The 57671-nt window shown below is 43.5% G+C and carries 49 protein-coding genes, 1 tRNA gene, 8 pseudogenes and 2 riboswitches (1 of these 60 running past the window's edge); of the genes and pseudogenes, 40 read left to right on the forward strand and 18 right to left on the reverse strand.

What is annotated here, in order from left to right; all coding sequences use genetic code 11:
* Positions 1-200: IS200/IS605 family transposase (locus A3CS_RS0104900; RefSeq protein WP_019518220.1), on the forward strand; the 200-nt coding region annotated here is incomplete at its 5' end.
* A gap of 140 nt (positions 201-340) precedes the next feature.
* On the opposite strand, the gene A3CS_RS0104905 is transcribed toward A3CS_RS0104900, so the two are convergent.
* Positions 341-1873 carry a Na+/H+ antiporter NhaC family protein gene (locus A3CS_RS0104905; RefSeq protein WP_005548703.1) on the reverse strand — a complete coding sequence of 511 codons (1533 nt, stop codon included), beginning with the start codon at positions 1871-1873 and terminating at the stop codon, positions 341-343.
* Between the two features lie 93 nt (positions 1874-1966).
* Positions 1967-2141: riboswitch (Lysine riboswitch) on the reverse strand.
* Between the two features lie 172 nt (positions 2142-2313).
* Here A3CS_RS0104905 and A3CS_RS0104910 point away from each other — a divergent pair.
* The 5 genes and pseudogenes from A3CS_RS0104910 to A3CS_RS1000000111460 form a co-directional block, all read left to right on the forward strand.
* Positions 2314-2712, forward strand: coding sequence for an H-NS family histone-like protein (locus tag A3CS_RS0104910; protein WP_019518284.1), 399 nt, complete (start codon positions 2314-2316; stop codon positions 2710-2712).
* An 84-nt stretch (positions 2713-2796) separates the two neighbouring features.
* The gene (purU, locus tag A3CS_RS0104915) at positions 2797-3633 is read left to right on the forward strand and encodes a formyltetrahydrofolate deformylase (protein WP_026161179.1); all 837 of its coding nucleotides are present in this window, start codon (positions 2797-2799) and stop codon (positions 3631-3633) included.
* Positions 3634-3767: 134 nt separating this feature from the next.
* Positions 3768-4397 carry a 23S rRNA (uridine(2552)-2'-O)-methyltransferase RlmE gene (gene rlmE / locus A3CS_RS0104920; protein ID WP_005568080.1) on the forward strand — a complete coding sequence of 210 codons (630 nt, stop codon included), beginning with the start codon at positions 3768-3770 and terminating at the stop codon, positions 4395-4397.
* A gap of 115 nt (positions 4398-4512) precedes the next feature.
* Positions 4513-6457, forward strand: a pseudogene (ftsH, locus tag A3CS_RS01000000110890) (ATP-dependent zinc metalloprotease FtsH).
* A 96-nt stretch (positions 6458-6553) separates the two neighbouring features.
* Positions 6554-6799 (forward strand): annotated as a pseudogene (locus A3CS_RS1000000111460) (elongation factor P hydroxylase); the annotation flags it as partial.
* Here the strand turns inward: A3CS_RS1000000111460 and A3CS_RS0104930 are convergent.
* The 4 genes and pseudogenes from A3CS_RS0104930 to A3CS_RS0104945 form a co-directional block, all read right to left on the reverse strand.
* Positions 6792-7421 (reverse strand): annotated as a pseudogene (locus A3CS_RS0104930) (ABC transporter ATP-binding protein); the annotation flags it as partial. The pseudogenes A3CS_RS1000000111460 and A3CS_RS0104930 overlap by 8 nt on opposite strands.
* A gap of 21 nt (positions 7422-7442) precedes the next feature.
* Positions 7443-8651 (reverse strand): annotated as a pseudogene (locus A3CS_RS01000000110895) (ABC transporter permease); the annotation flags it as partial.
* A 2-nt stretch (positions 8652-8653) separates the two neighbouring features.
* Positions 8654-9424 (reverse strand): annotated as a pseudogene (locus A3CS_RS0104940) (ABC transporter ATP-binding protein); the annotation flags it as partial.
* Positions 9425-9445: 21 nt separating this feature from the next.
* Complete coding sequence (locus tag A3CS_RS0104945; protein WP_005548719.1) at positions 9446-10444, reverse strand: ABC transporter substrate-binding protein; 999 nt, start codon at positions 10442-10444, stop codon at positions 9446-9448.
* 373 nt (positions 10445-10817) lie between these two features.
* On the opposite strand from A3CS_RS0104945, the gene A3CS_RS0104950 reads away from it, so the two are divergent.
* The 3 genes and pseudogenes from A3CS_RS0104950 (at position 10818) to A3CS_RS01000000110900 (ending at position 15291) form a co-directional block, all read left to right on the forward strand.
* On the forward strand, positions 10818-12068 hold the full coding sequence (locus A3CS_RS0104950; protein ID WP_005548722.1) for an ABC transporter substrate-binding protein: 1251 nt from the start codon (positions 10818-10820) through the stop codon (positions 12066-12068).
* Positions 12065-14047, forward strand: a complete 1983-nt coding sequence (locus A3CS_RS0104955) for an ATP-binding protein (protein ID WP_026161180.1) — start codon at positions 12065-12067, stop codon at positions 14045-14047. Before A3CS_RS0104950 ends, A3CS_RS0104955 begins: the two co-directional genes overlap by 4 nt.
* Positions 14040-15291, forward strand: a pseudogene (locus A3CS_RS01000000110900) (sigma-54-dependent transcriptional regulator). Before A3CS_RS0104955 ends, A3CS_RS01000000110900 begins: the two are co-directional and overlap by 8 nt.
* 47 nt (positions 15292-15338) lie before the next feature.
* Here the strand turns inward: A3CS_RS01000000110900 and queF are convergent.
* Positions 15339-16178 (reverse strand): NADPH-dependent 7-cyano-7-deazaguanine reductase QueF, encoded by an 840-nt coding sequence (gene queF, locus A3CS_RS0104965; protein ID WP_005548728.1) that lies wholly within the window; start codon positions 16176-16178, stop codon positions 15339-15341.
* An 8-nt stretch (positions 16179-16186) separates the two neighbouring features.
* On the reverse strand, positions 16187-16969 hold the full coding sequence (locus A3CS_RS0104970; RefSeq protein WP_032998404.1) for a Zn-ribbon-containing protein: 783 nt from the start codon (positions 16967-16969) through the stop codon (positions 16187-16189).
* A 106-nt stretch (positions 16970-17075) separates the two neighbouring features.
* Between A3CS_RS0104970 and A3CS_RS0104975 the strand changes: the two genes are divergently transcribed.
* From A3CS_RS0104975 to cspD, 4 genes are all read left to right on the forward strand, one after another.
* The gene (locus A3CS_RS0104975) at positions 17076-17390 is read left to right on the forward strand and encodes a YqcC family protein (RefSeq protein WP_005548733.1); all 315 of its coding nucleotides are present in this window, start codon (positions 17076-17078) and stop codon (positions 17388-17390) included.
* Positions 17387-18100 carry a tRNA pseudouridine(65) synthase TruC gene (gene truC, locus A3CS_RS0104980; protein ID WP_005548735.1) on the forward strand — a complete coding sequence of 238 codons (714 nt, stop codon included), beginning with the start codon at positions 17387-17389 and terminating at the stop codon, positions 18098-18100. The genes A3CS_RS0104975 and truC overlap by 4 nt, the downstream gene beginning before the upstream one ends.
* Positions 18101-18153: 53 nt before the next feature.
* A complete protein-coding gene (locus A3CS_RS0104985) occupies positions 18154-18318 on the forward strand; it encodes a YoaH family protein (protein ID WP_019518288.1) in 165 nt (54 codons plus the stop codon).
* A 190-nt stretch (positions 18319-18508) separates the two neighbouring features.
* A complete protein-coding gene (gene cspD, locus A3CS_RS0104990; RefSeq protein WP_005551608.1) occupies positions 18509-18718 on the forward strand; it encodes a cold shock domain-containing protein CspD in 210 nt (69 codons plus the stop codon).
* A gap of 65 nt (positions 18719-18783) precedes the next feature.
* On the opposite strand, the gene matP is transcribed toward cspD, so the two are convergent.
* Positions 18784-19230, reverse strand: coding sequence for a macrodomain Ter protein MatP (gene matP, locus A3CS_RS0104995; protein ID WP_005548741.1), 447 nt, complete (start codon positions 19228-19230; stop codon positions 18784-18786).
* A gap of 146 nt (positions 19231-19376) precedes the next feature.
* On the opposite strand from matP, the gene A3CS_RS0105000 reads away from it, so the two are divergent.
* The 10 genes from A3CS_RS0105000 (at position 19377) to truA (ending at position 30968) form a co-directional block, all read left to right on the forward strand.
* The gene (locus tag A3CS_RS0105000; protein ID WP_005548743.1) at positions 19377-21161 is read left to right on the forward strand and encodes an AAA family ATPase; all 1785 of its coding nucleotides are present in this window, start codon (positions 19377-19379) and stop codon (positions 21159-21161) included.
* Between the two features lie 142 nt (positions 21162-21303).
* On the forward strand, positions 21304-21834 hold the full coding sequence (gene fabA, locus A3CS_RS0105005) for a bifunctional 3-hydroxydecanoyl-ACP dehydratase/trans-2-decenoyl-ACP isomerase (protein WP_005548745.1): 531 nt from the start codon (positions 21304-21306) through the stop codon (positions 21832-21834).
* A 183-nt stretch (positions 21835-22017) separates the two neighbouring features.
* Positions 22018-22094 (forward strand) — tRNA-Val (locus A3CS_RS0105010).
* A 164-nt stretch (positions 22095-22258) separates the two neighbouring features.
* Positions 22259-22615, forward strand: coding sequence for a DsrE/DsrF/TusD sulfur relay family protein (locus A3CS_RS0105015; protein ID WP_005574416.1), 357 nt, complete (start codon positions 22259-22261; stop codon positions 22613-22615).
* 70 nt (positions 22616-22685) lie between these two features.
* On the forward strand, positions 22686-26351 hold the full coding sequence (gene recB / locus A3CS_RS0105020; protein WP_012821027.1) for an exodeoxyribonuclease V subunit beta: 3666 nt from the start codon (positions 22686-22688) through the stop codon (positions 26349-26351).
* Positions 26351-28330 (forward strand): exodeoxyribonuclease V subunit alpha, encoded by a 1980-nt coding sequence (gene recD / locus A3CS_RS0105025; RefSeq protein ID WP_005546129.1) that lies wholly within the window; start codon positions 26351-26353, stop codon positions 28328-28330. Before recB ends, recD begins: the two co-directional genes overlap by 1 nt.
* Positions 28331-28342: 12 nt before the next feature.
* Positions 28343-28939, forward strand: coding sequence for a class I SAM-dependent methyltransferase (locus A3CS_RS0105030; RefSeq protein ID WP_005546127.1), 597 nt, complete (start codon positions 28343-28345; stop codon positions 28937-28939).
* A 243-nt stretch (positions 28940-29182) separates the two neighbouring features.
* Entirely contained in the window at positions 29183-29611 is a 429-nt protein-coding gene (gene rplM / locus A3CS_RS0105035) for a 50S ribosomal protein L13 (RefSeq protein ID WP_005546126.1), read from the forward strand.
* Positions 29612-29627: 16 nt separating this feature from the next.
* A complete protein-coding gene (rpsI, locus tag A3CS_RS0105040) occupies positions 29628-30020 on the forward strand; it encodes a 30S ribosomal protein S9 (RefSeq protein ID WP_005546123.1) in 393 nt (130 codons plus the stop codon).
* A 162-nt stretch (positions 30021-30182) separates the two neighbouring features.
* The gene (gene truA / locus A3CS_RS0105045; RefSeq protein ID WP_005574423.1) at positions 30183-30968 is read left to right on the forward strand and encodes a tRNA pseudouridine(38-40) synthase TruA; all 786 of its coding nucleotides are present in this window, start codon (positions 30183-30185) and stop codon (positions 30966-30968) included.
* Between the two features lie 12 nt (positions 30969-30980).
* Here truA and A3CS_RS0105050 read toward each other — a convergent pair whose 3' ends face one another.
* The 3 genes from A3CS_RS0105050 to A3CS_RS0105060 form a co-directional block, all read right to left on the reverse strand.
* Positions 30981-31265, reverse strand: a complete 285-nt coding sequence (locus A3CS_RS0105050; protein ID WP_019518289.1) for a type II toxin-antitoxin system RelE family toxin — start codon at positions 31263-31265, stop codon at positions 30981-30983.
* Entirely contained in the window at positions 31262-31516 is a 255-nt protein-coding gene (locus A3CS_RS0105055) for a type II toxin-antitoxin system Phd/YefM family antitoxin (protein WP_005574425.1), read from the reverse strand. Before A3CS_RS0105055 ends, A3CS_RS0105050 begins: the two co-directional genes overlap by 4 nt.
* A 216-nt stretch (positions 31517-31732) precedes the next feature.
* A complete protein-coding gene (locus A3CS_RS0105060; RefSeq protein ID WP_005546115.1) occupies positions 31733-33190 on the reverse strand; it encodes a DASS family sodium-coupled anion symporter in 1458 nt (485 codons plus the stop codon).
* A 229-nt stretch (positions 33191-33419) separates the two neighbouring features.
* Between A3CS_RS0105060 and A3CS_RS0105065 the strand changes: the two genes are divergently transcribed.
* On the forward strand, positions 33420-34199 hold the full coding sequence (locus A3CS_RS0105065) for an MmcQ/YjbR family DNA-binding protein (protein ID WP_005546112.1): 780 nt from the start codon (positions 33420-33422) through the stop codon (positions 34197-34199).
* Positions 34200-34256: 57 nt separating this feature from the next.
* On the opposite strand, the pseudogene A3CS_RS01000000110905 reads toward A3CS_RS0105065, so the two are convergent.
* Positions 34257-35837, reverse strand: a pseudogene (locus tag A3CS_RS01000000110905) (molybdopterin-dependent oxidoreductase); the annotation flags it as partial.
* 3 nt (positions 35838-35840) lie between these two features.
* A pseudogene (locus tag A3CS_RS1000000112090) lies at positions 35841-36503 on the reverse strand (NapC/NirT family cytochrome c); the annotation flags it as partial.
* A 305-nt stretch (positions 36504-36808) separates the two neighbouring features.
* Between A3CS_RS1000000112090 and thiI the strand changes: the two are divergent.
* Positions 36809-38266, forward strand: a complete 1458-nt coding sequence (thiI, locus tag A3CS_RS0105080; protein WP_019518292.1) for a tRNA uracil 4-sulfurtransferase ThiI — start codon at positions 36809-36811, stop codon at positions 38264-38266.
* 83 nt (positions 38267-38349) lie between these two features.
* Here thiI and pepE read toward each other — a convergent pair whose 3' ends face one another.
* Positions 38350-39054, reverse strand: a complete 705-nt coding sequence (gene pepE / locus A3CS_RS0105085; protein ID WP_005542137.1) for a dipeptidase PepE — start codon at positions 39052-39054, stop codon at positions 38350-38352.
* A 182-nt stretch (positions 39055-39236) separates the two neighbouring features.
* Between pepE and rhuM the strand changes: the two genes are divergently transcribed.
* Positions 39237-40229: a virulence protein RhuM/Fic/DOC family protein gene (gene rhuM, locus A3CS_RS0105090; protein ID WP_005546104.1), complete on the forward strand. Its 993-nt coding sequence runs from the start codon at positions 39237-39239 to the stop codon at positions 40227-40229.
* Positions 40230-40293: 64 nt separating this feature from the next.
* Here the strand turns inward: rhuM and A3CS_RS0105095 are convergent, their stop codons facing one another.
* Positions 40294-41262, reverse strand: coding sequence for a gluconeogenesis factor YvcK family protein (locus tag A3CS_RS0105095; protein WP_005568127.1), 969 nt, complete (start codon positions 41260-41262; stop codon positions 40294-40296).
* Positions 41263-41481: 219 nt separating this feature from the next.
* Positions 41482-41630: riboswitch (molybdenum cofactor riboswitch) on the forward strand.
* On the opposite strand from A3CS_RS0105095, the gene moaA reads away from it, so the two are divergent.
* From moaA to A3CS_RS0105125, 6 genes are all read left to right on the forward strand, one after another.
* Positions 41619-42632 carry a GTP 3',8-cyclase MoaA gene (gene moaA / locus A3CS_RS0105100; protein ID WP_005546100.1) on the forward strand — a complete coding sequence of 338 codons (1014 nt, stop codon included), beginning with the start codon at positions 41619-41621 and terminating at the stop codon, positions 42630-42632. (Overlaps the previous riboswitch by 12 nt.)
* A gap of 51 nt (positions 42633-42683) precedes the next feature.
* The gene (gene moaC, locus A3CS_RS0105105; RefSeq protein ID WP_005546098.1) at positions 42684-43166 is read left to right on the forward strand and encodes a cyclic pyranopterin monophosphate synthase MoaC; all 483 of its coding nucleotides are present in this window, start codon (positions 42684-42686) and stop codon (positions 43164-43166) included.
* A complete protein-coding gene (gene moaD / locus A3CS_RS0105110) occupies positions 43166-43414 on the forward strand; it encodes a molybdopterin synthase sulfur carrier subunit (protein ID WP_005546096.1) in 249 nt (82 codons plus the stop codon). The genes moaC and moaD overlap by 1 nt, the downstream gene beginning before the upstream one ends.
* Positions 43415-43870, forward strand: a complete 456-nt coding sequence (gene moaE, locus A3CS_RS0105115) for a molybdopterin synthase catalytic subunit MoaE (protein ID WP_005546093.1) — start codon at positions 43415-43417, stop codon at positions 43868-43870.
* Between the two features lie 199 nt (positions 43871-44069).
* The gene (gene sspA, locus A3CS_RS0105120; RefSeq protein WP_019518293.1) at positions 44070-44711 is read left to right on the forward strand and encodes a stringent starvation protein SspA; all 642 of its coding nucleotides are present in this window, start codon (positions 44070-44072) and stop codon (positions 44709-44711) included.
* An 11-nt stretch (positions 44712-44722) separates the two neighbouring features.
* Positions 44723-45184, forward strand: coding sequence for a ClpXP protease specificity-enhancing factor (locus A3CS_RS0105125; RefSeq protein ID WP_005546088.1), 462 nt, complete (start codon positions 44723-44725; stop codon positions 45182-45184).
* Between the two features lie 162 nt (positions 45185-45346).
* Here A3CS_RS0105125 and asnS read toward each other — a convergent pair whose 3' ends face one another.
* Positions 45347-46750: an asparagine--tRNA ligase gene (gene asnS / locus A3CS_RS0105130; RefSeq protein ID WP_005546085.1), complete on the reverse strand. Its 1404-nt coding sequence runs from the start codon at positions 46748-46750 to the stop codon at positions 45347-45349.
* 195 nt (positions 46751-46945) lie between these two features.
* Here asnS and A3CS_RS0105135 point away from each other — a divergent pair, with 195 nt between their 5' ends.
* Complete coding sequence (locus A3CS_RS0105135) at positions 46946-48175, forward strand: ROK family protein (RefSeq protein ID WP_005537595.1); 1230 nt, start codon at positions 46946-46948, stop codon at positions 48173-48175.
* Between the two features lie 76 nt (positions 48176-48251).
* Positions 48252-48980, forward strand: a complete 729-nt coding sequence (bioD, locus tag A3CS_RS0105140) for a dethiobiotin synthase (protein ID WP_005546082.1) — start codon at positions 48252-48254, stop codon at positions 48978-48980.
* An 88-nt stretch (positions 48981-49068) separates the two neighbouring features.
* Here the strand turns inward: bioD and lsrK are convergent, their stop codons facing one another.
* Both lsrK and lsrR read right to left on the reverse strand, forming a co-directional pair.
* Complete coding sequence (gene lsrK, locus A3CS_RS0105145) at positions 49069-50643, reverse strand: autoinducer-2 kinase (RefSeq protein ID WP_005546079.1); 1575 nt, start codon at positions 50641-50643, stop codon at positions 49069-49071.
* Between the two features lie 48 nt (positions 50644-50691).
* Complete coding sequence (gene lsrR / locus A3CS_RS0105150; protein WP_005537607.1) at positions 50692-51657, reverse strand: transcriptional regulator LsrR; 966 nt, start codon at positions 51655-51657, stop codon at positions 50692-50694.
* 243 nt (positions 51658-51900) lie between these two features.
* Between lsrR and lsrA the strand changes: the two genes are divergently transcribed.
* The 6 genes in view from lsrA to lsrG are tightly spaced (at most 32 nt apart) and all read left to right on the forward strand, a layout consistent with a single transcriptional unit that may run on beyond the window.
* The gene (lsrA, locus tag A3CS_RS0105160; RefSeq protein ID WP_005546077.1) at positions 51901-53418 is read left to right on the forward strand and encodes an autoinducer 2 ABC transporter ATP-binding protein LsrA; all 1518 of its coding nucleotides are present in this window, start codon (positions 51901-51903) and stop codon (positions 53416-53418) included.
* A gap of 23 nt (positions 53419-53441) precedes the next feature.
* Positions 53442-54458 (forward strand): autoinducer 2 ABC transporter permease LsrC, encoded by a 1017-nt coding sequence (gene lsrC, locus A3CS_RS0105165; RefSeq protein ID WP_026161181.1) that lies wholly within the window; start codon positions 53442-53444, stop codon positions 54456-54458.
* 13 nt (positions 54459-54471) lie between these two features.
* Complete coding sequence (gene lsrD, locus A3CS_RS0105170) at positions 54472-55476, forward strand: autoinducer 2 ABC transporter permease LsrD (RefSeq protein ID WP_005546071.1); 1005 nt, start codon at positions 54472-54474, stop codon at positions 55474-55476.
* Between the two features lie 24 nt (positions 55477-55500).
* A complete protein-coding gene (lsrB, locus tag A3CS_RS0105175; protein WP_005567654.1) occupies positions 55501-56598 on the forward strand; it encodes an autoinducer 2 ABC transporter substrate-binding protein LsrB in 1098 nt (365 codons plus the stop codon).
* Positions 56599-56621: 23 nt separating this feature from the next.
* Positions 56622-57500 carry a 3-hydroxy-5-phosphonooxypentane-2,4-dione thiolase gene (lsrF, locus tag A3CS_RS0105180; RefSeq protein WP_005544324.1) on the forward strand — a complete coding sequence of 293 codons (879 nt, stop codon included), beginning with the start codon at positions 56622-56624 and terminating at the stop codon, positions 57498-57500.
* Between the two features lie 32 nt (positions 57501-57532).
* Positions 57533-57671 carry the 5' portion of a (4S)-4-hydroxy-5-phosphonooxypentane-2,3-dione isomerase gene (gene lsrG, locus A3CS_RS0105185; RefSeq protein WP_005544322.1) on the forward strand. The gene runs 164 nt beyond the window's last position, so only the first 139 of its 303 coding nucleotides appear in the window; the start codon lies at positions 57533-57535; its stop codon lies beyond the right edge, outside the window.

The raw sequence follows: 57671 nt of genomic DNA on the forward strand, positions 1-57671 counted from the left end.
CATCGTTAATGATTTTTGAAAGGCACGCAAACCTAAAATACAACTATGGTAACCGACATTTTTGGTCGAAAGGCTATTATGTAAGCACGGTAGGGCTAAATACAAAGACAGTGGAGGNGTATATAAGGAATCAGGAAAAGGAAGACATGATTCAGGATAATTTATCNAAGAAAGNATATGTGGACCCCTTTAAGGGGTAGGTCATAGAGTTATTTCGCGGTTGTCAGTTTTCACATGCCCTTTGAAGGGCATGTGAAGTACTAGGCCCTTATAGGGTAGCCTAAAAACCGCACGTTTTACGTGCGGATTGGTTTTTGAATTTTGTGTGCTGGATCACGATTTAACGTTTCTTAAAGATAAGCACCAACAAGGCGAGGACAATACCCGTGGTGATGAATCCAAGTAAACCGGAATAAGTGAAACCAACTACAATATAGCCTGCAATGCTCGCGGTGGCGATGGTGATAGCATAAGGCAATTGGGAAGTGACATGATCCATGTGGTCGCATTTTGCACCGGTGGAAGACAGAATAGTAGTGTCCGACACTGGTGAACAGTGGTCACCACATACGGCGCCTGCCATGACCGCCGATAAGCATGGTAACATAAATTCCACGGAACCATGCATCGCGTGGGAAGCGATGGCCGCGGCGATGGGCAGCATGATTCCGAAGGTTCCCCAACTGGTGCCGGTGGAAAATGCCATAATGGCGGCTAAAACAAAGAGCAGTGCCGGTAAGAACGCAAGCGGTAAGGCGTAGGATACCAAGGAGGCTAAATAAGTGCCGGTTTTTATATCGCTGACCACGTTATTGATTGTCCAGGCAAAAAACAGAATTAAAATGGCGCCAAGCATGGATTTCACGCCCAGTATCCAGGCTTTGACATATTCATGCAGGCTTACCAGACGATCGGATAAAATACAAATGGACGCAATAATCACCGCACTTACACCACCGGTGACTAAAGATACACCTACGGTGGTATTTTCAAAGGCACCAAGTATACTGAACGGCTTTCCGCTAGCTGTTAAGGCTAGGTTACCAGTGTATAGCATGGCAGAAATTGTTATGATAATAAGGGTGATAATTGGTAATACTAAATTGCGTACATGACCGTTTATGCCTGAAAGCGCTTCTCCTTGCGTATTTTCTGTTTCCAGTGCCAGCCTTTCATGTCTTGCCATGGGACCGATGTCAAAGCTGAAATAGGCTACGAAGAACACCATTAAAATAGAGAAAATAGCGTAATAGTTCATAGCACTCATTGCCATAAATGCACCGATTGGTGAGTAGCCTGTGATGGAATAAGTGGCTAATAAGCCAGCGACTAAGGTAATGATATATGCGCCCCAACTAGATACCGGCATGAGTACGCACATCGGTGCAGCGGTAGAGTCAAGAATATAAGCTAATTTGGCGCGGGAGACTTTGAATTTATCGGTAATCGGGCGGGCAATAGCACCTACGGCTAAACTGTGGAAATAGTCATCGATGAAGGTGACGAAGACTAACGAAGCGGCAACCAATTTTGCCCCACGGCGATCTTTAATCTGTTTTTGTGACCATTCTGCAAAGGCGCGGTTACTGCCGGACATACTTAAAAGGGCGGTCAAAATTCCGAGTAATAATAAGAAAAGAATAATGTTGATATTGTTGGTATTTAAACCATCTTCCTTGACGAAGAGGGAGGATACGTTATTTTTTAAATAAACTAAGGTACTTGTTAGATTCACATCTGTCAGCATAATAGCACCGACAAAAATACCTACGCTCAAAGAGAGCAATACGCGGCGGGTAATGATGGCGAGTAACAACGCAAATAACGGTGGTAATACCGACCAGACTGATGACGAATAATCAATGAGTTCCATTTGTTCTTCCTAATATTAAGGGAGAACCACTGACTTTAAATATTTAATCGGGGTAGAAATGATTTAAAAAAGGATAGGCAAAATAGGACCTAACCTAACAGTAGCGCTCCATAGTTGTTTACAGACTATGACAGTGACGGTTCTTTCGAAGACGTCACCAACCAATTAAAATGACTTTTAACTGATTTCGGCAAACGTTCCTTTCCATTTTCTTCACCGTTATCCACTCGGAAAATATACTTATAACGTTTGCACCTCTACACAAGTAGGATGAGCTAAAGATTACAATAAAAAATGAGAAAAACCAATCATTAAATAAAATTTAGATAAAATGGTTGAACTAATTTAATTAAAAATGGTATTTACCTATGTGGGTAATTTGTTTATGATAGCCTAGCTTCGTGTATATTAATTTAATTGTGTCTAGAGGAGAAAATTTAATGTCCGATGTATTAAAAATATTAATGAATATTCGTAGCTTGCGTATGGTCGCGCGTGATTTAGCATTAGAACAGCTTGAAAGTATTTTGGAAAAATTGCAATTAGTCGTTACGGAAAAGAAAGAAGAGATTTTAAAGGCTCAGCAAGAAGAAAACGAGCGACAAGAACGTATTGCCAAATATAAAGAATTATTAAAGCAAGAAGGTATCACTGCAGACGAATTAGCAGAGATTTTAGGTTCTGATGCGGTTCGTAAGAAAAGAGATACTCGTCCTGCAAAATATCAATATGTTGATGAAAAGGGCGTAACGAAAACTTGGACAGGTCAAGGCAGAACACCGAAAGCAATCCAAGCACAATTAGATAAAGGTAAGTCTTTATCTTCTTTTAAAATTTAATTCAATTTCTATCTTAATAAAAGAAAACCCAATAAAAGAAAACCCATTTTTATGGGTTTTCTTTTTATCTTAATGTTACGCATTATGATTCAAAATAAAATCTTACTGACCGATTGCCCTGACGATAAAGGGCTCATTTCTAAAATTACCAATATTTGCTATAAACATCAGTTGAATATTGTGCACAATAATGAGTTTGTTGATTTTGAAACCAAACATTTTTTTATGAGAACGGAATTGCAGGGTATTTTTAATGAAGAAACCCTGTTAGCCGATTTGGAACTGAGTTTACCGCCGGGAACGAATTGTCGTTTAATTAGCACAAAATATAAGCGAATTGTCATTTTAGTTACTAAAGAAGCCCATTGCCTCGGTGATATTTTAATGAAAAACTATTATGGTGGTTTGAATGTAGAAATTGCAGGGGTGATTGGTAATCATGAAACATTACGCAGTTTGGCGGAGCGGTTTGATATTCCATTTTTCTGGATCAGCCATCAAAATTTAACCCGTGAAGAACATGATTATTTGTTAGCCGAAAAAATTGACGAATTGGCACCGGATTATATTGTGTTGGCAAAATATATGCGGGTCTTAAATCCGAAATTTGTAGCGCGTTATCCTAATCGGGTGATTAACATTCACCATTCGTTTTTGCCTGCATTTATCGGCGCAAAACCTTATCAGCAGGCTTATGAGCGCGGTGTAAAAATTATCGGTGCGACGGCGCATTTTATTAATAACGAATTAGATCAAGGTCCGATTATTATGCAGAATGTGATTAATATTGATCACACCTATAGTGTGGAAGCCATGATGAAAGCCGGACGAGACGTGGAAAAAACAGTATTAAGCCGTGCACTGGATCTTGCGTTACATGATCGTATTTTTGTGTATAAGAACAAAACGATTGTTTTATAGACCGCACTTTGGTTGTGATTCTTTCAAACCATCTTCAGTATGTATGAAGACGGGTTTTTTATTTATGATATTCGGGCTTGAAAAGCGAAATGCCAGCCTTAATATACAATAACATTGCAAAATGAAGATAAATTATGGGCAAGAAAAAACGTTCGGCGAGTTCAACCCGTTGGTTAAACGAGCATTTTAAAGATCCTTTCGTACAAAAGGCGCACAAGCAAAAATTGCGTTCCCGAGCCTATTTCAAACTGGATGAAATTCAACAAACCGACCGCTTATTCAAGCCAGGTATGACGGTGGTTGATTTAGGTGCAGCGCCGGGCGGATGGTCGCAGTATGTGGTAAGCCAAATTGGGCGCAATGGACGGATTATTGCCTGTGATCTTCTGGAAATGGATCCTATTGTAGGCGTGGATTTTCTACAAGGCGATTTCCGTGATGAAAATGTGTTAAACATTTTATTGGAGCGGGTCGGTGAAGGCAAAGTAGATGTGGTGATGTCAGATATGGCACCGAATTTCAGTGGGATGCCATCAGTGGATATTCCGCGTGCGATGTATTTGGTAGAACTTGCGCTTGATATGTGCAAGCAGATTCTCGCTAATAAAGGAAGTTTTGTAGTAAAAGTTTTTCAGGGGGAAGGTTTTGATGAATACTTAAAAGAGATCCGTTCTCTGTTTAGTGTAGTCAAAGTTCGTAAACCTGAAGCCTCCCGAGACCGATCTCGGGAAGTTTATATTGTTGCAAGCGGTTATAAACACTAATCAAATTAAGTTACCAATAAGCTCAATTGATTTGATAACTTTAATTTTTGAGATAAATATAGTAACCTTACAACACGTTGTTAACTTATAAATACGAGGTAATGCCTTGAACGATATGGTAAAAAATTTAATTCTTTGGGTGGTTGTGGCCATTGTCATGATGACTGCATATCAAAGTTTTAATACCACTTCCGGCGGAGGGATAACGGATTATACGACATTCATTTCGGATGTTGAAAATAATCAGGTACGTCAGGCTAAATTTGAAGATAATGAAATTTTAGTCACTAAAACCGACGGCACTAAATATACAACAGTTATTCCATTGGAAGACAAAGATCTTTTGAATGATTTGTTGAAGAAAAAAGTGAAAGTTGAAGGCACGCCGCCGGAAAGAAGAAGTTTGTTATCCCAAATCTTGATTTCTTGGTTCCCGATGCTGTTATTAATCGGCGTTTGGGTTTTCTTCATGCGACAAATGCAAGGCGGTGGCGGCAAAGCGATGAGCTTTGGTAAAAGCCGTGCACGCATGATGACACAAGAGCAAATCAAAACAACATTTGCCGATGTGGCGGGTTGTGATGAAGCAAAAGAAGAAGTGGGTGAGATCGTTGACTTCTTGCGTGAACCGAAAAAATTCCAAAATTTAGGTGGTAAAATTCCAAAAGGGATTTTAATGGTCGGACCTCCAGGTACCGGTAAAACCTTATTAGCAAAAGCTATTGCCGGCGAAGCGAAAGTGCCGTTTTTCACCATTTCAGGTTCAGACTTTGTAGAAATGTTCGTTGGTGTTGGTGCTTCCCGTGTTCGTGATATGTTTGAAAAAGCGAAGAAAAATGCACCATGCTTAATTTTTATTGATGAAATTGATGCTGTTGGTCGCCAACGTGGTGCAGGTCTTGGTGGCGGTCACGATGAACGTGAGCAGACCTTAAACCAAATGTTGGTGGAAATGGACGGTTTCGAAGGCAACGAAGGTGTTATTGTTATTGCCGCAACGAACCGCCCGGATGTTCTGGACCCGGCTTTAACCCGTCCCGGACGTTTTGATCGTCAGGTTGTTGTCGGTTTGCCGGATGTAAAAGGTCGTGAACAAATCCTCAAAGTGCATATGCGTAAGGTGCCGGTTGCGCCGGATGTGGATGCCATGACTTTGGCGCGCGGAACTCCGGGTTATTCCGGTGCGGATTTGGCGAACCTGGTTAATGAAGCTGCGTTGTTTGCTGCACGCACTAATAAGCGCACGGTAACCATGGTAGAGTTTGAAAAAGCAAAAGATAAAATCAACATGGGACCTGAACGTCGTACTATGATCATGACCGATAAGCAAAAAGAATCCACCGCTTATCACGAAGCCGGTCATGCTATTGTTGGTTATTTAGTGCCGGAACATGATCCGGTACATAAAGTTACGATTATTCCGCGCGGACGCGCTTTAGGTGTTACCTTCTTCTTACCTGAGGGAGACCAAATCAGTATCAGCCAAAAACAGTTGGAAAGTAAACTTTCCACGTTATACGCAGGTCGTTTGGCAGAAGATTTGATTTACGGTGAAGAAAATATTTCTACCGGGGCGTCCAATGATATTAAAGTGGCAACCAACATCGCCCGTAATATGGTGACTCAGTGGGGTTTCTCCGATAAACTTGGTCCAATTCTTTATGCCGAAGACGACGGGGAAGTATTCTTAGGGCGTTCCATGGCGAAAGCCAAACACATGTCCGATGAAACCGCACATGTGATCGATGAGGAAGTTCGCGCTATTGTGAACCGAAATTATGGTCGCGCGAGACAGATTTTAATCGATAATATGGATATTCTACACGCGATGAAAGATGCGCTGGTGAAATACGAAACTATTGAAGAAGAACAAATCAAGCAGTTAATGAATCGTCAACCAGTGACACCGCCTCCAGGTTGGGAAGAACCAAAGAAATACAGATAAAGCCGAACCTCAGCAGCCGAAAGCTGAAGAGCCAAAAATGGCAGATGATGCGCAGGGCGTGGAAACACAAAGTGCGGTGGAAAAAAATGATGATTCCAAATCTTTTAATAGCTAAAAAAGAGGCTTTTTGAGCTAGTTGCAAAGACTTTATGATTACAACCCGCTTTGTTAAGCGGGTTTATTTTTAGGCGTCAGTTTTTCGGGAGTCGATATGGAACATAAAATCGAAGATTTAATCCATATTTTTAATCAATGTTTTGAACAGGAATACAACACCAAATTAGTCAAGGGTGGCGATGAGCCTTTGTACGTGCCGGCAAATGAAGATTGTCCTTACAACGCTATCTATTTTGCCCGCGGATTCTACAGCAGTGGATTACATGAAATCGCCCATTGGCTGGTTGCAGGCAAAGAGCGTCGCAAACTGGAAGATTTTGGTTATTGGTATGAATCCGATCGGATAACGCCATGGCTTCCGATTGATCGTGTGTAACGTAAATAATGCTAAAACCGAATTTACGTTGCAATGCTTTGATTTCAAAGCGCATTTCTTCCCTTAAATGCGGATCCAGACTGGATAAAGGTTCATCCAGCAACATCACATCAGGATTCAGGGCCAAAGCGCGCGCCAGCGCAACTCGCTGTTTACCGCCGCCTGATAGGTCATCAGGGCTTTTTTTCGCCACATTCAACAAATTGGTGTGACGTAAGGCATCGTTAGTGCGTTTTTCAATTTCCTGTTTGGATAATTTTTTTAGGGTCAGCGGAAACGCTACATTGTCATACACCGTCATGTGTGGCCAGACGGCAAAGGCTTGGAACACCATGCCGAAATGGCGTTTTTCCGGCGGTAAATAAAAGTTGGTGGCTTTTGAAGACAGCACTTTGTCACCCACTTTAATTTCGCCGGAGTCCAAATCTTCAAAGCCGGCAATCATACGTAATGTTGTGGTTTTACCGCAACCGGAGGGCCCCAACATGGAAAAACATTCGCCTTTTTCAATAGAAAGATTGAGATCGGGAATGGCTATGACATCGCCGAATTTTTTCATTACGTTATTTAGTTGAATATAACTCATTTTATTCTCCTTAATATTCGGCTATTTCTGCGTTTTCTTTTCGGCATAGCGTTTAATGACGGTTTGACCAACCACGATGATGATTAACGCAATGCCTGCAAGTGCGGCAGAATAAACGGTTTCTCCGTCTTCATTCAGGGTATAAATGGCAACCCCGATAGTGCGGGTGGAAGGGCCATACAACATCACGGAAACCGTTAATTCGCGCAGCGCAGGTAAGAAAATTAAGAAGAAGGCGGCGATCATCCCCGGTCTGACCAACGGAATGACGATGTCTTTCAGCGATTGCCACATACTGGCTCCGCAAGCGCGTGCAGCTTCTACCAAGGAATCATGTACTTGTTCCAAGGCGGCGGAATTTGCTTTCAAAGAGAATGCCATGTAACGGGCGATGTAGGCGATAAGGATAATCCAGACCGTGTTGTAAAGGTTGATACCGAATTTTCCACTCCATGCCAAAATGACCCCTAAAGCGATGACGGAGCCCGGTACGGAGAATGGCAGCATCCCCAAGAACTCCAGAATAGCTTTGCCTCTGACCCGCATTTTAACGATTACATAAGAAATCATCACACCGGCAAACATGGTAATAACGGCGGCGGCTAAACCTAAGGATACGCTATTGCGGATAGCGTCTTTGGTTAATTGCCATTCAGACAGGATGAATTTGTAATTTTCCATGGTAAGATTTTCCCAGGTGATCGGTAAACCGTAAGTTTTTAAACCACCCACTAAGAAAATGGTTGCTGTCGGTAGCACAATTGTGAAAGCGATATAAAGCAGGCAGATAATTAATAACGGCATACGCAAGCCTCTGAGCTTCACTTCCACCGGGCGGAAACTTTTACCGGCGATGATTTGGAAACGTCCGCGGTTCAATACTTTATTTTGCAGCCAGATGATAAAGGCGGCGGTGAATACCAGCACGGTGGCTAACACCGTCCCTGTCCGAATGGCGTCAAAACTACCCGCACTTTGGTGAATGCGTTCGTAAATTAAGGTCGGAATATTGAAGATACCGTTTTCAATCCCTAATACCGCCACCGTACCGAAATGCGCCATAGAATAGAGCATAATCAGTAACGCGCCGGAAACGATGCTTGGCATCACCAACGGAATGGTGATTTTGCGGGTTATAGTAAATAAGCCGGCACCGGAAATTCGGGCGGATTCTTCCAAGGTCGGATCCATGCGTTCTAACGCTCCGCATACCTGAATGAAGACGAACGGGGACCCTGTTCATAGCGTACAGGGATGAAATTCGCCAAGCCCATAAACTTAAACACGGTTTCATTGGCGGATTTTTCATAAATTTCCCAAGGTGTACCAGGTGTACCGATCTGCTCAATGGAACCGTCCGTTGCCATAATTGCCAGTCGATCGGAAATTGCCAAGGCAATTTCCTGATCGTGGGTAACGTACATGATTGTAATACCGAGTTTTTTCTGTAACTCTTTAATCTCAAAACGCATTTCCTCACGCAGATTGGCATCCAGATTATTCAGCGGTTCATCCAATAACATGAGTGATGGCTTGGCAACCAATGCTCTTGCCAACGCTACACGTTGTTGTTGACCTCCGGATAATTGTGACGGAAGGCGTTGTTCCAATCCGGTGAGATTAACCAGCCCCACCACCTCCATGACTTGCGCTTTAAGTGTTTCTTTGTCCAGGTTTTTAAATTTCAACGGATAAGCGATATTGTCAAATACTGTCATATGCGGCCACACGGCGTAGTCCTGAAAAACGACGCCTAAACCGCGTTGATCCGGCTGAATATCAATATGTTCGGCAGGATCACTTACGACCGTCTCATCAATTAAAATCCGCCCTGAATCAGGCACGTCAAAGCCGACAAGCAAACGTAGCAATACCGTTTTCCCACAGCCGGAGGGACCAAGCAAGGTAAAGCATTCACCGTCTTTTACGGTTAACGATAAATTCTTTAGCACTTGATGGGAGCCAAACGCTTTAGAAATGTTTTCAAATGTAATTGTTGCCATAAAGCACATCCTTCAAGCAGATTAATTGCGACCTTGTAGAATTTGAGTGAATTTTTTCACGGTTTCTTCTTTGTTGGCGATGACGCTCTTATAATCAATCGGAATTGCGCGACTCATGGCTTCTTCGGCAGATGGCAGACCGAATTCAGGATTCGGGGCAATGCCTTTTCGTACCGGTAAAGTACCTTCGTGGGCAACAATTTTTTGTGCATCTTCTGAAAGTAAGAAATCAATGAATTTTTGGGCGCCGGAGAGATTTTTTGTCCCTTTAATAATGGCTGCAGGGCTTGGAATGACTAACATTTCTTTCGGATAAGCGAGTTTTAAGGACGCGCCTTTTCTGATTTTATCATTGGTAATGTAGTCAACGGCCAATGATGCCAGTAAGTCACCGGAAGCGGTATCATCCACGACCTGACCGGCGCCTTTACCGATTTTGGTTTTATTTTCTTTTAACTTTTCAAAGAATTCCCAACCGAAAGTCGATTTCAATAATGACACACTCATATATGAAGTACCGGATAGGGCAGGGTTGGCAATACCGAATGCGCCTTTAAATTGCGGAGTAAGAATATCCGCCCATTGTGCCGGCGGTTCTTTTTTCACAAAGCGGGTGTTGTAGGCGATACCTAATGTGCCTAAGCGTATCGGCGTAAAAGAACCGTCGAAATCGGGAATCGGATTAATGATATTTTCTACTTCGGGCGAAATATAAGTTTCTAGCATGCCGGTTTCTTTCATATTGAAGAAGTCAGGGACTTCACTGGTCCAAATAACATCTGCCATAATCTGACCGGATTCTTTTTCCGTGGCAATTTTTGCCATGAGTTTGCCCGCACCGGCAGATTGATAGTCCATCGCAATGTCCGGGTATTTTTCATTAAATTTGGCTTTTAACGCCCCGATGAGGGATTCTTTCATGGAGGTGTAAACGATGAGTTTGTCTTGGGCGACAGCCATACCGCTGATGGAAAGTCCTAAACTGAGTGCAATTAAGCCTGAGGTGAATTTCTTATTCATAATCAATTCCTTAATTTATCGATGTGAGTGTATGAGAGGTACTGCTTGATGAGTTATTCACTGAACAGAAAGTGAAATTCAAACGTACAATAGCACTAATACAAAATAAGAAAAGCGGAGTCAAAGAATAGAAATGAGGCATTTTTGACTCAAATATAGCCTTTTGCTTAAGCTTTTTTGACTCATTTATGGTTATTATCGGAAATATGACCTAAGAAAATTGCCATGCGTAACTCAAAATATCGAGAATAGCTAAATTTTAATTATTTGAAATGGATCACAAAAAATATGAATGGATTGGTATTTTATAGAATTTGAGTGGAATTCAAGGTTAGAATCATTTTATTCAACATATTTCGTATAGGTGATTTATATGTCAGGGATAAAACGAGGTTATTTTCATTCTCTGCTTGTCGTGCCGGTCATCGCTTTATTCTGTTTAGGAAGGGCGTATAGCAATGAATTGGTCATTGGTACGACATTTTCACCGGAGTCCCTTTCTTATTTAATTACCGAGTGGGAAAAGCAACCGAATGCCACGTCGATAAGAATGCTAAACAGAACAAGCAACTCATTAAACAAACTATTTGATGACGAAAAAAACGATAATATTGATCTTGTTTTAAGTTCCTCTCCTATGCTGTTTTATCACTTGCAGGAAAAACAACGATTGGCTGCTTTGCCGGATAAATTCAGCCAAGGAAAAAAATTCGTACCGGAGATTTTACAAAAAACAACCGTAGCATTTTCACTATCGGGATGTGGTATTTTTTCCAATGTAGCACTACTGGAAAATGCAGAAGTGGATGTTCCTACTGACTGGTCCGGGCTTATTTCTCCCAATTTGCAGGGATTGGTTATTATGAGTAGTCCGAGCCGTTCCGATACGACGCACATTATGATTGAGGCATTATTACAGAAACAGGGCTGGCAGCAAGGTTGGGCATTAATTCATCAAGTTATGGCGAATGTCGGAACCATTTCCTCCCGTAGTTTTGGTGTCGTTGATAAAGTTCAGGCAGGGTTAGGTGCCGCAGGGATTACCATTGATAATTACGCAAATTTGCTCACACATTACAATGTAGATCCGCATTCAGCTTTGATTTTTAAATATTTTCCGAATTTCCCCGTTTCTCCGACGTTTATCGCAATAACAACAAATAGTACCAATAGCCGGCAGGCATCGGCGTTTATCCATTTTCTTTTAAGTGATCCTGGGCAAAGTACGTTATATCACAGCAAAATGGGAAAATATCCGATTATTCCGTTAGCCAAATCCCATCCGCTATATGCAACTCAACAATTTTTATTTTCCCAACCGACGATTGATTATCAGCTGCTGTTAAAACGTCAGGAGGTGGTTAAACTGATGTTTGAGCATCAGATCATTCATCGGTTAGCTCAAATTCAAGAAAACTGGAAAATTCTTTATCAAAAGGAACAACAAGCAGGACATCCATTGCCGGAATTGCGGGAAATTTTGACCGCACTTCCTATAACGGAAAAGCAGGCTACTGACGAAAATTATTTGGAAACGTTTAAGGCAAATGAGGCGTTACTGCATTGGCAACACTTTTTCATGTTACAGCAAATGCGATTTGTCGATACAGTGGAAAAATTATGAAAAAATGGCTTAAACGCTTGGATATTAGCACAAGTTTACAACTATCACTTATTATCAGCGCGTTGTTTTGCCTGTTTATCGGTGCCGTCGGTTTATATACATGGCATCAGCAACGGATAGAAATTGATCTTGCTATTGATCAGAATTTTCCAAAGATTCAAGCCGCTTTCCGCATGGAGGAACAAATTAATTTATTGGAAAATACATTATTAAATGCAAATAATATTCGAAATACAGAAGAAAAAATTAAATGGTTTAATGCGTTACAGAAACAAATTAAAACGCTAAAAGACATGACCCAATCATTAAATGAAGATTTGAATGATGAAATTTCCACTATCGTAATTGAACAAGCCAATCTTCTACAAGAGTTATCATTAAATATTGATAATCAATTAATCTTAAATACGAAATTTAATAAAACGTTATCGGAAATAAATTGGTTGCATAATGATTTTCGAGATGAATTTACGGCGTTGTTGCAGGAAATTGTTTGGCAACAAACAACATTAGCCAATCATCTTACTGATAATTTAACTAGATCTAAACAAATCGAACAACTTAGAGAATTCCAGCATGAATTATTGTTACTTTATGATTTCCTTACTTATGAAGAACAAATTGTCACGGAACTAAAACAACATATCGTCAGCCGCTCTGATTATTCATTAGTTGCACTCACAAATTCCCTTAATTATTTAAAGAATTTAATTGATCAAAAAGTTAAGTCTTTAGATAAACATACTTCAAGTTATACGATTAAACAAATTATTGAGTCCTTGCTGGCTATCGGAGAAAATGAACAATCGTTACCTCATTTATTAGTTGAAAGAAAACAACTGGATATTTCCCAACGGCAATTAATGAATGAAAGTGAATTGGTCATTTCTAAATTAAGAAGGAAAATTAACAGTCAGATTGGTGATAATCAAAAACAATTAGAATTGTTTCATTATTTAATAAATAAAAGCACCAGAATAAATGGCTTGATTATTCTGTCTGCCGTCTTATTTGTTTTTCTTTTTGTTGCAGCAATTAATTTTTATTATATTCGACGGAGATTAATAGGGCGTTTTCAATCTCTTAATCAATCTGTTGAACGGCTTATTAACGGCGAATCTTCCGTTAAAATTTCAGTTTATGGTAATGATGAATTAGGGCGTATCGCAAAATTATTGCGATTATTTTTATTTGAAGTTAACACAAAAAATGAAGAATTAGAAAGAAGAAATCAAATTTTATTAAATGAAATTAGTGAACGTATTGCAATCCAGGAAAAACTTATCAATACACAACAAGAACTAATTCAAGCGGCAAAATTAGCGGTAGTAGGACAAACTTTGACATCTATTAGCCATGAAATCACACAACCGCTAAATGCAATGAATGCGTATATTTTCAGTACAAAAAGAGCGGTCAAAAATAATGATGTTTTTTCTGCGAATAACTATTTAGAGAAAATAGAAAATTTAGTGGAGCGTACGGCGCTGGTGGTGAAAAGACTGCGCCATTTTTCCCGCCAAACCACAAATACATTACAGAAAATTAATTTATTGATGTGTATAAATAATGCGTGGGATTTACTTGAGCCAAAACATAAATATCTGAATGCTCGGTTATCTCTTCCTACAGATTTACCTGATGTATTAGGTGATGAAATTTTATTAGAGCAAGTATTTGTGAATATTTTCCTGAACTCACTGGAAGCTATGCAGCATGAAAAACCGGAGATTGAGATAAAAATACAAAATATATCGGATCAGAGAGTAGAATTATGGGTTTCTGATAATGGTTCCGGTTGGCCGTTGTCAGATAAATTACTACAACCTTTCTCCAGTAGTAAATCCATTAATTTAGGCTTAGGATTATCAATAAGTCTATCCATTATGCAACAATGTCAAGGAAACTTATTAATTGCTTCTACATTGACAAAAAATGCGCTGGTTATTTTGGAATTTAAGGTGGTAGATAATGTTTAATTATCAGAATAATGTTTTATTAATTGATGATGATTTTGATATTTTGGAATCGTATGCCGATTTATTACAACAAGAAGGCTATTCTGTATTTGCAACTGCCGAACCTAAAGAGATTATTAATCAAATTCCGGAAAATTGGTATGGCGTTGTGATTTGCGACGTATTATTGCTGGGCATTTCAGGATTAGATGTATTAGATCGAATGATTGAAATGGATAGCCAAATTCCGGTGATTATGATTACCGGGCATGGTGATGTTCCCATGGCGGTAGAAGCTGTCAAGAAAGGGGCGACAAATTTCTTTGAAAAACCGGTTTCCCCTGAAAAATTACTTATTCAAGTCGATAACGCTTTAAAAAAACGGAAAAAGGTGATTGAAAAGCGCCAATGGCAAATGGAAAAAATTAATGACGTTTTTATTGGCAGCAGTGTTTGGATTAACGAGTTAAAAAAACAATTACAGAAGCTGGCCAATTCGAATCTACCGGTTTTTATTTGGGGAGAGATTGGCACCGGTCGTCATTTAGCGGCTACTTATCTGCATAAATTAAGCGATCGAAAAACACTACCGATGGTTTTTCATGAATGTACACAAAATGATAATATTAATATTATTGAGCTAATTAAAGAAACAAAATCAGGGACTTTAATTATTAAGAATGTGCATTATCTTCCTGTTGAAGAACAACAATATTTAATTCAGATTTTACATCATGACGAGAGTCAATTCCGTTTAATTTTGCTTAGTGATATAGAACTTAACGAATTAATTCGCTGTCGGCAGATAAGTACCGAGTTTTATTATTTTTTTTATTTATACTCAAATTGAAATGCTGCCGTTACGTAAACATATCACTGATGTGGCAGATATTTTTACTCATTATGTGAAAAATATTTGTGTCAGATTAAATAAACCCATCGTAATCCCGGATAAAAAAATGTTGCAAAATTTACGCAATAAAGAATGGCATGGAAATGTGAAAGAATTGATTAACGTCGCGGAACTTTATGCAATCGGCTTACTTTCTCATATTCCTTTGGTGGTTCCTCCTGTATTTAATGATTCGCAGATGAGTTCTTTAGATGAACAATTGAATCAATATGAAAAACAACTTATTGAAGATGCTCTTGTTTTTTATCAGGGGAAAATTAATGACGTAGTTAAACACCTCAATATTCCCAGAAAGAAACTTTACTTACGCATGAAAAAATATGGGTTGGATAAGAAAAGTTATAAATTATAAATCGAAAAGTGCGGTCAAAATCCATGGCGTTTTCTAACCGCACTTTTTTACTGCCGTGCCAGTCGTAAATTCGGTGGTAAAGGTTCAAAGTTGGAGCGGTATGGGTTGATGTCCAACCCGCCGCGGCGGGTGTAGCGCGCGTAAACGGTGAGTTTTTCCGGTTTGGCGTAGTGCATGAGATCGCAGAAAATGCGTTCGACGCATTGTTCGTGGAATTCGTTGTGTTGACGAAATGAGATGATGTAGCGTAGCAGTTGTTCGCGATTGATTTGCTTGCCCACATAATGAATTTGCAGGCTGCCCCAGTCCGGTTGTTGGGTAATAAGGCAGTTGGATTTGAGCAAATGGCTGACCAGCGTTTCTTCCACAACATCGCTGCTCGTGCAATCTTTCAGCCATTCCGCATTAAACGCATAATCCTCAATATCAATATCCAGCCCGTCAATACAGTCGCCATGTAACATCGCAATGGGTTGATCCGTATAATTCGCCAGTGAATTTAACCGCACTTTGACTTCACCCTTGGCGCAATCTTGTAAATCCTGTTGCAAAATGTGCTGAACATCAGCTAAATCGGCAAATTTTGTTTGGTTGAAGCTGTTTAAATACAGTTTAAAACTTTTCGATTCGATCAAATTTTCACTGCGAAAATCAATTTGCACATCGGCGATCGCCACCTGCGGCACGCCTTTCGGGTTCAGCCATGAAATTTCATACGCGGTCCAAATGTCGGCGCCGGTGGAAAACGGCTGGATTTGCGTAATGCCCAACGAGTCACGATTGAGGTGGCGTGGCACGGGTTGTAATAAAGTGCGGTCATATTTTTCCGCATATTTTGTTTGCTGACCGAGTTTTAAGGCGTTCAGGCTGGGGTCTTGGTAGTGCATAATTTTTCTTATTGCCAATGCCATGAGAGGTTTGAAACGAGGCGACAATGATCACATTTAAAATATAAGAAGTCAAAAAGCGGGTGGCTTAACGTCCATTTTCTTTTACATAACGGACAGCGTGATTGCAGCTCCGCTTCACAGCTTTTTCCACCGATGCGGTATAAATAATAGTAAGTAGGAATGCCGCTGTGTCGCTCAATTTCCTGCGTTAGATGGTAACCATGCTTAAACAGCGTGCTTTGGGTGTCTGAAATTTGCACCAAAGCCTGTTGTTCCAACACGGAACCGTTCATTTGCAATTGATCGCACGCCTGCCAATTTTCCTGCCATTTAACCAAATCCATTGCTAAGTGCGGTATGTTTTTCAGTTGTTTATACAGCGGAATCGGTTGCAGGGATTCACCGCTTTGCAGGGGAGAACAAGACTGCAAATAGGTGGTGTAGAGCAGTTGCCAAGCGGGTGTTTCCGTGGCGGTGATTTCAGAATTGAGATCTTCCGCCACAATATGAAAACTCTCAAAAGATACACCGCACTTTTCTGCCGTTTGAAGGGCATCGTTCACCGGTTGATTGTTAAATTCCGCTAAAAGAGAGGTTTGCTCGGGGCAGGTGACACGCACTGCCAAGCCTTGTTGGTTTTTCTGTTCGGCGACAAATTGTGGAATTTCACGCCCGATAATTTGCCCGTTATAACGCCATTGCTCGATAATTTGGTTAACGCAATAGCTTTGTTGTTCCAAGTGAAATTGATTGTTTTGGCGAGAGAAAAAAGCGTCGATTAAATACATAGCGGATAACATTAAATTTTAAAAAGCGAATTCTACACTAAATTCGTCGCGCTGGCGTAAAAACGGCAAATCTTCTACAATGAGCCGTTTTTTACGAGGTATTTTTATGTATCAACAAACCCGGTTACATTTACAAAATTTGCAGAAAACCATGGAGCGTTTGGCACTGTGGCAAACCATGCCGCTGCAGGAAGACGCTTTTTTGAGTGAACAACCTTTTGCGTTGGATACCATGAGTCCGACGGAATGGCTGCAATGGATTTTTATTCCGCGTATGTACGCATTGTTGGAAAGCCAAGCGCCGTTGCCGAGCCAAATTGCCATCAGTCCGTATTTAGAGGAAGCGTTAAAGGAAGATGGTTATTTGGCGGAGTTATTGCTCCCGATCATTGAAATCGAAAAGTTGCTGCAACAACAATGAATTTAGCGATTTTGTATCAGGATGATGTACTGGTTGCGGTGAATAAGCCGGCGGGCATGTTGGTGCATCGCAGTTGGCTTGATCGCCATGAAACACAATTTGTGATGCAAATCTTGCGCGATCAAATCGGGCAGTTGGTGTATCCCTTTCATCGTTTGGATCGCCCTACATCAGGCGTATTGTTGTTTGCGTTGAACAGCGAAACGGCAAATTTGGTATGTCACCAATTTGAGCAAAAACAAACGGAAAAACAGTATCTAGCAGTGGTTCGTGGCTATGTGACAGGGCAGGGTGAAATTGATTATCCGTTGAAAGTGCAGTTGGATAAAATCGCCGATAAGTTCGCACAGCAGGATAAAGCACCGCAAAGTGCGGTTACTTTTTACGACGGATTGAAAACCGTTGAAATGCCTTATGGCGTGGGGCGTTATGCCGCTTCTCGCTATTCGTTGGTTCGCTTAACGCCGAAAACTGGGCGCAAGCACCAGCTTCGTCGTCACATGAAACATATTTTTCATCCGATTTTAGGTGATACGCAATACGGCGATTTGCATCAAAATCGTGCTTTAACGGAACACATCGGTTGTTCCCGTTTAATGTTACACGCCGAAAAATTAACCTTTGTTCACCCGCTGACAGGACAACCGATAACCATTGAAGCGGGATTGGATGAACAATGGAAACATTTAATGCGGACATTTCAGTGGTAAAAAACAGTTAAAAAAACGACCGCACTTTTTGTATAAATAATAAAGGAAATGCAATGTTAGATAACGATTTATTACATTTAACCCATGAACAGCAGCAACTTGCCGTGGAAAAAATTCAGGAATTAATGGCGCAAGGCGTGGGCAGCGGCGAGGCTATCGCTTTAGTGGCAAAAAAGTCACGGGAACAAAATCGGGCAGATAAAGCAAAAGAGAAGTAATTGCTGAAGTGTTTTTGCAGCAAAATTTTAATAATTTTTGTGATCTCTGTTTGATTTTGAGACTTTTTTTATTGCGCAACCAACAAATTTACTTAATATAACTGCCAGCAAATCAAGGTGATAGGGCATTTTGTCTTATTGAAGTAAATGTAGTTCTATAAGGACTAAAAAACCATAAGAGGTTTGAATTATGGAAGTTGGTGTTGTTAAATGGTTTAATAATGCAAAAGGATTTGGCTTTATTTCCGTTGAAGGCAGTGATACCGATATCTTTGCACATTATTCAGTGATTGAAATGGAAGGGTATCGTTCATTAAAAGCAGGTCAAAAAGTCCGGTTTGAAGTGATTCACGGCGACAAAGGTTCTCACGCGACAAAAATCATTCCCGTTGTAGAATAATTAAAGATTCCTTATTAGTAGTCATTAGAAGTACAAAGACAAGCCCTTGATGGACTTGTCTTTTTTTATTTCAGTAGATCTTTCAAGCCCGCTTTCATGGCGGACATTTGATTTTCGTACAAGGCTTTTTTCTCGCGCTCGTCAATCATGTAGGAAATGGTTTCCGACAGCGTCATTTTCATTTTGCGGGAATATTTGGACAAACGCAGCCAAACGGCATATTCCAAATCAATGGATTTTTTCTTGGTATATTGTTTTTCACCGTTGAAAAAACGTTTTCTTCTGGCACGAATGGCTTGGTCTAGCTTGATCACCAATTTCGGCGCCAAATGGGTTTTTATCCATTCTTCAATTTTTTGCGGGTAATTTTGACAGCCGATGAGTTGCTTAACGATGTCTTCCTGCAAACTTTTTTCTTCATAACGGGTAACGTTTTCGCCTTCACGGGCTTTTTTCGTTAAATAAGCCCATTTCCAATGGGCTTCTTGATTTTCTAACTTTTGATATTTCATTTTGCCAAACCGTTTTAGTGACGTGGTAACTGTGTCACTATACGCTTTTTATCATGGATTTTCTAGCAAATTTTTACGCGAGATTAATAAAGACGCGAAGAAATATGCGATAATGCGCGCAAATTAAATATAACCCAGAGATTAACGTGATTTTATCTTCTTTATCTAATAACACATTGCCTTGGCAGGCGTTACGTCCGGAATTAGCCGTGACTGAAATTCCCTCACAACCTCAGGACTTTTTCTCTCTACAACCCCGTGCGGGCAAAGCCATCCGCAATTTCATCCGAAATTCCCACCGCACTTTATTGGTGCTGAAAGCCGATGACCAAGCGGAGTACGCCACTTTATTAGAAAGTTTTATTGCAAAACAACAACCGGAGCTTGCGGTGAACGGCGTGCAATACATTGTGGAACAGGGCGACTCTTTTTCTTTCCCGCGTGTTTATACGGAACCGGCGCAATCGGTAGAGGACAATTTTGCCGCACAGAAAACCGTCGCAACGGCGTTGTATTTCGATCAATTTCAGTTATTCGGTTCCGTTAAAATTCATGCGTCTTCAAATGATATTCAGCTTCATACCGGCTTGGTTCATCAGCTGAATCACGGCGTGTTGATTATCAGCGCCGGCGCGTTATTGGCGCAATTTAATTTATGGCAACGCCTGAAACAGATTTTAACGACAGGGATGTTTGATTGGTATTCCGCCCATCCGTTTAAGCCCCTGCCTTGTGAAGTTCCAAGCTATCCGTTGCAATTGAAAGTCATCGTGCTGGGCAATCGCACGGAATTAGGCATGTTGGAAGAATTGGAAGAAGGGCTTTATCATCTGGCGGATTACGCGGAAATTGAAAGTTATTGCAGTGTGGAAACGGCGGAACAGCAGCAACAATGGATGAATTATGTGCAAACCGTTGCACAGCAAAATCACTTACCGCCGTTAGATTTAAGCGGTTTTAATAAACTGTATCAATTGTTGGTGCGTGACAGTGAAAATCATCATTTGATTAATGTGTCGCCGTTGAAATTAAAAACGTTGCTCACAGAGACCGCACTTTTAAGCGAATCCGATTCACTAAGTGCGGTGGATTTTGAACGGTATTTTTTACATAAAACGGCACAATATGGCTTTTTGCGTGAACAAACCTATGACGCTATTTTGCAGGAACAAATTTATGTAGCGACCGAAGGTGAAATGGTTGGGCAAATTAACGGCTTATCGGTGATTGAATATCCGGGCACGCCTTTATCTTTCGGAGAACCCTCTCGAATCAGTTGTATTGTGCAATTCGGCGACGGCGAAATCGTCGATGTGGAACGCAAAAATGAACTGGCGGGCAACATTCACAGCAAAGGCATTATGATTGCCGAAGCCTGTTTGGCGAATATTCTCGAATTTCCGTCACAACTGCCGTTTTCCGCTTCTTTGGTGTTTGAGCAATCTTACGGTGAAATTGACGGTGACAGTGCCTCACTCGCCGGTTTTTGTGTATTATTGAGCGCATTGTCCGCTTTGCCTCTGCCGCAATCTATCGCCATTACGGGCGCTATTGACCAATTCGGCTTGGTGCATTCCGTGGGGGGCGTGAATGACAAAATCGAAGGGTTTTTCACCCTTTGCCAACGTCGTGGCTTAACGGGCAAACAAGGCGTGATGATTCCGAGTGCGGTGCTTAATCAGCTAAGCTTGTCCGAAGCGGTGGTAAGTGCGGTTAAAAATCAGGAATTTTTTATTTATCCGGTGGAAACCGTGGATCAAGCTTGTGAGATTTTATTACAACGGGATTTGGTGGAGCAGGAGAATAAAAAGTACGATTTCAGCACACTGCCATTGTCCCGTTTGATCAATCAGCGTATTGAGCAATATTCCGAGCAACAATCTCACAAGCACGGTCTTTGGGATTTATTCTTCGGCAGAAAAAATCGTTAAATCGCTATTTCCATGAAAAAATAACTGATCGGACAAGTTAGGCGTACAAGTGTTAGCTATTCTAAATGCCGGAATGCTCTGTTAGAATCCCACCCGCATTCAATTTTGAATCGCTTAAACAAATTTTATAGGATGATTAATAATGAACACTTGTACTCCAAATATCAAAGACAGTTACACTTACGAAGATTTATTGGCTTCAGGACGTGGTGAATTGTTTGGCAAAGAAGGCCCGCAATTGCCGGCACCGACCATGCTTATGATGGATCGTATCGTAAAAATGACTGAAGACGGCGGTACATTTGGCAAAGGCTACATTGAAGCCGAGTTGGATATTCATCCTGATCTACCGTTCTTTGCCTGCCACTTTATCGGCGACCCTGTCATGCCGGGGTGTTTGGGTTTAGATGCCATGTGGCAATTAGTCGGCTTCTTCTTAGGTTGGGTCGGCGGCAAGGGCAAAGGCAGAGCCTTAGGTGTTGGCGAAGTGAAATTTACCGGACAAATTCTCCCGACGGCAAAAAAAGTCGTTTATCGCATTAACATGAAACGCGTGATTAACCGCAAATTAGTCATGGGCATGGCAGACGGCGAAGTGGAAGTGGACGGTCGTGTTATTTACACCGCAACGGACTTGAAAGTCGGCTTGTTTCAAGATACGTCAAGTTTCTAATTCGCAGTCTTAAAAAACACTGAAATTTTTCACCGCACTTTTTTCTGAAAGAAAGTGCGGTTTGTTTTTTCGGCGTTTTTATCTTCATAATGAACTGGTTAATTTTTTTGCAATCATCGGCTCAATCAAATAAAAAACTTGTTTTAGCCCGAAAAGCTAGCTATTATTAGCGCACTTTTCACTGCGACCGTAGCTCAGTTGGTTAGAGCACCACCTTGACATGGTGGGGGTCACTGGTTCGAGTCCAGCCGGTCGCACCATTGTTTATTTCCCCAAATCCGTCGCAACGCCACCAGTTTTTTGCTAAAATCAGCTGAAAATTCCTTTCTTAACTTTTTATCGTCTTTATTTTTTCAGGTTGGAAATCACAATGGAAAATTAATATTTTCTACTGTTTTTGATTAAATTAAATAGGTTAATCATTATGCAAAAAATTCTTTTTATCTTAAATGACTCGCCATACGGCGGTGAAAAAACCTTTAATGGATTACGTTTTGCCATTAACTTGCAGGAAGATCACGGCAAAGAGGTGGACATTAAACTGTTCTGTTTTTCCGATTCGATTTTAAGCGGTCTTGCCGGTCAAAACCCGAACGAAGGTTCCAACGTGCAACAATTAATGGATATTTTGATTGCACAGGGCGCAGAAGTGAAACTTTGCACCAGCTGCGTGAAAGCGCGCGGGTTATTGAATGCCAAATTAATTGACGGCGTCACTCTCGGCACCTTGGCTGATGTATCAGACTGGACCTTATGGGCTGATAAAGTCATCAGCTTCTAATGAGGATATTGGGCGGAGTGGGTTTCCGCCCTTGTTTTATTCAATATTTTATTTTTATTCACCGGTAACCATGCAACCACTCAATCCGATTTCCATTCCGTTAAATGCCATCAGCCTTATTGAAGCCTCTGCAGGGACGGGCAAAACCTACACCATGGGTTCTCTTTATTTGCGTCTGTTATTGCAGGCGGGGGAAAATGCCTTTCCTCATGTGTTAAATGTGGAGCAAATTTTAGTGGTGACTTTTACCGAAATGGCAACGGAGGAACTGAAACGCAAAATTCGTGAACGGATTTATGATGCCAAACAAAAATTGACGGCGTATCAACAAACACAGGATTCGGCGGTGTTTGAACAAGATGAATTTTTACGCCAATTAGCCGACAGCATCACGGATTTCCCTCTTGCCATTCAGCGCCTGACTTTGGCGGAACAAAACATGGATTTGGCGGCGATTTATACCATTCATGGATTTTGCCGTCGAATGCTCATGCAATATGCGTTTAATTCGGGCATTCATTTCAACTTGGAATTAAGCGGTGAAGAAGACGAATTGTTGCTGCATTTGGCGCAAAAACTATGGCGGGCACATTTCTATTCACAGCCTTATGCCGTTTCCGAGTTTATTCAAAAACACCTGATTTCACCGGCAAACGTCATTCACAATATCAAAAAGTTTGCCGGTACGGAATTAAAACTCCCACAAAATCGACCGCACTTTTTTGACGGCACACTGCCTGACTTTCTCGCCAAACTTACCGATTATTCGCAACAATTTGCCGCACAAACTGCGGAAGTGAAAAAGCACTGGTTGGAAAACGAAGCGGACATTGCGCAATTGCTTGAAACGGAAGTAAACACCAAATATAAAAGCGCAAAAGAACAAAAATTAAACCGACGCAGTTTCACCTCCACAACCCGTCTGAAATGGCTTGCCATGATGAAAGCCTGGGCAGAAAGCGATAAAGCGGATTTTCCGGGCTGTTTTTCCCGTTTCGGGCAAACGGCGATGAATGAGCAAAAAGGCGAAGAAGCAAAAGACGCTTTGATGCATTGGCTTTTTGTTGAAATTGATGAACTACTGCAACTCGCCGAGCAACAAGAGCTATTATCCCAAGCCTTGTGGTTCCATTATTTACAAATGCTGAATACGCAGCTGGTGGAATACAAACTCAACCATAGCGAAAAAAGTTTTAACGATTTGTTACGTTTGCTGAAAGAAGCCTTGTATCACCCGGATAATACGGAATTTGCCCGCCTGATTCGTTACCAATTTCCTTTTGCCATGATTGATGAGTTTCAGGACACGGACGCGGTGCAGTATCAGATTTTTTCTAAAATTTATGTAGAACAACCTCAGACAGACGCTCAATCTGATAGCGGTTTTATTATGATTGGCGACCCGAAACAGGCGATTTATAAATTCCGTGGCGCCGACATTTTTACTTATTTCCAAGCCGCCCGCCAAGCGCAACATCGTTTTAATCTGGCGAAAAATTACCGCTCCCATCAACACGTTGTGGACTGTGTGAATCGGTTGTTTGATTTTAGCGAACAACCGCCGTTTCTCTATAAAGACATTCAATTTATGCCCGTAAGCGCGAGAACGGATCACCCGCAATTTTGGTTAAGCGGGCAGCCGGAGCCTGCGGTGCGTTTTTATGTGGATGAAGCCTCTGTTAAAGAAAACATAGCAAAAGCTTGCGCCGTTTCTATCCAATATTGGCTACAAAGTGCGGTGGAAAACTCTGCCGTTTTTCGCCTTGATGATGGTGACAAAAAAACGCTGAAACCGGAAAGTATCGCCGTGTTGGTGCGTAGCCGTAAAGAAGCCGAGTTGGTGAAAAATGAATTGCGTCACTTGGGCATTGCCTCCGTGTATTTGTCTGAAGACAGCAATGTGTTCGACAGCAGCGCGGCAAAAGATTTGTTAATGATTCTCACGGCGTGCCTCAATCCGTTTTACGAACGCCATATTTTAAACGCCATTGCCACAGCAATTTTTGCCCAAACCAGCGCCGACATTCAGCGCATTCGTATGGATGAAACCCGTTGGGAGCATTGGGTGGAGAAGTTTATTCATTACCAAAGAACCTGGCAAAAACAAGGCGTGTTGGTGATGTTACATCAGTTGTTCCAGCAGGAAAAAATAACGGAAAAACTTTACCCCACTGTGGACGGCAAACGCTTGGTTACGGACTTGCTGCATTTGGCGGAATTGCTGCAGGAAGCGGCGACCCTGAACGAAAGCGAAGCGGCATTGTTACGTTGGTTTGAGAAACAAATTCAAGGGGAAAATCGCCAAAAAGAGCAACAGGTTAGGTTGGAGAGCGAATTGCGGTTGGTGAAAATCGTCACTATTCATAAATCCAAGGGGTTGGAATACGATCTGGTTTGGTTGCCGTTTATCGGCTATGCTTCCACCTTCCGAGGCGATCGCATCACCACTTATTATGACGAAACACAAGGCGCGGTGCTGTGGGATTACGATAAATCCCATGAAGCGTTGGTGCAACAGGAAGATTTTGCCGAACAGCTACGCCTGCTTTATGTGGCGTTGACCCGCGCCAAATACCAGTTAGTGATCGGCGTGCCGCAAACCTTTGAGACGAAATGGAGCAGTTTGTTATATGTGCTGACCCACGGAGCGATCCAAACGCGCGAAAAACCGAATGCTTACGACAGCCTCCCTTTATTGGAAAAACTTGTGGCGCGTGCGCCGCAGGGCAGTGTGCAAATTGCCAACACGGCAGATTTGATACCGCTGCAATTGCAAGCCCACGCCGAAGCACAGATACCGTTACATGCGGCAAAATTCACCGGCAATATAGAACAAAACTGGACGGTCACCAGTTTCAGCGCCATAGAAGCCATTCATCAGAATAAAGCCTATTTCAAAGCGCAACAGATGGCGGAAAGTGCGGTCGATTTTCCAAGTGTTTTTGACTTAGGGAAAGACTATGATTTTAACGAACAAGGGCAATCAACCGAGAGTATTCGGGAAACGGCTGCCGACGAATCCGCCTATCCTTTCGGCTATTCGCCTTTTGATTTCCCGCACGGTATTAACATCGGCACGGCATTACACCGTTTTCTGGAAAAAACGGATTTTGATCGCCCGTTAAACGAAGACAAAATCCAAAAACTCTGCCAATGGTTACAGTTAGAGGAAACCTGGCTACCGTCTTTACAGCAATGGATAAACGCCATTTTGCATACGCCGTTAAGCACGCAGGATTCTACTTTGCAACTGGTGAATTTAACCCGCCAACATTGCGTGAAAGAAATGCAGTTTTATTTGAAGTTAAATCAAACATTTGACGTGACGGCGTTTAATCAAACGTTACAACAGCATCACCACTTACCCTCAGAACCCCTGCAATTTGAAGCGATTAAAGGAATGTTACGCGGTTTCATGGATTTGGTGTTTTATCATAACGAAAAATATTATTTGGCGGATTACAAATCCAATTTTCTTGGCGTGGAAGCGCAAAACTACGTCGGCACAAGCCTTCAGCAAGCCATGCTAACTAATCATTACGACTGGCAATATTTATTTTACACGCTGGCATTGCACCGTTATTTACAACAACGTGACGCAAACTATGACTACGACACCCATTTCGGCGGCGTATTTTATTGTTTCTTACGCGGCATGAACGGCGAAAATCAGAACGGCGTGTTTTTTGATAAACCGGATTACGCGTTGATTCAGGCTTTGGAGAATTTGTTCTAATGTTAGCTTTATTATCCCAACTCAAAGAAAAGGGCATCATCAACGCCGCTGACTATTATTTCGCCGAGTTTATTCACCGCAAACAACAGCCTTTTCACTATGCACCGTCTATCCAGAACCTGGCGGTGCTTATGGCGGCGTTGTGCAACTTCAGTTATCGGCAGGGCAACACCTGTATTTTACTGAATCACGCCACGGAGCAGGATTTGTTCGGTTTACAGGATTATTTTAACGAACGCGTTTATTTAACGGATATTCAGCAAAAAATTGATTATTTGCCCATTGAACGCTGGCAGGCAGCATTGCTGACGGTGCAACATATCGCTTTCACCACCGCGCCTTTGCAACAGATCGCGCCGTTGGTGTTGCAGTTTGACCGCTTGTATTTTTATCGCATCTGGCAGGATGAGTTTCGTATCGCCGATTACTTTAAAAGTGCGGTCCGTTTTCAACACGTTTTTTCAGCCGAACAGATGGCGCAAATCGCCCCGATTTTGAACCGCTATTTTCATGAAGAACAGGGCATCGACTGGCAAAAAATTGCGGTGGCGATGGCGTTGCGTCAACGCTTTTGCCTCATTACCGGCGGGCCGGGCACGGGCAAAACCACTACCGTCACCAAACTCCTATCGACCTTGCAAGAGCTTCATCAAAACGGCTTGCGCATTAAACTTGTCGCTCCGACTGGGAAAGCGGCGGCACGGCTTACGGAATCCATTGTAGACGCAGTGGATCGTCTGAAACAAACTTTTTCGACGGAGAAACACGAACGGGAAATCATCGAAAATCTGCGCATTCCCATGAACGCGGAAACCATTCATCGCTTGCTCGGCGTGCGTTTTTTCAGTGAAGAAACCCGCTATCACGCCGACAATCCTTTGCCGGTGGATGTGTTGGTGGTGGACGAAGCGTCTATGATCGATTTAACCTTGATGGCGAAGCTGCTCAATGCCCTTAAACCGGAAACCAAATTGATTTTATTGGGTGATAAAGACCAACTGGCTTCTGTAGAAGCCGGGGCGATTTTGGGCGAATTAGGGCGTTTCGTGAATGCGTCGGCGCCGACGTATAGCCACGCAATGGCACAATATTTACAGGCGACCACAGGCATTCCTCTTGACACGTCGGATAGCGTCAATCCTATCGGTGATAGCATTTGTTATTTGCAGGTCAGCCGCCGTTTCGGGGCAAATCCGGAAGTGGGTGCGTTGGCGGCTGCGGTGAATTCAGGCGACGCGGTGAAAAGCTGGCAGTTATTGCAGCAATATCAGCAACATCAAGCAAAAAAATGCGGCGTATATTTAACTGATTTTGCTCATTATTTGACCAACAAAGAAGATAGTCAGCAACGTAAAACCTGTGTGAAGCTCATCGTGGAACGTGCGGCGGAGGAATATCGTCGTTATTTGCAGTTGATTTCACAAGAAGGGCAGATGGATGAAGAAAAAGTGCAGTCGATTTTCGCGGCGTTTAACGGTATTCGTTTTTTAACGGCGTTGCGTGTGGGCGAATTCGGCGTGGAGCAATTAAATCTCGCCATCGCAGAAAAATTACGCCAAAAACGCCTGTTGCAATTTCATCAGGAACGGGAATGGTACATCGGCAAACCGATTATGGTGACGCAAAATGATGGCAATGTGGGCTTGTATAACGGTGACATCGGCATGTATTTGGGAAACGGACGGGTATGGTTCGAGCAGGGACAAAACAGTTATAAAACTGTGCTGGCAAGCCGCGTGCCGAATCATGAAACCGCCTTCGTCATGACGGTACACAAATCCCAAGGTTCGGAATTTCCGCATACTTTCCTGATTTTGCCGTTGGAAAACAGCCCCGTGTTATCCAAAGAACTGGTTTACACCGGCATCACCCGCACCAAGGATTTTTTAACGGTGTTCGCGCTACAAAGCGTATGGGAAAGTGCGGTGAAAAATCCGGTGCAACGGCAAAGCGGATTGGGTCAATTACTGGAAATCTAAAAAGGAGAAACTATGACAAAATGGGATGAGCGTTATCAAACGGAAGACTATATTTTTGGTACGGAACCCAATGAATTTATCGCCAGAATTCAATCTTATCTGCCCACTTCCGGGCGAGCATTGGATCTGGCTACCGGAGAAGGGCGTAATGGTGTCTTTTTAGCCTTGCATGGATTGGAAACGGAAGGGGTTGATATGTCTAAAGTCGGTTTGCTCAAAGCGCAGGCGTTGGCGCGTAAGCAAAATGTTTCGTTTACTACAAGATTGGCCAATATTGCAGAGATGGATATGCCGACAGCATATTATGCCGTAATTACTTCCGTTTTTTGCCATTTTATGGAACCGCAAAGAACGCAAGTGATGCAACGTATTGTGAATGCATTGCAACCGGGTGGGTTATTTGCCGGCGTGTTTTATCATCCGGACCAAATTCATTATGGCACCGGTGGACCCGGTCAGGTTGAAATGTTGGGCACATTGGTACAGATGCAGCAGGCGTTAGCAGGCTTGGAATGGCTTATTGCAGAGCATAGCGTGCGTGAGATGAATGAAGGAAATCGCCATATCGGCACCAGTTCGGTAATTTGTCTGTTGGGACGTAAACCTTAAGGATTTTGGATCATATTATGGTGAGTGAAAAGAGGAAAGTGCGGTTAAAATTTATCATGTTTTCCGGATAAACCGTTAGCTTTTCATTGAAACTTTTTGTATAATCGCGCGACCCTGTGAATACTGCGGATTCCCACCGCGCATTATTTTGTCGAGATCGCACTCGAAGGGGTGAAGATTAAGATAACTGGTTGTGCTTTTTTAAGCACTGGGTATTAATATTATTATATTGGTAATTAATTAATGAAAACTTTTGTAGCAAAACCGGAAACGGTTAAACGCGACTGGTACGTAGTAGATGCGACAGGTAAAACTTTAGGTCGTTTGGCGACTGAATTGGCACGTCGTCTTCGTGGTAAACATAAAGCTGAATATACGCCGCACGTTGACACCGGTGATTACATCATCGTGATTAACGCGGACAAAGTTGCTGTAACCGGTAACAAAGAAAGCGATAAAATTTACTACTGGCACACAGGCTATGTAGGTGGTATCAAACAAGCGACTTTCAAAGAAATGATCGCGCGCCGTCCTGAAGCAGTGATTGAAATTGCGGTTAAAGGTATGTTGCCAAAAGGCCCGTTAGGCCGCGCAATGTTCCGCAAATTAAAAGTGTACGCAGGTGCTGAACACCAACACGCTGCACAACAACCACAAGTATTAGACATTTAATCACGAGGTTTAGGATATGGCAGAGAATCAAAACTACGGCACAGGTCGCCGCAAAAGCTCTTCAGCTCGTGTATTTATCAAACCGGGCAATGGTAAGATCACTATCAACCAACGTGAATTAGACGTTTACTTCGGTCGCGAAACTGCACGCATGGTAGTTCGTCAACCGTTAGAATTGGTTGAGTTAACTGATAAATTAGACCTATACATCACTGTTAAAGGTGGTGGTATTTCCGGTCAAGCGGGTGCAATCCGTCATGGTATTACCCGTGCATTGATGGAATACGATGAAACCCTACGCCCTGTACTTCGTGCAGCAGGCTTCATTACTCGTGATGCACGTCGCGTTGAACGTAAAAAAGTGGGTTTGCACAAAGCACGTCGTCGTCCACAATACTCCAAACGTTAATTTTTATACGTTTTTACAAAAAGCAGAGAGCAATCTCTGCTTTTTTATGCGTGAGATTCGGCAAAAAGTGCGGTCGGTTTTCGGAATGTTTTTTGAGAATGTTTCTGCGATTCGCCAAGCCTTGCTATAATGCACGCCATTTCAACAAGATTAAGGCAAAGCATGAAAATCGCATTAGGTGTGGAATACGACGGAAAACATTATTTTGGCTGGCAACGACAAGAAAAAGTTGCCAGCATACAGGCGGAATTAGAACGGGCGATTTCCGTAGTTGCCAATGAAGACATCGGTATTTTCTGCGCCGGTCGCACCGATTCCGGCGTGCACGCCACAGGACAAGTGCTCCATTTTGAAACCACGGCACAACGCCCGGAAAAAGCCTGGAGTTTCGGCGTGAACGCTAATTTGCCCGATGACATCGCCGTGCGTTGGGCGAAAGTGGTGGAGGACGATTTTCATGCCCGCTTTAGCGCTACTGCGCGGCGTTATCGTTACATTTTATATTGCAATAAACTGCGCTCGGCGATTTTGCCGCAAGGCGTAACCCATTACCATTTGGAACTCGATCATCAATTAATGCACGGCGCGGGACAGGCGCTGCTCGGCGAAAATGATTTCAGCTCCTTCCGCGCCGCCCAATGCCAATCCAACACGCCATGGCGCAACGTCCATCATTTAAACGTCACTCGTCAGGGGCAGTACATTATCGTGGATATTCAAGCCAACGCTTTTGTACATCATATGGTGCGCAATATCGTCGGCAGCCTTATTGAAGTGGGCTGCGGCAATCAACCCGTTGAGTGGATGAAATGGTTGTTGGAGCAAAAAGACCGCACTCTCGCCGCACCTACCGCCAAACCGGAAGGGCTGTATCTGGTGAATGTGATTTACCCCGACAACTTTAATCTGCCGAAAATGCCAATGGGACCGTTGTTTCTGGCGGATTGATGATTGAATAGATTAAAGCCTGCTTTTTGCTTTGGTATAAACAAAATTTCGATCGCGTTTTCCTACGGAGATGACTTTGACCACAATGCGTTCATCAATAACCTGATACACCAAATGATACCCTACATTGCGTAATTTGATTTTATAGCAATCTTTCATGCCGTGTAATTTGGCGGATGACACTCGGGGATTTTCGGCGCGTTCTTTTAATTTCTCAATGAATTGTTTACGCAGATTAATATCGAGTTTGCGGAATTCTTTTTCAGATGATGGGATAAACTCAATGATGTAACTCATTGTAGTAAATCCTCTAAATCAACAGGATAACTTTTTTCATGTTGACGTTCTTCCACGATTTTTGTCAATTCAGCATCATCGACTAATTCCATCAAATATTCATAAATTGCCGGTGGGACGCAATAAAATGCGGGTTCATTGCGGTTTAAAATTGCCAGCGGTTTTCCACCGGCTTCACGAAGTACCGCCATGGGATTAGTTTTTAATTCGGTGATACTGGCGACAACATCGGTTAAAACAAGGCTTGTCATAAATCAACTCCTTTGAAAGACTGTTTTTTGGGTCTGATAATAGAGCTTTTTATAGGTTTTCTCAAATATTCGAGAAAAAGTGCGGTTGGTTTTACAGGTGTTTCTGGCGGATTGATTTAAAAACACCGAAAAAAATGACCGCACTTTAATTTGAAAGAATAAAGTGCGGTCGTTTTATTGTGCGAATTTTATGCTATGAGTAAAGCTGCGCTTCTTTTACCACCAACCCAATAATTTCATCCATAACCCGCCTGCACCGAACCAGATAATGAGAGAAATGATAGAGGTGACGAAACTCACTCCCCACCATTGACCGGTTGAGTTATAGCCGGATCCATAAAGTGCCGGACCGGGGCCGCCGGCATATTGGGTTAAGCTCATTGATAATGTGGAGGTGTAACCTAAGCCGAGTGCGGCGATAATCGGCGGTGTGCCGACAGAGATGGCGGCAGCGACGAAAGCCAAATACATAGCGGAAATATGCGCCACGGCGGAAGCGAAGAAATAGCGGGTGTAAAAATACACCAAGACTAAAATCGTAAAGGCAACCGGCCAACTGAACGCGCCAACGGAAGAGGAAATGTGGCTGGAAATCCACGCAATAGCGCCGTATTTATTGAGCGAATTCGCCATCATCACTAAAACCGCAAACCAAAACATGGTGTCCCACGCGGTGGTTTCGGCAACGATGTTTTTCCAACTCATGATATTGGTGAGCAGTAAAATCACTAAGCCGATAAAGGCGGAAACGGTTGCGGGAATATGGAAAACCAAATCGCCCACTGTCCATAAGAACAACAATAAGATGAAATCCAGCGCTAAGATCCATTCCGCTTTGCTCATTGGTCCCTTGTTACGCAATTCTTCCCGCGCCATTTCTGCCATTTTCGGCGTGTCTTTGAGTTCCGGCGGATAGATTAAATAGACGAAATACGGCAACACAATGAGGCTAATCACGCCCGGTACGATGGCGCCCAAAAACCAGGTCATCCAAGTGATTTCAACGCCCTGACCTTTCGCTAGTTCGGCGATTAACGGGTTACCTGTCATGGCAGTGAGAAACATAGTGCATACGATGGTGTCGATTTGTGAGACGGCGATCGCCAAAAATGCGCCGGCACGTCTTGCGGTCGGACCTGGTTTGGAATCATAAGCATCGGCGATGGATTGCATAATCGGGTACATAATACCGCCACCACGCGCCGAGGCGGAGGGAATGCCCGGACCGATAACCACATCGGCTAACGCCATGCCGTAAGCCACGCCCATCATTTTTTTACCAAAGCGCGCGACGAAGTAGAGGGCGATGCGTTTCCCAAGCCCTGTTTTGATCACTGCGCGGGATAAAAACATGGCAATGGCGATTAGCCAAATTGTTCCGTTAGCAAAGCCCGATAACATACCGACTTCGCCTTGTTTTGGCGAAAGCGGTGTGAGACCTGTCAGCCCACTGATAACTAATGCCACTAAGGTCGCTGCACCCATCGGCATGGCTTTGGCGATAATGGCGACAATGGTGGCGACGAATAAGGCAAGCATGCCCCAGGCTTTAGTTGATAGCCCTTCCGGTATCGGAATAAACCAAATCGCCAAACCGACCAAAACCGAAAGCAATAATCCTTGCCATTTGAAGCCGAGTTTTACTTCTACCGGCGTTATTGTTTTACCTTCCATTTTGAAACCTCCCGGGTTGATAGACGGAATGTTAAGTGCGTGCGAATAATCCCTTACGCTTTGTAATCCTTTTGTCCATCATATGTCTATCTTCGCAAGATGTTAAGATGAAAAGCCAAATAAAGTGCGGTCGTTTTCAGCGGTGTTTTTTAAGGGCGATCAAGACCGCCACAATCCAGCCGTTTTGGCGTAGAATAGAACGATAAACAATCTGAAGCGAGGTCCAAATATGGCAAAACAACCTTTAACCCAACAACTCCTGGATTACGTTTTAAAACAATACGGCACGCAGCCGGAATACCTGTGGAAAAGCCATCCCGATTATGCGGTGTTGCGCCATGGAGATAATCGCAAATGGTATGCCATAGTGATGAACGTGGAAAAAAACGCATTGGGGTTAAGCGGTGCGGGGAAGATGCCGATCATGAATGTGAAATGTTCCCCGGAGATGCTCAGTTTATTTTTGCCGCAAGCGGGATTCTTGCCGGCGTATCACATGAATAAAAATCACTGGTTGACGGTGTTGCTGAACGGTTCGGCGGATAAGGAGACAATTCTGTTTTTGTTGAATGCCAGTTTTGATCTCACCGCTAGCCGACAGGCGAAAAAGCAACTGGGTATCGCCCGTTATACGGAATGGATCGTGCCCGCTAATCCGAAATATTACGATGTGGAAAAAGATCTGCGCGAAGGTGGCGAGCTTCATTGGAAGCAGAGTAATAACATTGCGGTGGATGACATTGTTTATATGTACGTCACCGAACCCACCGGTGCCATTCGTTATAAATGTTTGGTGTTGGAAGTAAATATTCCTTACCGTAAAAAACGGACGGACGATTTGCAGGTGAAACGGGTGATGAAAATCCGTTGCCTGAAAGAATACGACAAAACCCTCATCCCCCGCGCCAAAATGGCACAATTCGGTGTGACCGCCGTACGCGGACCTCGGCATATGCCCTATGCCTTAAAGCAGGAAATTGCGTTATTGAGTGGGGAAGGGGAGCGTTAAAAAACACCCCGAAAACAAACCGCACTTTGATCTCATCAATCAACGTGCGGTTGTTTTTTATGCAGCGTGTTTCGGTTGTTTAAACACGGTGACTTCAGGAGCGTTGCCGACAAATTTTTCTACCTGCACGATACAGGTATTCGGTGAGTTGCCTTGCGCTAGTTTGGAAGTGCCTTCGTCGCGGGTGAGCACGTTCGGGCAGCCGTTTTTGCACAATGGTTTTTCGCTTTCGCCTAAATCCATCGGGTCGTACCACGCACCTTCATGCAAGGCAATGGTGCCCTTGATGATGTTTTCGGTGACCACCGCGCCGGCAAGCACTTGTCCGCGTTTGCTGTGAATACGTACGATGTCGCCGTCTTTGATACCACGTGGGGCGGCATCGTCCGGGTGGATCATCACCGGTTCACGATCATTCACCGCATATTTTTGACGCAATGAAGTGTGCGCCAATTGGCTGTGCAGTCGGTAATACGGGTGCGGTGTCACTAAGGCAAGCGGATATTCTTCCGTCACATTGCCGGCAAATTCTTCCGGTTCCATCCAGCTTGGGTGACCTTTGCAATCGTCGTAATTCATTTTGGCGACCACGTCGGAATAAATTTCAATTTTACCGGACGGCGTGCCGAGCGGATTCAGCAACGGATCTTCACGGAATTCGCCGTAGCGTACCCATTTTTTCGCCGCGTCATTGGCTTCAAAACGTAACGGTTTATTTTCCGCCCAGAATTTTTCAAAGCGCGGCATAGCAACGCGGTTAGCCCGCGCCGCGGTGAAGGCGGCTTTATAGAATTCTTCCAGCCATTCCATTTCCGTCTTGCCTTCGGTGTATTGTTCTTCCACGCCCGCACGTTTTGCCAGTTCGACGAAAATGTCGTAATCGTTTTTCGCTTCAAATTGTGGCGGCACCACCTGTTTCATTGGGTAAACGCTCATCATGGAATAATCGCCCGCCATGGTGAGGTCGTTACGTTCGTAACTGGTGGTTGCCGGCAACACAATGTCCGCCATGCGTGCAGTCGGCGTCCAGTTCACTTCGTTCACAATGACCACATCGGGTCGTTGGAAGGCTTTCACCAAGGTGTTGGTGTCTTGATGGTGTACAAACGGATTGCCACCCGCCCAATAGACGGCTTTGATGTCCGGATAGGTGATTTCCGTGCCGTTATAGTGAATGGTTTTGCCCGGATTGAGCAACACATCGGCAATCCGTGCCAACGGGAAAGCAGACTTGGATGTGTCGTCTAGCCAGGTTTTCGCACCGGCTTTGGCGGAGGGGCTGGCTGTGATGGAACCGATAATCCCGCCGGTTGCGCTTGGCACGCCGCCGTTGGAATAATGGTAGCTCAAACCGAATCCACCGCCTGGCAAGCCGATTTGCCCGAGCATGGCAGCGAGGGTGACGAGCATCCAGTGGCTTTGTTCGCCGTGGCGTTGGCGTTGCATGCCCCAACCGCCCATTAACATGGTGCGGTTGCTTGAGAAATCTTTCGCCAATTGTTTTATGGTGTCTGCCGGAATACCGCATATTTTGCTCGCCCATTGTGCATCTTTCGGTTGATGGTCGGTTTTTCCCAACAGGTAATCTTCAAATTTGCTATAACCGGCGGTGTATTTTTTCAGGAAGTCTTTATCGTGTTACTCGGTCACTTCGGCAAATGGCATTAAGCGTACTTCACCGCCTTTCGCCCCTTGAGCTTTCACCATTTCGGTGGCGTATAAAGTAGTGTTTTCGGTTATCTGTCCACCCTTCGGTGCGCCGGATTTTGCCGTCGTTTGATCGGCGTGAACTTCAGGCAAAAAATGCACGATGCCTTTATGGCAATCAATACAGGTTTGTCCGTTGGCTTTGGCATCAATATGGGTTTGTTTGGCTAATTTTGTTTGGGCGGAAAGCTCCATAGCATCGAAGCTGTGACAGCTGCGACAGGTTTCCGAATCGGTGGCTTTCATATTGTCCCACACGCGCTGCGCCATTTCCGCACGGTGTTCTTCGTATTTTTCTTTGCTGTCCAATTTGCCTTGCATTTCATACCAAATATCTTTCAACGCAATGAATTTGGCTTTGACATAATGCCAGCCTTCCTGCGGTACGTGACAATCCGCACATTCGGCGCGAATGCCTTTGGCATTGGCAAAATGGCTGGAGCCTTCCCATTCCTGCTGCGGATGGCTCATGGAATGGCAGCTGACACAAAATTCCGGCGTGCCGGTTTCGTGCATGACAACCTGCGTTCCCCACAACGCACCGGCACCCAGCCCCATCAGGCAAAGTGCGGTTATAATTTTTTTTGTTTTTGACATGGAATCACTCCGATGTTTGAGCGTTTTAATAACTAAAAGGAATTTATAACTACAACGAGTTAGTGTTGATTCTAGTGTATCTAAATATAAATACTTTGATTTCAGTCAAGTAAAATAAATTAATTCCTTTATTTCCTTATAAATCAGTAAATTAATTTCATTTCTGTGATAACAATTACGATATAATCAATCGTTATATATATTTTTATATTAATAGGGTTTAAAAGGAGTTTGAGCCAATGGTAATTTTTGTGCTATCTGCTAAAATACGCCCCATTTTTCTATGGGTTAAAAAGTGAATTAACATGAAATTTATCGTCAAATTATTTCCTGAAATTATGATTAAAAGCGAATCCGTGCGGAAACGGTTCGTGAAAATTCTGACCTGCAATATTCGTAACGTATTGGCAAAGCACGACGACACCATCGCCGTGGTGAAACATTGGGATTACATCGAAGTGCGGTCAAAAATCGAAGAGAATTTACCGATGCTCATTGAGCAGTTGCAACGCATACCGGGGATTCATCATTTTCTACAAGTGGAAGAAAAACCCTTTAGCAGCCTCCATGATATTTTTGAACAAACCCTGTCTGATGTGGCTCCGCAACTGGAAAACAAGAGTTTTTGCGTGCGGGTGAAACGTAAAGGCAAACATGAATTTAATTCGCTGGATGCGGAACGCTATATCGGCGGCGGGCTGAATCAACATATCGCCAGTGCCAAAGTGCAGCTGAAAAATCCTGACGTGACGGTACGCATTGAAATTGAAGACGACAAAATGATGCTGGTACGCGCCCGTTATGAAGGCATCGGCGGCTACCCAATTGGCACGCAGGAAGACGTGCTGTCGTTGATTTCCGGCGGGTTTGATTCAGGTGTGTCCAGCTATATGCTGTTGCGTCGCGGTTCGCGCGTACATTATTGCTTCTTTAATTTAGGCGGCGCGGCGCACGAAATCGGCGTGAAACAAATGGCGTATCACATTTGGCAACGTTACGGCAGCTCGCACAAAGTGCGTTTTGTGGCGATTAATTTTGAAGGCGTGGTGGGCGAGATTCTGGAAAACGTGGATAACGGACAAATGGGCGTGGTGCTTAAACGCATGATGGTACGTGCCGCGTCTAAAATTGCCCAACGTTTCGACATTCAGGCGATCGTCACCGGTGAGGCGTTAGGACAGGTTTCCAGCCAAACCTTAACCAATTTACGTTTAATAGATGAAGCCGCCGAGGGATTGGTTCTACGCCCGTTAATCACGCACGACAAAGAACAAATCATCGCCATGGCGAAACACATTGGCACTGATGATATTGCCAAATCTATGCCGGAATTTTGCGGCGTGATTTCCAAAAATCCGACGGTAAAAGCCATCAAAGCGAAAATCGAGCAGGAAGAAGGCAATTTCAATTTTGCCGTGTTGGAAAGTGCGGTGGAAAATGCGCAATATTTGGATATTCGTCAAATCGCCGAGCAGACGGAGAAAGAGGTGGTTTCCGTCGATACCATTTCCGTGCTGGGCGCCAATGACGTGATCATCGACATCCGCAGCCCGGAGGAAATCGACGAAAAACCGCTACATATTGAAAAGCAAACGATGATTTTGTTGCCGTTTTACAAACTGTCCAATCAATTTGCCGAACTGGATCAAAGCAAAAACTATGTGCTGTATTGCGAACGCGGCGTGATGAGCAAATTGCAGGCGCTGTATTTGAAAGAGAGTGGATTTAATAATGTGAAGGTGTTCAAAAAGATACTTTCCTAATGCCTTCCTCGAATCAAAAGTGCGGTGGGTTTTCACGATGAAAAAACGTTGGGAAAACCCACCGCACTTTTTTATTTCAATCATTACATTTCAAACACGGAACCGGCAGGGATTTCATGTCGTTGCATATTTTCACTAAAACGCAAAATGTTATGATCGCCGAGGGTTTTCACCTGGTTGCCGTTAATTAACAACGCCGTGCCTTCCGGAAGGGCGTAAATCTGCGCTGTCGGATTGACCAGTAAAAATTCCTCAAATCGTTCTTCTCGGCTTTCGCCGTTATGTCCCGGGACTTTGCCGGAAATGAAATGCGGATTAATTTGATAAGGGAACAGATTAAGCGCATCAAATGACGGCGGGTACGTAATGGGCATATCGTTTGTAGTCATAATGGATTTGCTCGCTACATTGGCGCCGGCACTCCAACCGAAATAAGGCGTGCCGCTTTTGACTTTTTCACGAATAATGCTCAATAAATCATGCTCATACATTTGCTTTAACAAACAGAACGTATTGCCGCCGCCGATAGCGATCACATCCGCCTGTTCAATAATGGCACGATGTGGCTTGCCGTGGTGTACCGACTGAATTTCCATGTTCAACGGCGCCAGAATTTGTTGTACTTTTTGCTCATATTGATCGTTGTTTTGGCGCACACCCGCGTAAGGTACAAAGGCGATTTTCTTGCCTTGATACGCTGCTAAAAAATCTTGTAGCCACGGAATCGTGTGTTCCAAATACCCCGTATTGCCATATCGTGAACCGCTAAGCAGTAACATTTTTTGCATAATGAATCCTCCGGTGAAATAACCTTACCATTATGCTGACTTGGTTATTTTTATTAAGCAAAAAATGTGAATTTTGTGATCTGCGTAGCGATTTAAGTGCGGTCATCTTTTTCGGTGTTTTGCTTTTCTGATAATCTATTGCTGATTATATTGAGTCGGTTTATGGCATAAGGATTAATTCAATGAATAACCAAATACAAATTTACACTAGTCAGGACGGGAAGGTTTCGTTAACCGTGTCTTTTGAGAAGGAGACGGTTTGGCTTAGCCAGTCTGAAATGGCGAAATTATTTAGTACAAGTATAGATAATATTAGCCTGCACCTTAAAAATATATATTTGGAGCATGAGCTTGATGAAATTTTAACTACCGAGGATTTCTCGGTAGTTCGACAAGAAGGTAAACGTAAGGTTAAGCGTACAATTAAATATTACAATCTCGATGCTATCATTTCCGTCGGATATCGAATTAGTTCTAAGCGGGCAACGCAATTCCGTCAATGGGCTACACAAACCTTGAAGCAATATTTGGTACAGGGTTACGCATTAAATGATCGACGCTTACAAGAACGAGGGATTGAATTTGAACAAGTGATAGGTTTGCTTGGGCAGACCTTGAGTAATCAATCTTTGTTATCTGACGAAGGCAAAGCCGTATTGTCTGTTGTGCAGGATTATGCTAGGAGTTGGAGTTTGTTACAGGCTTACGATGAGCAAAGTCTAACGGCTAATCAGCATAAGCAAAATAATATGGTTCTGTTGGTGTTAGATGACGTATTACAGGCAATTTCTCAATTAAAACAGGCGTTAGTGGAAAAAGGGGAAGCGACGGCGTTGTTTGGACAACAACGAAATTCCGGTTTAGCCTCTGCCATTGCCACGATTGAACAAGGATTCGGTGACACGCTTTTTTATCCGAATGTTGCCAGCCGAGCGGCGAATTTATTGTATTTTATTATCAAAAATCATCCGTTGACCGATGGCAATAAACGCACGGGATCTTTCCTGTTTTTATGGTATTTGCGGTTGAATCAACACTTATTGGCAAGGCCGGTAGAACAATTGATTAATGACAATACTTTAGTGGCATTAGCATTGCTTGTGGCGGAAAGTTTGCCTGAACAGAAAGAACTCATGATTAAGTTGATTGAGCATTTTATTTTGCTAAAAAACTAGCATTCAAACTTTAGAATAAATAAAAGTGCGGTGAAAATTCTTTGTGTTTTTTCACCGCACTTTTTTAGATATTAATGGCTTCCAAATGTTCTTCGTCGTCGTGCGATTCCAGCAGTTCGCCCAATAGCTCGTCAATGGCGGAGCAGAGGAGGGCGCGGTCGTGGCGGTAGGTGATGTCGTCGGCGTTGAGGCGACCGGCGAGGATTTTGATGTCGTGCAGATTTTCCGGTGCGTTGTCAAAAGGAACAATGGCGGCATCAATGATCGGTTTGCCGATGGTGTCGTTAATCCAACGGATGCGATCAGCAAGGGAAAGCCTTGCTGCGGGGCTGCGTTCGATACCGAGATTATCAATAAAAATTTTCTTGGCTTGGCTTTGTTGCAGTTGTTCAATGACTTCAGACAAGAGAATCGGCGGTAGAATGCTGGTTAAAAAACTGCCGGGACCGAATAAAATCACTTCAGCTTCTTTTAATGCGCTAATGGCTTCCGGCGTGGCTTGCACATAGGGAACAAGAAAAATGGATTTTGGTAGTTCGGTTAAGCTGTCCACGCTCACTTCGCCTACCACGCTGGCGCCGCTGCCTGAAATGGCGGCGAGATGCACGGGCTGCTCCGACATTGGGATGATGAAGGATTTGACATCAAGCAAATCACGAATCAGATTAACCGCTTCCATCGGGCGAATATGTAAATCTTCCAATGCTTTTAGCATCAGATTGCCGAGATTGTGTCCCGCCAGTTCGCCGTTGCCGCTGAAGCGATATTCAAATAAGGCGGAGGCAGTGCTCGGCTGCGTAATGATTTGATTTAAACAATTGCGTAAATCGCCCCAGGCTATGCCGCCTTGAGCGCTACGAATGCGTCCGGTGGAACCGCCGTTATCGGTGGTGGTGACAATGGCGGTGAGGCGTTCGTTCATAAAACTTAAGGCTGACATGACCCGACCTAATCCGTGTCCTCCGCCAATCGCCACGATTTTTTTTATTTTGCTCAGATTTTCGTGTTGTTGATAGCCGTTAAAGTCCGCCATTTTATTTTCCTTTATTTTGTTTTCGGCAATAGTAACGATGATTTTAAATCGTAAGTTTATAATTATTATGAGGTAGATAAATACCTTTTATTGTTATTTTTATCGTTATGTAATTTATTATATAATTGATTTTAAAGAATTTTGTTATTTTATAATCTAGATCAAATTAATTGATTGCAATTGCCGAATTTAATCTTTTACAATACGAAAAACTTAATTTAACGCATATAACTCCGAGTTTACTTAACCTACGTTTTGGTCTCAAAATAGGGTGGTAATGCCAATAATACGCAGTTCGTATTATTCAGGGATACGTTGGAAACGATTTATCCTCTCCGTTTTTAGAAAGGTGTCAAATGCAAACCATTCCAATCAAAAATGTTGGGGCGACTCAACTAGTTGATTCGTTCCAACGTGCGTATTACTATTTGCGACTGTCAATTACCGATGTGTGTAATTTCCGTTGCAATTATTGTCTGCCTGACGGTTATCAACCGGAACCCAATAAGCCGAGCTTTTTGACCTTAGATGAAATTCGTCGTTTGGTGAATAGTTTCAGCATTATGGGAACGGAAAAAGTACGCCTCACCGGCGGCGAACCTACGCTCCGCAAGGATTTTCTCGCTATTGCTGAAACGATCAGCCAAATTGAAGGTATTAAACAAATTGCCTTAACCACCAATGGATTTCGTTTATTAAAAGACGTTGAACACTGGAAAAATGCCGGCATTACATCCATTAATGTAAGTGTTGACAGCTTGGATGTCAGAATGTTCCAACGGATTACCGGCGTAGATAAATTTGATGACATTATGCGTGGCATTGATCGCGCTTTTGAATGCGGCTATCAAAAAATCAAAGTAAATTCCGTGCTGATGAAAGACTTAAATGACAAGGATTTTTCCGGTTTTCTGGCGTGGATTAAAGATAAGCCCATTCAGATGCGTTTTATCGAATTAATGCAAACCGGCGAGATGAATGCTTTCTTCCAAAGACATCATTTATCCGGGCAGGTACTGGAACAAAAATTACTGCGTTCAGGTTGGCAGCTGCAGATGAAAAATCGCTCTGATGGTCCAGCAAAAGTGTTTCGCCATCCGGATTACGTAGGCGAAATTGGCTTAATCATGCCTTATGAGAAAAATTTCTGCGCCAGCTGTAACCGTTTACGGGTTTCCGCCAAAGGGAAATTGCACCTTTGTTTATTCGGCGAGGAAGGCATTGAATTACGCGATTTGTTACAATACGATAAGCAGCAACTCATTTTGCAATCAAGAATTTTTTCTGCGTTACAAGGTAAGCGTGAACATCATTATCTGCACATCGGCGATAGTGGCGTACGTAGTCATTTGGCAAGTATCGGCGGTTAATGCACGCCGATTTTGAAAAACAGCAAGAAAATCAACCGCACTTTAATTATCATGGCCACATTTACTCACATTAATTTCCATGGGGAAGCCAATATGGTGGACGTTTCCGCCAAAGCCGAAACCGTCCGTGAAGCCCGCGCTGAGGCTTATGTTTGTATGGCGCCCGAAACCTTACAAATGATCCTGTCCGGTCAGCATCACAAAGGCGATGTGTTCGCCACCGCCCGCATTGCCGGCATTCAGGCGGCAAAACGCACGTGGGAATTGATTCCCTTGTGCCATCCGTTATTGCTTTCGAAAGTTGAAGTGAGCTTAACGGCACTTCTTGAAACCAATCAGGTGCGTATTGAAAGCCTGTGTAAATTAACCGGTAAAACAGGCGTGGAAATGGAAGCCTTAACTGCGGCGAGTGTTGCCGCCTTGACGATTTATGATATGTGCAAAGCGGTGCAAAAGGATATGGTGATTGAATCCGTACGCTTGCTGGAAAAGTGCGGTGGAAAATCCGGGCATTTTATCGCGGAGGAAAAATAATGTTACGCGTTTTATTTTTTGCGCAAACCCGAGAATTAATCGGCTTGGATTTTATTGAAGTGGAAAGCGATTTCACAACGGCAGAAGATGTGCGCCAATACTTAGTAGCTGAGAAAGGCGATAAATGGGCGCTGGCATTGCAATCGGATAAATTATTGGTTGCTATAAATCAAACTCTGATGCCGCTGGAAAGTGCGGTCAAAAATGGCGATGAAATTGCGTTTTTCCCGCCGGTCACCGGGGGCTAAATGGACGATATTCAAATTTCCGTACAGGAGCAGCCTTTTGATCAAAATGCGGTTTACCATTGGTTAAGCGGGCAACATTCCGTGGGCGCTGTGGTGATTTTTGTAGGTAAAGTGCGTGATATGAATTTGGGCGAGGAAGTCAGCAGTTTATATTTGGAGCATTACCCCGCCATGACCCATAAAGCCTTGCTGGATATTGCGCAACAGGCGAAAGTGCGGTGGAATTTACAGAAGATTTCCATTATCCATAGGGTCGGATTATTGCATACGGGCGATGAAATCGTGCTGGTGGGAACGGCTTCGGCACACCGTGGCGATGCTTATCACGCCAATGAATTCATTATGGATTATTTAAAAACCAAAGCGCCTTTTTGGAAAAAGGAACAAATAGAAAAAGGTGAGCGTTGGATTGAAGAGCGAGATAGTGATTATGTCGCTGCCGATAAATGGAAATAAGGCTGAACCTATTTTATCCCTAACGGAAAAATCCTTGATTTCTTCATGAAACAGGGATTTTTTTCGGGCTGAGCGTAAAATCTCGTGGTTTTCTTGGAAAAGAACGGTCGCTTTATGCTAGAATAAGCGACCGTTTTTCTTGGTATCGGGTGATACCAATTGAATATTTTAAAATTATTTTGAGTCGTCGGAGGAATAGATGACAAGCTCTGCAAATAAACGTTCTGTAATGACGCTATTTTCAAACAAAACCGATGTTTATTGCCACCAAGTGCGCATCGTGTTAGCAGAGAAAGGCGTAGCTTATGAAACGGAAATTGTAGATCAGCAAGCATTATCAGAAGATTTAATGGAACTTAATCCGTATGGTACCTTGCCGACTTTAGTTGATCGTGATCTCGTCTTATTTAATTCCCGTATTATTATGGAATACCTGGATGAACGTTTTCCACATCCGCCGTTAATGCCGGTTTATCCTGTTGCGCGCGGCAAAAGTCGTTTATTAATGTTACGCATTGAACAGGATTGGTATCCAACCTTAGAAAAAGCACAATGCGACTTATCCGACACAGAGCGCGCCGCTGCATTGAAGCAATTGAAAGAAGAAATTCTGGCTGTTGCGCCGATTTTTAATCAGAACACCTATTTTATGAGTGACGAATTTAGCTTAATCGACTGCTATATGGCACCGTTGTTATGGCGTATGCAGGGATTAGGCGTAGAATTCAGCGGTGCCGGCAGCAAAGCGATTAAAGCCTATATGACCCGCGTGTTTGAACGGGATTCTTTCCTGCAATCCGTGGGCGAATTAGCGCCGAAAAATCTGATGGATGAAAAATAATAGGTCATCTCATGGAATATAAATCCTCACCGAAACGCCCCTATTTATTAAGGGCTTATTACGATTGGTTAATTGATAACGACTTCACGCCGTATTTAGTGGTAGATGCCACGTATTGGGGCGTAAAAGTGCCGGTGGAGTATGTCAAAGACGGACAAATCGTTTTGAATTTGTCTGCCAATGCCACCGGTAATTTACAATTGACTAATGATTTTATTCAATTTAACGCGCGTTTTCGTGGTGTGTCTCAGGATATTTATATTCCGCTTGGCGCTGCATTAGCGATTTATGCCCGTGAAAATGGTGACGGTGTGATGTTTGAACCTGAAGCCGCTTATGAACACCCTGAGCAGGCAGAAGAACAACCGACAGGTTTTGAAAATGCCGTAGATAAAGCGGATCAAAAGGATAAATCGGATAAACCAAAATCAGGCGAGAAAAAATCCACCTCCCATTTACGCATTGTAAAATAGTTGTTCGATCATCAAATAAAAAACACTGAAAAAAGATACCGCACTTTGGTATCTTTTTTGTTATCGGGGAAACAAAAGTGTGGTCGTTTTTTCCGGCAGTTTTGAAAGTATAAAAAAATCGCCTTGCTATATAAACAAGGCGATTTTTACGTTTATGATGAATTAGAAATTTGCGTTACGCGGAGCACGTGGGAACGGGATCACATCACGAATATTTTGCAACCCTGTCACATAAACAATTAAACGTTCAAAGCCCAAGCCAAAGCCGGAATGCGGAACCGTGCCGTAACGACGCAAATCACGATACCACCAATAATCTTCCGGATTTAGCCCCATTTCCGCCATGCGTTTGTCTAATACGTCTAAACGTTCTTCACGTTGCGAACCGCCGATAATTTCACCAATGCCCGGCGCTAAAACATCCATTGCCGCAACGGTTTGTCCATCGTCATTTAAGCGCATATAGAAGGCTTTAATTTCTTTCGGATAGTTTTTCACCACAACAGGGGATTTGAAATAATCTTCTGCCAAATAGCGCTCATGTTCGGAGGAAAGGTCAATGCCCCAAGAAACCGGGAATTCAAAGGTTTTACCGGATTTCAGTAAAATCTCAATGGCGTCGGTGTAATCCACTTGTGCGAAATCGGAGTTAATGAAACGTTCCAAACGATTAATCACATCGCCGTCAACGTGTTTGGCAAAGAATTCCAAATCATCGCGACGTTCTGCCAATACGGCACGGAAGACGTATTTCAACATATCTTCGGCAAGTTTGGCATTATCGGCAAGCGTGGCGAATGCCACTTCCGGTTCAATCATCCAGAATTCCGCTAAGTGACGGGTTGTGTTGGAGTTTTCAGCGCGGAAGGTTGGCCCGAAGGTGTAAATTTTACTTAATGCGCAAGCATAGGTTTCACCGTTTAACTGACCGGACACTGTGAGGAAAGATTCTTTACCGAAGAAATCCTGGCTAAAATCCACCGCACCTTTGTCGGTACGTGGCAAATTTTCTAAATCTAAGGTGGAAACGCGGAACATTTCACCCGCACCTTCGGTATCGGAAGCGGTGATTAGTGGGGTGGCAACCCAGTAGAAACCTTGTTCATGAAAGAAACGATGAATGGCTTGTGCCAAGCAATGACGAACACGGGCAACTGCACCGATAATATTGGTGCGCGGGCGTAGGTGCGCCACTTCGCGTAAATATTCGATAGAGTGACGTTTTGCCGCCATCGGGTAAGTTTCCGGATCTTCTACCCAACCGGTGACTTCCACTTTTTCCGCTTGTAATTCTACTGCCTGACCTTCTGCCGGCGATTCGACTACGGTGCCGGTGACAACCACGGAACAACCCGCCGTTAAGCGTAAAACTTCAGATTCATAATTGGCAATGTCATTATTTACAATAGCTTGAATGGGTGCGAAGCAAGAACCGTCATAAACGGCAAGAAAGGATAGGCCTGCTTTGGAGTCGCGACGGGTGCGCACCCAGCCGCGCACAGTCACTTTTTCGCCAATTGCAATTTTGCCTTGCAGCACATTTACAATTGATGCAATTTTTGTCATATATACCTCAAAATTAATACATTTTTGAAAACCGGGTTAGTTTACCTCAAGTTGGAAAAATTACCAAAATCTATCGGAATTTTTTATTTTTGTGACAGGGAACACAGATTTGACTTAAATTTCTTGAATAAAAGCAATGAACTGGTATAAATAATTTCACTAAATAAATTATTATAAAAAATACGGAATTATTTAATGAAAAAGGAAGACAAAACCCCATCTCGTTTAATTCAGCTTGGTAAAATTTACCGTTTAATAGAGCAGTTTGAAGAAATCTCACGTATTGAATTATCAAAACTTTCCGGTTTAGCGCCGGCATCCATTACATCGTTGAGCCGTTCCCTCATTGAAAAACGATTGATTATGGAAAAAACCTCAAGAAATACCGACAACCGCGGACGTCCTGCCATTGCCCTGTGTGTTTCGCCGTTTTATTGGCAAGCTTTATGTGCCACGTTAATGGAGGATCGGTTTGAAATTATTTTGAGTGAATTGGACGGCGTAATTATTGAACAAAGCGTTTTCCCCTTGCAAAAAGATGATTTAGAATGTCTGGATAAATTTCTGGTAAAAAGCGTCAAACAATTTCTGGCTGAAACCCACTCACTTGCCCGCCCGATAACCTTTTCCGTTACCGTGGGCGGTGAATTGGATAAAAATGGTTATTTAATTAAACTGGGATGTACGAAATTCGCCCATTTGGATCTGAAATCCTTGTTTACACCGTATTTCAATATTCCGATTTTAATTGCCGAATATTTCAAAACCTGGTTATTGGCGGAATCCACCTTGGGTAATGTGATCAACTGTGATGATGTACTGTTTTTACAGTTGGACGATGAAATTAACCTCAGCGTGTTATCAGAAGGGGAGCTGTTATTTAGCAGGGAACAGGACAAAATCAATATTAATCATTTGATTGTGCCGCGCTTAAACGAGCTTCAAGCGCTCATTAATCACGATTTACCGGAAGTTGAGCGTTACCAGGTACAACATCAAGTCACCCATCGGGCGATTGCACAGTTTATTGATGCCCTTTATCCGAATCGTGTTTTCAGCAACAATTCCGAGAAAATGAATTTCCTGTGTGAACAGATTCAATTAAAAGATAAAAACGCGTTGCGGATTATTGAACATATTACCGATTGCCTGGCTTATATCTTAATGAATCTGGTTCATATTTTTTCCGCGCGGCGGGTGATGCTAAACTCCAGCTTGCTGCAACTGAAAGATTTCCTGCTCGAACAGCTTAATCGTAAATTAAAATCCTATTTAGTCGATAACATCAGCACAGTTTCGGTGATTGCCGGCAAATATGAATGGAATAGCCCGATCGTCGCTGCTTCTGCGATTAAGCAGGGCATATATGACGGAAGTTTGCTGACTTCGTTGGTAAAACAAGAAGAAAACATCATAAATTTCTAAAACTTTGTTTTAGCTCAATATTACGCATTGTAATTTCCTTTAGAATCTATCTTACTAGTATGAGAAGGGGGATACAATGAGTAGTTTTTTTGTTACCGGTACGGACACCGATGTAGGTAAAACTGTTGTTAGTCGCGCGATTATGCAGGCTTTACAGAAAATCGGCATACAGGTCGTCGGTTATAAGCCAATTGCATTCGGTCAAGAAGACGTGATTTATCCCGACAGCCAAAAGCAAACTGCCGGCGATTATGACAGGAAAGACAATCCCGACGTATTAACGTTAATAAACAGTACTAAAGAAAAAGTGCATTACGAAGACGTCAACAGCTATACCTTCCGGCATTCCATGCCCATTTTGAATGAAAGTTGCAAACGTGTTCAAATTAATAAGCTAAATGTGGATTTAGCACGTTTGTGTTCCCGTTACCAATCTGTTTTAGTAGAAGGCGCCTTCGGTTGGCTAACACCGATCAATAAGGATTACAGTTTTGCCGATTGGGCCGGTGAGCAAAAAATGCCTGTTGTTTTAGTAGTGGGTATTAAAGAGGGGTGCATTAATCACACATTATTAACCGTGCAATCGATTCTTGAACGTGGTTTACCGCTGCTCGGCTGGGTCGCAAACCGAATAAACCCGGGTTTAGGACATTATGCCGAAGTGATCGAAACCCTAAAACAAAAAGTCGATGCGCCACTGCTGGGTGAGGTTTCTTATATTCACAAACCGGAAGAACAAGATCTCAGCCGTTTCATCACCGACATCGACCGCTTGACGTATATGCAAACGGAACCGGTGGCATAAAAGTGCGGTGGGTTTTACCGATGTTTTTTACGGTATATCAACAAAAAATCGTAGAGAGTTGTCCCCCCTACGATTTTTTTATCGTTCGCTACAACCCTGGTGCCTTCCACAAAGAAGTAGTTAATCCGCTATCAACCAGTTGTAATTGTTTTTTATAAATATCTGCCCATTGTGCTTTGTGAGCTTGGTATAAAGCATAGTTATCGGGATTCGGTTGATGTTGCCGTTCAAATTTAACCAGTTTTTTCCCCGCCTCGGCTAAGGTCGGATAAATGCCGACTCCGACGCCTGCGGCAATGGCACAACCCAGCGCTGTAGCTTCTTTGACAATCGGAATGTTTACCGTTAATCCGGTGACATCGGCTAAGATCTGGCTCCATAATTTGCCTTTAGACCCGCCGCCGGCAAAGACAATGGAGGTTAATTTAACTCCTGAGAATTTTTGCACCTGATCCAAATTGCAGGAAGAAACGATAGCAGCATTTTCTTCCAAGGCGCGGAATAATACGGCTTTGTTGCATTTGTCGGGATCGATAGAGAGATTAATAAAAGACGGTGCGGCGTGATACCAGGCTTTAAAATGCATGGCATCGGAGAAAATCGGGATCACGTCATTGGCGCCGACGGGCACGCGTTCCGCCATTTGTTCCAGCAACGCATAAGCATCGGTACCCAGTTTTTCCGCCAGTCTCTTTTCTTCTTCGCAAAATGCATCACGGAACCAGCGCATGGTTAATCCGGTGAAAAAGCTAATGGATTCCGCCTGTACTAACGGCGGGATAACGTGCGGGTTAATACGTACATTCATTTCCGGGTCGGTCACCGCCTGCGGTAAATTCACCACTTGTTGCCAGAACGTACCGCCGATAACTGCCGCTTGAGCGGGCTCGGTGACGCCTAAACCAATACAACCTAACTGCACGTCCCCGCCGCCGACCACAACCGGTGTGCCCTGTATTAAACCGGTTTGTTGTGCAACTTCTGAAGTCACTTCACCTAAACGCGTACCGGTTTCTTTTATCGGCGTCAGAATATTTGAATTTAACCCCGCCATATCCAGTAATTCCGGCGACCATTGACGTGTTGTCAGGTTCAACATGCCGGTCGTGCCCACATTGGAAGGTTCCACCGCCAGTTCGCCGCTTAACATAAATGCCAGCCAATCGCTGATCATGGAAATGGCTTTAGTGTGGCGATAAATATCGGGGCGATGATGTGCCAGCCATAGTAGGCGGGGAACGGCGCTCAGTGCCAACGTTTGACCGGAGACGGAATACAGCTGTTGTTCAAACGTATAGTTATGTAGCGTTTTTAGCTCTTTGACTTCTTCCACCGCACGGGCATCTACGTTACCACACGCCCAAATCGGTGTTTTATGCTCATCGTAAAGTACGATTCCTTCACGCATGGAACAGGTGGAAATGGCGGCAATTTGCTGTGGCTGAACTTGAGATTTATTCAATACTTGACGAATACAATCGCAGGTTAACTGCCAATTATTGGTTAAATTAAATTCCATTGAACCGGGAATATCGGGATCGGATAAGTGCGTCCATTCCCGTTGAGCGGCGGCGATTTGATTACCGTCTAAATCAAAAATAACCGCCCGAACACTTCCTGTACCGGCATCTAATGCCATCAAATAAACAGCTTGATTGTTCATTATTTTCTCCTCTTTGTTTGGGAAGAAAATAAGCCCGCTACACCTCTGCTAAACCAACTGCGCCAACATCATTCGAGCCGTGTTTTCTTCCGTAACCAATGAATTAATATGATTGCCGTGCAATGCGCTTAAAATCGCTTCGACTTTGTCTTCACCGCCGGCGACACCAATAACATGCGGAATTTTTTTCAGATTTTCTAACGAAACGCTGATTAATTCCTCATGTAACGGCATATCCGGTTGTAAACTGCCGTCTTTACGCATGAAATAACCGAGAATATCGCCCACTGCACCCTGATTCCGAATAATTTGTTGTTTTTCCTCTGTAATATAACCGGAGCGGAGAAGGGTAGCCAGTCCTTTTTGGCGGGTGGCGCCGATGCCGACGATTGCCGCATTGGCACTACAAGCCGCCAGCATAATATCGCGCACACAGGCTTCCCGTTTGAATAGCTTTGCCGCTTCAATTGAAGACGCCCGCAAAGGTGCGGGAATGATACTTACCGAGCAGGAACCGTCTAATTGTCCGATACCTTTCATATAAGGTCCGACACCGCCCGATAAGGTGATTAATTTAATTGCATTATGTGTGATGAATTCATTGGCGTATTTCAGCGTTTTCATAATGGTGTCGCCGAAACCGATTGCCAGCATCTGATTCGGTTTAAGCAACGACATCAGCATTTGTGCCGCGCCGATGCCTAATCGTTCATTGATTTCATGTTGCTCCAGCGTTGGCAGAATACGTATATGCTTTAATCGGAAGTGTTGTTGTAGCGCTTCTTCCAGTTCCAGACAACCGGTAAAGCGGGAATTGATCTGGACTTTAATAATGCCTGATTGACGCCCTTTTTCCAGTAGCCTGGATACTTTTAAACGCGGCAGTTTTAGTCTGTCGCCGATTTCGCTTTGTGTCAGGTTATCGTGATAATAAAACCAGGCAATTCGTGCCAACAATTCTTCTTCGCCGAAACTTTGGATCGTTTCTTGATTATCCGTCATTAATTCGTTCATATGATTTATTTGTTTTTATTGATTTTGGGTATTATTCATTTGTTTTTTATTATTATCAATTGTTCTTACCGTTTTTTTGTAAAAGCATGATGGAGATCACTTTTTAAAAAATTAAAGGCGATTTTTAGATAATATTATCCAGATTTGTGATCTAGTTCTCAGAAATTTTGTGCATTCCTGACTAGTATTTTGAAAAAATGTTTTTTTAAAATACATTTGTTCATTCTATGCGGCAGGTAAAAGATGCAAACTCACATTTCAGAGCCAAAATGCTTAATATCCGCCCGAAACATCGGTAAGTCGTTTTCCGGCGTGGAAGTGCTGAAAGCCATTGATTTTTCCTTATATGCCGGTGAAGTGCACGCACTGCTCGGCGGTAACGGGGCGGGGAAATCCACGCTGATGAAAATTATCGCCGGCATTCAGCCACAAGATATAGGCGAACTGGAGATTCACGGGGTGCGACAAAATAAGCTTTCTCCGAATAAAGCCCATCAGCTCGGTATTTATTTGGTGCCGCAGGAGCCGCTGTTATTTCCGAATTTAACGGTGAAGGAAAATATTTTATTCGGCTTAACCCGTCATGAAAAAACATCGGAAAAACTGACCGCACTTTTAGCTGAACTGAACTCCCATTTAAAGCTGGATATGCCGGCGGGTTCGTTGGACGTTGCCGATCAACAGCTGGTGGAAATTATGCGTGGGCTTATGCGTAATGCGTCTATTCTGATTCTGGACGAACCCACCGCCTCTTTAACGCCAATTGAAACGGAGAACCTATTTAATAAAATTCGTTCGTTGTTGGAAAAGGGTGTGGGCATTGTCTTCATTTCTCACAAACTTCCCGAAGTGTGGCAGATTTCTCATCGTATTAGCGTCATGCGCGACGGCTATATTGCACTAACCGGCAGTACTGCCGAGTTGAATAAAGACGATGTGATTACCGCCATCACGCCGAAGGCGAAAAATGCCCAATTAACGGAAAGCCAAAAATTATGGCTGGCGTTGCCGGGACATAACCGTGTGAAAGCTACCGATAAGCCGATTTTGCAGGTGCAGGATTTGACGGGCGAAGGATTTAAAAATGTCACTTTTGATATTTATCCCGGTGAAATTTTAGGCTTGGCGGGCGTGGTTGGCGCAGGGCGAACCGAATTGGCGGAAACCTTATATGGGCTACGTAAACCAAAGTGCGGTCAGATTTTCTTAGATAATCAGGAAATCAGCGGGTACGATATTAAAGATCGCCTACACCAAGGCATTGTTTACTTACCGGAAGATCGCCAGGCTTCCGGATTATATTTGGATTCGCCGTTAACCTGGAATGTCTGTGGGTTGACCTATAACGATATGGGATTCTGGCTGGACACGACGAAGGAAAGCGCTATTCTGGAGCGCTATTATCGCGCTATCGGCATTAAGTTCAGTGACGAGCGACAGGCGGTCAGAACGCTGTCCGGCGGGAATCAGCAAAAAGTGTTGATTGCCAAGTGTCTGGAAGCGGATCCGGCGTTATTGATTGTGGACGAGCCGACACGCGGTGTGGACGTAGGAGCGCGTGTGGATATTTATCAGCTCATCAAAAATATCGCCAAACAAAATGTGGCGGTGCTGTTTATTTCTTCCGATTTAGAAGAAATTGAACATATGTCCGACAGGGTATTGGTGATGCATGACGGGCAAATTAGCCATTCTTTGATCGGTGAGGCGATTAATACCAACAATATCATGCAAATGGCGTTCGGCAGTACGCACGGGTAGGAGAATCGATGATGGGAAAATTGATGCTGAAACTGATTCAGGATAATCGTGAACTGACCATTCTTATTGCCATCGGTTTGTTATTTTTACTGTTAGGTTTTGTCGGAAACGGCTTTCATTTGCAAACCTTAAGCATGGTGTTTAATTCCGCGCAAATTGTGATTTTGCTGGCGATTGGCGCCACTTTTGTCATTTTAACCCGCAACATCGACGTGTCCGTCGGTTCCACCATGGGGCTTTGTGCGGTTATTGTCGGCAGTTTGTTAAACGCCGGTTATGGTTTAGTCTCCGCTTTTCTTATTACTTTATGCTGCGGCTTGGCTGCGGGATTATTAAACGGTGTATTGGTAACCACGTTACGTATTCCCGCCATTGTCGCCACCTTGGGAACGCTGGGGTTATACAAAGGCATTATGTTGTTGATTACCGGCGGGAAATGGATTGAAGGCTTGCCACAAGAATTGAAAACGTTCTCCGAACCTGTTTTTTTACATATTTCGCCTATCGGTTGGATCCTGCTTATCTTGATTCTCACCACGTATTATTTCTTAACGAAGCTCCCCGCCGGACGTAATTTTTATGCGGTGGGGGATAATCTGCAAGGGGCGATGCAACTGGGCGTGCGTATTGATCAGGTGAGAATCGTGGCTTTCGCCATAAACGGCATGATGGCGGCAATTGCCGGGATTGTTTTTGCCTCGCAAATCGGTTTTGTGCCGAATTCTACCGGCAACGGCTTGGAAATGAAGGCGATCGCTGCCTGCGTACTGGGCGGGATCAGCTTGCTCGGCGGCACGGGGAATTTAATCGGCGCGGTGTTGGGCGCCTATTTCCTGATTCAAATCGATACGATTTTGGTGCTGCTTAAAGTGCCTGCCTATTGGAACAATTTTGTTGCCGGTATCGTACTGCTCGCCGTATTGGTGTTTGACGGACGGATTCGCGTGATGATCGCCAATAATTTGAAATTACAACGTTATGCCCGTTTTCTGAAAGATGAAAATAGCACGGGCGTTGATATAAAAGTGCGGTCGAAATAAGGAGGGAATAATTATGTTGACGTTGAAAAGATACGGCTGGGAATTGACGTTATTCTGTTTGGTCATCATTGAAATTCTCGGTTTCTGCGCTTTCAATCCGCGTATGCTGGATTTAAACGTGCTGCTTTACAGCACCAGCGATTTTATTTATATCGGTATGCTTGCCTTGCCGTTGACCATGATTATCGTCAGCGGCGGCATGGATATTTCCTTCGGCTCCACCGTCGGCTTATGTGCTATTACCTTGGGTGTGTTGTTTAAAGCCGATGTGCCGTTGATATTGGCGATTCCGTTAACTTTTGTTGCTGGCATATTATGCGGTTTGATTAATGCCGGATTGATTCTCTACACCAAAGTGAATCCATTGGTGATCACCTTAGGCACTATGTACCTATTCGGCGGTGGTGCGTTGTTGCTGTCCGGTTTTGCCGGCGCGACAGGTTATGAAGGCATCGGTGGCTTTCCTGATGCGTTGCTGGACTTCGCCAATCAAACCTTATTCGGCATTCCGACGCCGATCCTGTATTTTCTGTTAATGACGCTGATCTTTTGGTTATTAATGCACAAAACCACCATCGGCAGAAGCACGTTTTTAATCGGGCAAAGTGAACGCACTTCCCGTTACAGCGCCGTGCCGATTCGTCGCACATTATTATTGATTTATTCCTTTATTGGCGTTATTGCTGCGTTTGTGGCGGTGTTGCTGGTGTCTTATTTCGGTTCCGCCCGCTCCGACTTAGGCAGTTCCCTGCTGATGCCGGTATTGACCGCCGTGGTGTTGGGCGGTGCCAATATCTATGGCGGAGCCGGTTCCATTATCGGCACGGCGATTGCCGCCATGCTCATCGGTTATTTGCAACAAGGATTGCAAATGATCGGTATTCCCAATGAAATTTCCGGTGCTTTATCCGGCGCCTTACTTATTATCGTGTTAAGCGGCAAGTCCGTCAGTTTGCATTATGGTGCTATTGTGCAATGGGTTCGTCGGCGAACCGAACGTCAGGCAGCAGTAGATTAAATTCAACTCAAGAGGAGAATGAATATGAAAACGCGTGTAAAATTATTCACAAACTCGATCTCTCGTTTGTTCACCCCTAACGGGGCCGTTGGCAAAGCCAACGTTCAAAAAACGCCGTTTTTTGTGACCGCACTTTCCGTGTTACTCGGTTTATCCGTTGTGGCGACGGCACAGTCAGCTGACCGTATCGCCTTTATTCCTAAACTGGTAGGCGTCGGCTTCTTTACCAGTGGCGGGCAAGGTGCTACCGAAATGGGAAAAACCTTGAGCGTAGATGTCACTTATGATGGTCCGACAGAACCGAGCGTGCCCAATCAGGTGCAACTGATCAATAACTTCGTGAACCAAGGCTACAACGCGATTGTAGTGTCGGCGGTTTCCCCGGACGGTTTATGTTCTACTTTGCAACGCGCCATGAAACGCGGTGTAAAAGTATTGACTTGGGACTCCGACACCAAACCGGAATGCCGTAGTCACTATATCAACCAAGGCACACCGGAACAGTTAGGTTCTATGTTGGTAGATATGGCGGCAAACCAAATCAGCAAACCGAAAGCCAAAGTGGCGTTTTTCTATTCCAGCCCGACGGTCACCGACCAAAATCAATGGGTGAAAGAAGCTAAAGCGAAAATTGCCAAAGATCATCCGGAATGGGAAATTGTAATCACTCAATTTGGTTATAACGACGCTATTAAATCCCTGCAAACCGCCGAAAGCATTTTGAAAGCCTACCCTGATTTAGATGCCATTATCGCACCGGATGCCAACGCATTACCGGCGGCTGCACAGGCGGCGGAAAATCTGAAAGTCAATTCCGTGGTTATTGTTGGGTTTAGTACCCCGAATGTGATGCGCCCTTATGTGAAACGCGGCACGGTGAAACAATTCGGTTTATGGGATGTAGTGCAACAAGGCAAAATTTCTGTGGCTGCCGCCAATGCCTTATTGAAAGGTGAAAAATTAAATGTGGGCGATAAATTGAACGTGCAAGGTATAGGCACGATTGAAGTCTCGCCGAACAAAGTACAAGGCTACGAATATGAAGCGGACGGCAACGGCATTATTTTATTGCCTGAACGCGTGGTATTCACCAAAGACAATATCGACAACTACAATTTCTGATTAGCGAAGAGAGGAGTATTTCAATGGCAGATTTAGATGACATCAGAGACGGTAAAGATTTCGGTTTGGATCGACCGCAAACCAATCAGGCGTTTTATTTAAAAGGTGCCGGCGCGTTGGATTGGGGAATGCAATCCCGTTTGGCGAATATTTTTAATCCGAAAACCGGCAGAACTATTATGCTGGCGTTCGACCATGGTTACTTCCAAGGGCCGACTACGGGGCTGGAACGTATTGATCTGCACATCGCCCCGTTATTTGAATATACCGACGTATTAATGTGCACCCGCGGTATTTTGCGTAGCGTCGTGCCGCCCTCCACCCGCAAACCTGTTGTGTTGCGTTCATCCGGTGCCAATTCGATTTTGACTGAATTATCCAACGAAGCGGTGGCGGTGTGTGTGGAAGATGCTTTGCGCCTGAATGTATCCGCCATGGCGGCACAGGTGTATATCGGTTCGCAACATGAACATCAATCCATTAAAAATATTATTCAGTTGGTGGATCAGGGGACGCGTTACGGTATGCCGACCATGGCGGTAACGGGCGTAGGTAAAGATATGGCGCGGGATCAGCGCTATTTTTCCTTGGCAACCCGTATCGCGGCGGAAATGGGTGCGCATATCATCAAAACCTATTATGTGGATAAAGGCTTTGAACGTGTAACTGCCGGTTGCCCGGTACCGATTGTCATTGCCGGCGGTAAAAAACTCCCGGAACAAGAGGCGCTGGATATGTGCTACAAAGCCATTGATCAAGGGGCTTCCGGTGTGGATATGGGGCGTAATATCTTCCAATCCAACGCGCCGATTGCCATGTTAAAAGCGGTACATGCCATCGTTCACGGCAGTGAAAATGCAGAAAAAGCCTATCAATTATATCTGCATGAAAAAAATGCGTAGTATTTCTCATTTTTTGCAATAAGGAGTCTGTTATGTTTGCAATGTTGGTAGAAATTAATATCAAGGAAGGTAAAGAGCTGGAATTTCTCGACGTCTTTGAGCGTAATCATATCGGTACCCGACAGGAGCCGGGCAATTTGCGTTTTGATGTTTTGCGTGATCCGGAAGTTC

Source organism: Aggregatibacter actinomycetemcomitans DSM 8324, assembly GCF_000372365.1.
GTDB classification, from domain to species: Bacteria; Pseudomonadota; Gammaproteobacteria; order Enterobacterales; family Pasteurellaceae; genus Aggregatibacter; species Aggregatibacter actinomycetemcomitans.

Bases quoted from the DNA above. Each gene is read 5' to 3' on its own strand.
- A3CS_RS0104905 (WP_005548703.1), bottom strand. From the start codon at position 1,873: ATGGAACTCATTGATTATTCGTCATCAGTCTGGTCGGTATTACCACCG.
- A3CS_RS0104910 (WP_019518284.1), top strand. From the start codon at position 2,314: ATGTCCGATGTATTAAAAATATTAATGAATATTCGTAGCTTGCGTATG.
- purU (WP_026161179.1), top strand. From the start codon at position 2,797: ATGATTCAAAATAAAATCTTACTGACCGATTGCCCTGACGATAAAGGG.
- rlmE (WP_005568080.1), top strand. From the start codon at position 3,768: ATGGGCAAGAAAAAACGTTCGGCGAGTTCAACCCGTTGGTTAAACGAG.
- A3CS_RS0104945 (WP_005548719.1), bottom strand. From the start codon at position 10,444: ATGAATAAGAAATTCACCTCAGGCTTAATTGCACTCAGTTTAGGACTT.
- A3CS_RS0104950 (WP_005548722.1), top strand. From the start codon at position 10,818: ATGTCAGGGATAAAACGAGGTTATTTTCATTCTCTGCTTGTCGTGCCG.
- A3CS_RS0104955 (WP_026161180.1), top strand. From the start codon at position 12,065: ATGAAAAAATGGCTTAAACGCTTGGATATTAGCACAAGTTTACAACTA.
- queF (WP_005548728.1), bottom strand. From the start codon at position 16,178: ATGCACTACCAAGACCCCAGCCTGAACGCCTTAAAACTCGGTCAGCAA.
- A3CS_RS0104970 (WP_032998404.1), bottom strand. From the start codon at position 16,969: ATGTATTTAATCGACGCTTTTTTCTCTCGCCAAAACAATCAATTTCAC.
- A3CS_RS0104975 (WP_005548733.1), top strand. From the start codon at position 17,076: ATGTATCAACAAACCCGGTTACATTTACAAAATTTGCAGAAAACCATG.
- truC (WP_005548735.1), top strand. From the start codon at position 17,387: ATGAATTTAGCGATTTTGTATCAGGATGATGTACTGGTTGCGGTGAAT.
- A3CS_RS0104985 (WP_019518288.1), top strand. From the start codon at position 18,154: ATGTTAGATAACGATTTATTACATTTAACCCATGAACAGCAGCAACTT.
- cspD (WP_005551608.1), top strand. From the start codon at position 18,509: ATGGAAGTTGGTGTTGTTAAATGGTTTAATAATGCAAAAGGATTTGGC.
- matP (WP_005548741.1), bottom strand. From the start codon at position 19,230: ATGAAATATCAAAAGTTAGAAAATCAAGAAGCCCATTGGAAATGGGCT.
- fabA (WP_005548745.1), top strand. From the start codon at position 21,304: ATGAACACTTGTACTCCAAATATCAAAGACAGTTACACTTACGAAGAT.
- A3CS_RS0105015 (WP_005574416.1), top strand. From the start codon at position 22,259: ATGCAAAAAATTCTTTTTATCTTAAATGACTCGCCATACGGCGGTGAA.
- recB (WP_012821027.1), top strand. From the start codon at position 22,686: ATGCAACCACTCAATCCGATTTCCATTCCGTTAAATGCCATCAGCCTT.
- recD (WP_005546129.1), top strand. From the start codon at position 26,351: ATGTTAGCTTTATTATCCCAACTCAAAGAAAAGGGCATCATCAACGCC.
- A3CS_RS0105030 (WP_005546127.1), top strand. From the start codon at position 28,343: ATGACAAAATGGGATGAGCGTTATCAAACGGAAGACTATATTTTTGGT.
- rplM (WP_005546126.1), top strand. From the start codon at position 29,183: ATGAAAACTTTTGTAGCAAAACCGGAAACGGTTAAACGCGACTGGTAC.
- rpsI (WP_005546123.1), top strand. From the start codon at position 29,628: ATGGCAGAGAATCAAAACTACGGCACAGGTCGCCGCAAAAGCTCTTCA.
- truA (WP_005574423.1), top strand. From the start codon at position 30,183: ATGAAAATCGCATTAGGTGTGGAATACGACGGAAAACATTATTTTGGC.
- A3CS_RS0105050 (WP_019518289.1), bottom strand. From the start codon at position 31,265: ATGAGTTACATCATTGAGTTTATCCCATCATCTGAAAAAGAATTCCGC.
- A3CS_RS0105055 (WP_005574425.1), bottom strand. From the start codon at position 31,516: ATGACAAGCCTTGTTTTAACCGATGTTGTCGCCAGTATCACCGAATTA.
- A3CS_RS0105060 (WP_005546115.1), bottom strand. From the start codon at position 33,190: ATGGAAGGTAAAACAATAACGCCGGTAGAAGTAAAACTCGGCTTCAAA.
- A3CS_RS0105065 (WP_005546112.1), top strand. From the start codon at position 33,420: ATGGCAAAACAACCTTTAACCCAACAACTCCTGGATTACGTTTTAAAA.
- thiI (WP_019518292.1), top strand. From the start codon at position 36,809: ATGAAATTTATCGTCAAATTATTTCCTGAAATTATGATTAAAAGCGAA.
- pepE (WP_005542137.1), bottom strand. From the start codon at position 39,054: ATGCAAAAAATGTTACTGCTTAGCGGTTCACGATATGGCAATACGGGG.
- rhuM (WP_005546104.1), top strand. From the start codon at position 39,237: ATGAATAACCAAATACAAATTTACACTAGTCAGGACGGGAAGGTTTCG.
- A3CS_RS0105095 (WP_005568127.1), bottom strand. From the start codon at position 41,262: ATGGCGGACTTTAACGGCTATCAACAACACGAAAATCTGAGCAAAATA.
- moaA (WP_005546100.1), top strand. From the start codon at position 41,619: ATGCAAACCATTCCAATCAAAAATGTTGGGGCGACTCAACTAGTTGAT.
- moaC (WP_005546098.1), top strand. From the start codon at position 42,684: ATGGCCACATTTACTCACATTAATTTCCATGGGGAAGCCAATATGGTG.
- moaD (WP_005546096.1), top strand. From the start codon at position 43,166: ATGTTACGCGTTTTATTTTTTGCGCAAACCCGAGAATTAATCGGCTTG.
- moaE (WP_005546093.1), top strand. From the start codon at position 43,415: ATGGACGATATTCAAATTTCCGTACAGGAGCAGCCTTTTGATCAAAAT.
- sspA (WP_019518293.1), top strand. From the start codon at position 44,070: ATGACAAGCTCTGCAAATAAACGTTCTGTAATGACGCTATTTTCAAAC.
- A3CS_RS0105125 (WP_005546088.1), top strand. From the start codon at position 44,723: ATGGAATATAAATCCTCACCGAAACGCCCCTATTTATTAAGGGCTTAT.
- asnS (WP_005546085.1), bottom strand. From the start codon at position 46,750: ATGACAAAAATTGCATCAATTGTAAATGTGCTGCAAGGCAAAATTGCA.
- A3CS_RS0105135 (WP_005537595.1), top strand. From the start codon at position 46,946: ATGAAAAAGGAAGACAAAACCCCATCTCGTTTAATTCAGCTTGGTAAA.
- bioD (WP_005546082.1), top strand. From the start codon at position 48,252: ATGAGTAGTTTTTTTGTTACCGGTACGGACACCGATGTAGGTAAAACT.
- lsrK (WP_005546079.1), bottom strand. From the start codon at position 50,643: ATGAACAATCAAGCTGTTTATTTGATGGCATTAGATGCCGGTACAGGA.
- lsrR (WP_005537607.1), bottom strand. From the start codon at position 51,657: ATGAACGAATTAATGACGGATAATCAAGAAACGATCCAAAGTTTCGGC.
- lsrA (WP_005546077.1), top strand. From the start codon at position 51,901: ATGCAAACTCACATTTCAGAGCCAAAATGCTTAATATCCGCCCGAAAC.
- lsrC (WP_026161181.1), top strand. From the start codon at position 53,442: ATGCTGAAACTGATTCAGGATAATCGTGAACTGACCATTCTTATTGCC.
- lsrD (WP_005546071.1), top strand. From the start codon at position 54,472: ATGTTGACGTTGAAAAGATACGGCTGGGAATTGACGTTATTCTGTTTG.
- lsrB (WP_005567654.1), top strand. From the start codon at position 55,501: ATGAAAACGCGTGTAAAATTATTCACAAACTCGATCTCTCGTTTGTTC.
- lsrF (WP_005544324.1), top strand. From the start codon at position 56,622: ATGGCAGATTTAGATGACATCAGAGACGGTAAAGATTTCGGTTTGGAT.